Source organism: Streptomyces sp. NPDC096046 (assembly GCF_040303285.1).
GTDB lineage: Bacteria > Actinomycetota > Actinomycetes > Streptomycetales > Streptomycetaceae > Streptomyces.
This window is the reverse complement of the sequence record NZ_JBEOSZ010000001.1, coordinates 25,201-81,264: the sequence shown is the minus strand read 5'-3', so window position 1 is coordinate 81,264 and position 56,064 is coordinate 25,201. Positions and strand designations below refer to the sequence as shown.

Genomic DNA, 56,064 nt, shown 5'->3' with positions numbered 1-56,064 from the left:
GAAACGCGCCCCCGCCGCTGTCCGCGGAGCGGGCCCGTACGGATGCGGGCGCGTCTGGTGGATCGAGCCGAGCTTCTTCGGGTAGCCCTGGTGCAGTCCGCGGGCGATCGCGAAGTCCTTGTCGACCCAGATGTGGACACAGCGTGAGTACGTGCGGCCCCGGTACTGGCAGCGGACGACTGCGAACGCCTCCTTGTACTGGGAGAGCACCGGGTCGAGCAGTTCCTCACCCGAGGCCGAGCAGGACTGCCAGTCGGCCCAGATCAGCGCGACCGCGCCGGGGTCCTCGTCGGCCGGTTCCAGGGGTTCGGGCAGCAGTTCACGCACCCGCGCCGGATCGGTCCGGTACTCGATCGTCAGCAGATCGCCGGAGTAGCGCCACGGTGGCGAGGGGATCAGCGACGAGGTGCCACTCGCCGTCTTGGGGTGGAAGAAACCACGGACACTGGTCATGACGTTCCTTGGGCTCGGGCCGTGAGAGCGGGCTGTTGCAGCAACTGAGCGCGGTAGCGGGCGGCGGCCATGGCGGCGGCCTGGCCGCCGAGCGCGACGACACCGACAAGCCGGTCGTCGCGGTGGTATCCGACGAGGAGGTCACCCTCCGGATCACCCTCCGGGTCGCCGTCCAGGACCCGCACGTCATCGGCACCGAGCACGGGCGCGCCGAAGGACTGCAGCCGGAAGTCGTGCTGGTCGCTCCAGAAGGTGGGCAGTGGCGCGAAGGGGGCGAGGCCGCCGTCCGTGCCGTGCAGGTGGGAGGCCAGGCTCCGGGCCGCGTGCCTGGCGGTGTCGGTGGGGATGGACCAGTGCTCCACGCGTCGGGGTACGCCGTCGTAGCGGGCGTTGGGGAAGCGGGCGACGTCGCCGACCGCGACGACGTGCGGCAGTCCGCCGACGCGCAGCTGTTCGTCCGTCAGCACCCCGTCGGACAGATCGAGGCCGTTGCCCTCCAGCCACTCGGTGTTGGCGACCGATCCCACGCATTCCACGACCACGTCGGCCGGAAGGACCGTCCCGTCGCCGAGGACGACGCCGGTGACCCTCCCCCGGCCACCGTCGGTGCCCTCGAAACCGGCGACCGGCGCACCGAGCGCGAACCGCACCCCGCGCTTCCCGTGCCGCTTGAGCAGCGCGCGGGCCAGCAGCTCACCGAGGGGTTCCAGCATGGGCAGGGGCAGCGGGTCGACGACGGTCACCTCGGTGACGCCGAGCCCGACCGCGCTGGCCGCGACCTCGCACCCGATGAAGCCCGCCCCGACCACGACCACCCGCGCACCCGGCCGGGTCAGCGCGTCCCGCAGGGCCTGGGCGTCGGCGAGGGTACGGACCGTGTGGCGGCCGGCGGTCGGGCCCGGGCAGCGCAGCCGCCTCGGCCGCATGCCGGTGGCGACGACCAGACCGTCGTAGGAGAGCGTCTCGCCGTCGTCCAGTTCGATGATCCGCTCGGACAGGCGGGCGGCGACGGCCTTCGTGCCGAGCCGCCACTCCACATCGGCCGTCGACGCCTTCGGGGTGAAGGCCAGCGACTCGAACGGTGCCTTCCCGGCCAGTACCTCCTTGGACAGGGGCGGGCGGTTGTACGGCATGTGCGGCTCGGCCCCGACGACTGTGACGGCACCCGCCCAGCCGGCGGCACGCAGTTGCTCGGCGGCGCGCAGTCCGCCCATCGAGGCGCCTGTGACGACGACACGTCCGGCGCCCATGTCAGTCCTCGATCCGGATGGCCTGCAGTGGGCAGACGTCAGCGGCTTCCTCGACCTCGTCGCGCAGCGCGTCGTCCGGGTCGGGGACGTACGCCAGGTGTCCGTCGTCGTCCATCCGGAAGACGTCGGGGGCGGCGAAGACGCACTGGCCGTGGTCCTGGCACTTGGTCATGTCGACGACGACCTTCATGGCCGGTCCTCCTGAAGGTGAAGGGGCCCGACCGCTGTCGGACCGGGCCCCGGCCAAAGGGGAGCGGAGTACCGAACCCCTTACTCGTTTGGCTTCAAACAAGATAGGAAGCCGCCACCCCCTGGTCAATACCTATCCAGGTGGATAAATTCTTGCCCCCGCCCTCTTGCGGCAGGGGTCACCCGTCCATACCGTTTGGCATCAAATGAAGCGCCTGGGTGCCCGGTCACCGCCGGGCCCGGCCCGCCTTTCCGCCGCCCACCCGCCTTCGACCCCGGATCCCGGGTTTCGCGCCCCGGACCCCCGGCCCGCCCAAGGCGCCCCACGTCCGCCCGAGGAGACAACGGTGAGCGATCAAGACATCTCGGAAGTCCGCCGGCAGGTCCGCCGGCACATGGACCGGCTCGCCGCCGACGGCATCGACGTCGTCCGGGTGGTCTATCCCGACCTCATCGGCACCGAGCGGGCGCGCGACGTACTGCTCGACGAGCTGCCCCGGGCCAGTGAACACGGGCTCGCCTTCTGCCGTGCCGTCTACCACACCAGCCCCCAGGGCGATGTCGTACCGGTCGGCGGCGGCCTGGACGCGGGGCTGCCCGACATCTCCGTACGACCCGATCTCGACACCCTGGTGACGCTGCCGTGGGAGCCCGGCGTCGCCGCCTGTCTGGGGGACGTCGTCGACCCGGCGACCGGTGCGCCCGCCCCCGAATCGCCGCGCGACCTGCTGCGCGCGGTTCTCGCCCGGTGCTCCGACCACGGACTGCGCCCCGTCGTCGGTCCCGAGCTGGAGTACTACCTCTGCGACCCCGAACCCGGCCCCGTCGGCGGCTGGCGCCGCTACGCGCGGGACTCGGGCGTCGTCTACACAGCCGGCCTGCGCGCCGACCCCGACAACCACCTGCTGCGTGTGCTGCGCCAGGTGCGGGACCTGAACCTCGGCGTGATCAGCGGCAACCACGAGTTCGACGGCGGGCAGTTCGAGATCAACCTCACGCACTCGGAGGCGATGTCGGCCGCCGACCGCGCCTTCCGCTTCAAAGCGGCGATCAAGGAACTGGCCCGCAAGGAGGGCAGGCTCGCCACCTTCATGGCCAAGCCCTTCAACGACGCGGGCGGCTCCGGCTTCCACCTCCACCTGTCCTGCGGGGGCGCAGAGGGAGCAGAGGGCACCGAGGGGCGCAACACCTTCGACGACCCCGCGGGCGCCTACGGCCTGTCCGCCACCGCCCGCCACGCGGTGGCCGGCGTCCTGGCCCACGCGCCGGCCCTCGCCGCACTGCTCAACCCCACCGTCAACTCGTACAAGCGCTTCGGACCCGACACCCTCGCGCCCTGGCTGATCGACTGGGGCCTGGACAACCGCAGCGCCATGGTCCGTATCCCGCCCGAGCGCGGCTCCGGCACCCGCCTGGAACTGCGCCTGGGTGACGCCGGCGCCAACCCCTATCTGGCGATCGCCGCGACCGTCGCCGCCGCGCTGCTGGGCGTCCTGGCCGGCGACGAGCCCCCCGCCCCCCTGGAGGGATACGGCTACGACGCCACGAAGTCCGCCCGCCTTCCCACCACCCTGAGTGCCGCCCTCGACGCGCTGGAGGCGGACACCGCCCTGGCCGAGGTGCTCGGCAAGGACTTCACCACGTCCTTCCTCTCCTACAAGCGGAACGAGGTCGAGCGCTTCCAACGGCACGTCACCGACTGGGAGTTCACCGAGTACGCCTACCACCTGTGACGTGCTGACGCAGAGGAGCCACCGATGACCGAGACCCTTCCCACCGCCACTACCGCCGCCGCCGTGAACGAACCGCTGCCCTTGGCCGACGTCGACCTCACCGACCTGGACCACTTCACCGACGGCATCACCCCCTGGCGGATGTTCCACACCCTGCGCCACGAGGACCCCGTCCACTGGCAGCCGGAGGAGGCGCCCAACTCCGGCTTCTGGGCCGTGACCCGGCACGCGGACATCGCCCGGGTCGACCGCGACGCCGAGACCTTCACCTCCACCAGGTTCGTCAATCTCGAAGAGGTCGACGACGACCAGATCAAGAAACGCGCCTCCATCCTGGAGCTGGACGGGGTACGCCACCGCGCGCTGCGCAGCCTCATCCAGCGACGGTTCGGGGCGAGCGTCATCAACAGCTACACCGACTTCCTGCGCGGACTGACGGCGACGACCCTGGACACCGCGCTCGCCAAGGGCAGCTTCGACTTCGTGGCCGACGTCTCCGCGGACTTCCCCATCAACGTGCTCGCCCGCCTCCTCGACGTGCCGCCGGAGGACAACCAGCAGCTCATCGACTGGGGCAACCGCATCATCGGCAACACCGACCCCGACTACGCGGACGTGCTGCTGCACAGCGAGGAGAGCGAGCAGTACCGCGACCTGCCCTTTCGTTCCCCCGCCTCGCTGGAGGTGTTCGAGTACGGGCGGGAGTTGGCGAGGCAGCGGCGCGGCGGAGACGGCACGGACCTGGTCTCCACACTCGTCAACACCACCCCGCGTGATGGCGTACCGCTGTCCGCGCAGGACTTCGACAACTACTTCCTGCTCCTGGTCGTGGCCGGCAACGAGACCACGCGGCACACCATCACCCACTCCATGCTGGCCCTGCTCCAGCACCCCGAGCAGCTCGCCAGGCTCCAGGAGGACCCCTCCCTGATCCCCACCGCGGTCGAGGAGTTCCTGCGCTGGGCCTCGCCGGTCTACCACTTCCGCCGTACCGCGACCCGCGAGGTCGAACTCGGTGGCAAGCGGATCAGGGAAGGTGACAAGGTCGTCATGTGGTTCGCCTCCGGCAACCGTGACGAGGAGGTCTTCGGCAACCCCTACGACTTCGACGTCACCCGGCAGGACAACGACCACGTCACCTTCGGCAAGGGCAGCCCGCATCTGTGCCTGGGCAACCTGCTCGCCCGCACCGAGATCCGCATCATGTTCGAGGAACTGATCCCCCGCCTCGCGGGCATCCGCCTCACCGGCGACGTCCCCCGAGTCCGCTCCAACTTCGTGAACGGGATCAAGAAGCTCCCCGTGGAGGTCACACTCGCCTGAGCTTGTTCTTCGACCTCTGTCCCTGCTCCGGCGCTCACGTCCACCGCGACCTGGCTGATCATCGCTGCCCACACCCGGATCCGCCTTCTGCACGAGGCCGCTGCCGACGTGCGGCGGCCGTAGGAGAAGCCCGCCCCCGGCCGGCTCACCCCGGCCCGGGTCCGCCGAGGGTTTCGGAACCTCCGCCCGCACCTGCACTGTCCGGCGCGTGCACCGAAACCAACAACTCCTGGTCCTGGAAGGCCACTTGGCGCGAAGAACTGGCGTCCTGCCACCCGCCAGGAAGTGGACAAGACCGTGAAACGGCCCGAGAGGATCATCGAACGAAACCGGCTCAGACCATCAGGAACAAAGTGAGAGGCAAGCGTGCACCCAGACATGTGTCAGGACCGGTGAACGCCGCTCGTCACTAGGCTCGCGCTCGATTTCGGCTGCAGAGAAGTTGCGCCAAGACCCGCAACGAAACCGACCTGCGCCCTTGCTGCGAAGGTGACGATGATGACATCCAAGGTGCTCCGCCAGGCCGCCGCGACAGCCACCGCTGCCGCGGCCCTCCTCATGCTCGGAACCGTCGAGGCCCAAGCCGCCACGACGGCCAGTTCCAACGGCTGCCCGGACGGCGCCTTCTGCATCTATCCGCAGAACGCGGGCTTCAACAACAACGTCCCGTCGCACGTGTACTGGTCCCAGGGTGTGCACCGGCTCTACGACCAGTACGGCACCCACATGATCTACAACAACCAGACCGGTGGGTGGAAGGTCGACATCTGCGCGAACTCCAACGGTACCGACTGCTGGACGATCAATCAGGGTTACGCCAACGAGGTCGACCTGACACCGGTCAACTCAGTGGTGCTCCACCCGTAACGCGTTGCCCGGTGCGGCACGACCCCGCTCTGCCGCGGCCCACTGCTTGTCGTCGATGACGTACGGGAACAAGCGCTCCGGAGGTTCGGGGAGTTCCGGAGTGCCCCCAGAAGGAGAAACCCTCCTTTCCCATGCAGTCCCGCGTGAGAATCTTCTCCGCCTGAGCCAGAACTTCTCGTTCCGCCGGTGCGAGGTGCCGTGGCGACTGCTGCCGTTGGGCTGCGCCGATGCGCAGCAGCGACAGATCTCCGGGCGGGTCATCGTGGGAGCCATCGGCGCTGAGGCGTCAATGGCGCACACCCGAGCAGTGCTCGATTCACTGAGAGATCGCCACCCGCACATGATCCTGCATCTGGTGAACCTCAGTTTCGGCGATCACATGGCGGCGCTGGCACAACAGGACGTCGATGTGGTCTTTCTTCGTCCTCCGGTGACGGAGGACATAGAACTGCACCACCACGGGCCCCTACGCCGCGCGCTCCCACGCCGCGTGCCCCCACGCCACGGGCCCCTGCGCCGCGCGCTCCCACGCCACGGGCCGCCACGCCACGGGCCCCTGCGCCGCGCGCTCCCACGCCGCGCGCTCCCACGCCACGGGCCCCTGCGCCACGGGCCCCTGCGCCGCGCGCTCCCACGCCGCGCGCTCCCACGCCGCGCGCTCCCACGCCGCGTGCCCCCACGCCGCGCGGGGCTCCGGCGGCTCACCGTTCCACGAAGAACGCGAGGTGGTCCGGGCCCGGGCGCAGCAGGCCGTCGCGGACGGCGAGGGCCGTGGCCTCGGCGCGGGAGGCGGCGCCGGTCTTGCGGAGGACGTGCTCGATGTGGCTGTGCACGGTCCGCGGGGAGAGGAACAGCGCCTGCGCGATGGCCTGGTTGGTCTGTCCGGTCGCCGCCCGGGTGAGCACCTCCAGCTCCCGGGGGCTCAGTCCATACGGCAGTTCGGTGGGCGTCTCGTGCGTCAGCACCGCGTCCGGCGTGATCCCCGGGCCCGGCCGGTGCCGGTGGAGGGTGACGCGGTACCAGGCTCCCCCGACCGGCCACAGCAGCCGCAACCGGCGGCCGCCCGTGCCGGCGAAGGCGCGGAGCAGGCCCTGGAACTCCGCGTCGCCCAGCACCCGGGCGCGGTCACGACCGGGCAGGTCGATCACTGAGCCGGCGGTCACGAGGCTCGCCGCGCCCCGCTCCGGCAGGGCATGCAGCTCACCGGCGCGCGCCACGGGGTCGGCGAAGGCCGCGAGGGCCGGGATGACGGAGGCGAGCAGGTGGCGGGCCTCGGTGTCGTAGGCGCCGGCGCTCTCCGTGTTCAGATGGATCAGGCCGACGAGGCGGTCGCGGTGCCGCAGCGCTCCCGTGACGCCGTCGCGGAAGCCCGCCGGGCGGACCCGCTCGGCGTAGAACCAGCCGTTGCGGAAACGGGGCCCGAACTCCTCCGGGTCCTCGGTGTCCGCGGAGATGGACGGCGGCAGCTCCCGCCGTACGACGTTGCGGTACCACGGCGTCGTGACGAACTCGGCGGCCAGGGCCTGGGAGGTCTCGGTGGTGTAGCCGATACCCGCCACCTGGACGTGGGTGCCGGTCAGTGGGTCCAGGGCGAGCAGCGTCGCCGCGTCCAAGGGCAGGGCGCGGGCGAGCTCACGCAGCGCCTCGGCGCAGGCGGAGGCGGTGTCGCGTTCACGGGTGAGCATGCCGATGCGGGTGGCGGCCGCGATCTGGTGGTGGCTGAGCATACGAGCCTCCGGGAGGGCTCGGGACGACGACTGGGTCGTTTGGGGCCCAACGATAAGGGCGGGGGCCGTACCGGGCAAGGCGTTCACCACTTTGTGACGGCGGCATCCGTGCCCTTCGCCGAGTCGGTATTTGTACGGATGGTGCAACGGGATGCCGCGGTCTTTCCTGTTCGGCACAGCCGGACGCCCGCCGTGAGCGGGCCCGTCCCCACGGAGAGCCCGCCATGACCACACGCCGGTCCGCCACCTTCCGCTCCGCCTCGCGCAGACAGTTCCTCGCCTGCTCCGGTGCCGCCGTCGCCGCCACCGCGCTCACCGCCGCCGGCTGCTCGGCGCCGCAGCGCGCGTCGACCTCCGCCAAGCCCTCGGGCCCGGCCTCGACGGGCGCCCGCCTGACGAAGATCGGCCTGGACTACCCGTTCACCCAGCTCCCGCTCTACACCACGCTGGTCAAGCTCTCCACGACCGCCGCGAAGAAGCACGGCATCTCGCTGCTCACCACGAACGACGGAGCCAGCGCCGACACCCAGGCCACCAACCTCAACACCTGGGTCGCCCGCGAGGTGCCCGCGATCGTGTCGTTCCCCATGGTCTTCGAGGCCGCCGAACCGATCGCCCGGCAGGCGCTGGACGCGGGGCTGATCTGGGTGACGTACGGAGGCTCGCTGGAGCACCAGAGCGCCGACATCCAGTTCAGCTTCCGCGAGGGCGGCACCCTGCTGGGCGAGGCGGCGGCCACGTGGGCGAAGGACGCGCTCGGCGGGAAGGGCAAGGTCGCCTTTCTCACCGACCACACCATCGAGCTGGGCCGCGAGCGCACCAAGGGCATGATCGACGCCTTCACCGAGCTCGCGCCCGGCGTGGACGTGGTCGCCCGGGAACAGGCCATCGACCCCGACACCGGGCTCGCGAAGTCCCACGCGATCCTCGCCAAGCACCCCGACCTCAATCTCATCCTCGGCGTCACCGACGCCGCCGCGTACGGCGGTTTCAAGGCGCTCCAGCAGGCGGGCCGGAAGAAGGACGACGCCCGGACCTTCGTCGGCGGGCAGGACGGCGCCGTGCCCTCCCTCCTCGCCATCAAGCAGGGCACCTTCTACCGGGCCTCGGCCGCTCTCGCGCCGCAGGACATCGCGAGCGCCGTCGTCGACGTGCCGCGCGCCGTCGCCGCGGGCAAGGCGAACCCCGGCGTCCAGGTGCCGATCGCCCTGGTCGGCCCGGGCGACACCGCGACGATCGACGACCTGCTCGCCCAGAACGCCTAGGGGCCCGCCATGACACCGGTGAACCTGCGCATACGCGGCCTGAGCAAGTCCTTCGGCGGGGTGCGCGCCCTGGACGGCGTGGACCTGACCGTGCCGATGGGCCAGGTGCACGCCCTGCTCGGCCACAACGGTGCCGGCAAGTCCACCCTCATCAAGTGCCTGGGCGGGGCGTTCCCGCCGGACGCGGGCACGATCGAGATCGGTGGGACGTCGTACACCCGGCTGAGCCCACGCGAGTCGATCGACGCGGGCGTGGCCGTCATCTTCCAGACGCTGAGCGTGGTCGACGCGCTCACGGTGACCGAGAACGTCTTCCTCGGCCAGGAGTGGACCCGGTTCGGCCGCATCGACCGGCGCGCCCAGGAGGAGGTCGCCGCCGGGCTGCTGAAGCGGGTCGCGGCTTCCTGTTCCCCGCGCGACCGGGTGGGTGATCTGTCCATGGGCCAGCGGCAGTTGGTGGAGATCGCCAAGGCGCTCAGCCGCAGCGCGTCCGTCCTGGTGCTGGACGAGCCGACCGCCGCCCTGTCGGCGGCCGAGAGCGACGCCCTCGCCGGGCGGGTCGAGGACCTGCGCACGCAGGGGCTGGCCATCGTGTACGTCACCCATCTGCTGTCGGAGGTCGAGCGGCTCGCGGACGCGGTGACCGTGCTGCGGGACGGGCGGGTCGCTCACCATGCGGCGGTGGCGGGACACACGCGGCGCGAGCTCGTCGAGGCGATCGCCGGCCGGCCCGCTCACCAGGCCCGGAAGCAGAAACGCGCGTCCGTACGCGCACCCGGCCCGCCCCGGTTCACCGTCGACGGTCTGGGTGGCCCCGGCTTCGGCCCGGTGAGCCTCACGGTCGGGGAAGGCGAACGCGTCGCTCTGTTCGGGCTCATGGGCTCCGGCCGTACGCGCATCCTGGAGACCCTGTACGGCGGGCGCCGCGCGGACGGCGGGACGATCCGCCTCGGTGAGCGGACCGTGGCACCGAGGCGTCCCGCCGAGGCGCTCGCCGCCGGGATCGCGCTCGTGCCGGCCGACCGGCGTCGCCAGGGCCTGTTCCCGGTGCTCGGCGCGCAGGACAACGCGCTGCTGCCCTCCATCCGTCCCCTCGCACGGTCCGGGATACGGGCACTGGGCGCCGAGCGCCGCGTCTTCGCCGCGCTGGCCGAGGCGGTGGGGCTGCGGCCTGCCGGGCCGCGGCTGCCCGCCGCCGCGTTCTCCGGAGGCAACCAGCAGAAACTCGTCCTCGGCCGATGGATCAACGAGGCCCGGCACGTCGACGTCCTGCTGCTGGACGAGCCGACGCAGGGCGTCGACGTCGGCGCCCGGGAGGAGATCTACCAGGTGGTGTCCTCGCTCGCCGCCGACCGGGGCACCGCCGTGCTGTTCGCCTCCAGCGACCCCGAGGAGGTCGTCGCCCTCGCGGACCGCTGCCTGATCATCGCCGCCGGTCGCGTGGTCGGCGAACTCTCCGGCACCGAACTCACCGAACAGGCCCTGCTGTCGGCCGTCCATGACGTCGACACCCGTACCGCGGGTCCGGATGCGCGAGCCGACGCCGACGGTGGCGCCACCAGGACCACCGGCACCACCACCGCGCCCGCCGAAGGAGCAGCATGACCACCGCCGACTCCGTCCTCACCCGCCCCCGCGTCCTCGCCACGGGCGGACTGACCGCGATACGGCGCCAGCCGCTGATCCCCGTACTCACCGCCATGGTGCTGGTGTTCCAGCTGTCCACGGGCAGCTTCCTCGACCCGGCGAACCTGCGCGGCATCGCCACCGACGCCGCCACCCTGGCCATCGTCGCCGTACCGCTGGCCCTGCTGGTCATCAGCGGGTACCTCGACCTGTCGGTCGGCTCCACGCTCGCTCTCGGCGGGCTGGTCGGGGGCTGGCTGGCCGGGCAGGGGCAGTCGCCCGTCGTCGCCGTCGTGGGCGCGCTGGCCGCCGGAGCGGCGGTGGGCGCGGTGAACGGCGTCCTGTGCTGTCACCTCGGCCTGTCGGCCTTCATCGTGACGCTCGGCATGCTGACCGCCGTACGGGGGTTGGCGCAGCAGTTCTTCCCGTTGCCACTGAGCGGGTTCGGCACCGGCTTCGCGTGGCTGGGCGGGGCGCGGATCGCGGGCGTCGCCGCACCGGTCGTCATCGCCGTGCTCGTCCTGGTGGCGGGCGCGCTGTTCCTCGCGCTCACCCCGGCCGGACGGCACGTCTTCGCCATCGGCGTCAACCGGGAGGCCGCCCACCTCTCGGGCGTCGACGTCCGCCGTACCCCCTTCCTGCTGTTCGTGGTGACCGGTGCCGCGGCAGCCCTGGCCGGGGCCATCAAGGCTTCGGTGCTGGACAGCGTGGTCGCCGGGACCTCGGGCGCGGGATTCGAACTGGCCGTGCTCACCGCCGTACTGGTGGGCGGCGTCGCGCTCACCGGCGGTTCCGGCTCGATCCTCGGTGTCCTGCTCGGCGTGCTGTTCCTGGGCTGCCTGCAGAACGGCCTGACACTGCTGGACGTGCCCACGTTCTGGCAGCAGATGGCCCAGGGCACCGCACTGGTGGCGGGCGCGGCACTGGCGTACTTCGCGCCCCGCGCGGCGCGCTGACCGCCCCCGATCCTTCCGTTCCCCTCCGTTGAAAGAGGTCCCCGTGAGCGGCACCGCTCCCACCCTCGTCCTGACCGGCGGCCAGGTCCTCACCGTCGACCGCGGCTTCACCGTCACCGAAGGCGTCGCCGTACGCGGCCGGGACATCGTCGCCACGGGCGGCGACGCCGAGATGCGCGCCCTGGCCGGACCCGGCACCCGGGTCGTCGAACTCGGCGGCCGGACCGTCCTGCCCGGGCTCAACGACTCCCATCTGCACGGGGCCGCCTACGGCATGACGAAGCCACCCTTCGCCATCGACGTCGGCCACCCCGCCGTGGGCTCGATCGCCGGCATCGCCGCCGCCGTGCGACGGGCGGTACAGGCGGCCCGCCCCGGTGAGTGGATCGTCGGCCTGGGCTGGGACCCCGGCTATCTTCAGGAGTGCCTGGCCGACCCGCGCCGTTTCCCGCACCGCCGCGACCTGGACGCGGTCGCTCCGCACCACCCGGTGTGCCTGACGGACTTCTCGTCGCACATGGTGTGGGCCAACAGCGAGGCCCTGCGCCGGTGCGGCGTCGACTCGGCCTGCACGCCCCCACCCGGCGGTGTCATCGACCGCGACTGTGACGGGGAGCCGACCGGCATCCTGCGCGAGGCGGCCCAGCGGCTCGTACAGGCCGCCCTGCCCACCCCGACGATCGCCCAGCGCCGCCGGGCCATCCAGTCAGTGGTCCGCGAACTCCACTCCCGCGGCATCACCAGCTACACCGAACCCGGCCTCGGCCCGGGCGGCACCGGAACCCTCTTCGGCGGCCTGAGTACCGACAACTGGACCGCGTACGCCGAACTCGCGGCGGCCGGCGAACTCCACGCCCGGGTCAGCGTCCTGCTGCTCCCGGCACCCATGGGCGGCTCCGCCGACGACGTACGCAGGGGCCTGGCCGAACTCCGCCGCCCCACGTCGGCGGACCCCCGGCTGCTGAACGTCGTCGGCGTCAAGATCTTCGCGGACGGGGTGCCGCCGAACCGCACGGCCTGGATGCGCGAGCCGTACCCGGAGGGCGGCCACGGCTCCTTGTGTGTGCACGGCGACACACCCGCGCTCCAGGTGGAGGAGCTGCGCGAGATGATCGGGCTCGCGCACGAGGCCGGTTTCCAGCTCGGCGTGCACGTCACCGGCGACCGGGCCATCGACACGGTGGTGGACGCCTTCGTCGCCGCGAACGCCGCGGCGCCCCGCCCCGACGCCCGCCACTACGTCATTCACGGCGACTTCATCACCCCCGGCAGCCTGACCGCGCTGGCCGAACAGGGCTACGGCGTCAACATGAACCCCGCCATCAAGTGGACCGTCTCCGACCTGATGGACGAGGTCGTCGGCCCGGAACGCTCGGCCTACCAGTGGCCGGTACGGTCCGCGGTCGAGGCGGGGGTCCGTGTGTGCGCGAGCTCGGACGCGCCGATCACCGAGCCCGACTGGCGGCAGGGCGTCGCCGCGATGATGCTGCGCGAGTCCAAGGCCAGCGGCCGGACGAGCGGCCCCGAGCAGCGCGTGACGCTCGCCGAGGCCCTGCGCGCCTACACCGCCACCCCGGCCTGGCAGGACTTCGCCGACGACTGGAAGGGCACGATCGAGCCGGGCAAGGTCGCGGATCTGTGCGTCCTGAACCGCTCCCTCCTGGATCTCGACCCGCACGAGATCACCGACGTCCAGGTGGACCTCACCGTCTTCGACGGCCGCGTGGTCCACGAGCACTGATGCCACGGCCGAGGGGCGTGAGCACCTGGCGAACCTGGCAGGACGGGGAGGACATCACGGGCACGCCGCTCGTGTACGGACCCTTCGAGGGTCGCGTCGGCACCGCGAAACAGCCGCTCCTCCCGCTGGGCCACACCGGTCGGCAGCCCCCCGGCATGGGCGGCGACAACCCGGCCCCAGCGACGGTCACATCCGATCGCCCCTCCCTGTGCGTCACCGGACGAGGGCCCCGTCACGACATGACTGCTCAACGGCAGGGTGTGAAGGCCGTATGACAACTGGCCACCCATTCCGGCGGGTGCCGGCGTAGAAGGACCTGCGGGTGCCCCTTTTTCTGGGGCAATGACAGCTTCGCGCCAACTCCAGTTCGCTTTTCAGGCTCTCTTGACCTGCAAAGGCTCAGTTAACCCCGCAAGCGACTTTGCCGAGATAACGTGTTTCTTGACGGATCTTTGACCGGCCATTGGTGCACGCGACGGGTATTGGGCTGCCTTGAGGGGGGCGCATGTTCCGAGGTGTGAGGTCCCGGGCTGTGGGTTCGCTCTCGCAGCCGTCCCGCTCGTCCTTCCGTTCTTCGAATCCACGGCGCCCTTGGCACCCGCGTACACAGCCCGTCACGTCAAGGCCAAAGCCGTTGCCCATGAAGGCAAGCACCTCGATCGCCTACGAGCCGACCACGCCCCGCCTCGCGCACCACGGCACGTCGAGGTGGACGTCCGCCCGCTCACCGGCCGCTTCGCAGGTGTTCCGCTGCTGAGCAGAGACAACCCCACACCCCTGCCCGGTAAGTCCGACGCGCACCCCACGGCGCGCCAGGAGGTCCTCACCATGCAACCCCTCATCGACAACGCCCGCTTATCCGGACAGTGCCCTGAGGAGTCCGCTCGCATCAAGGGCCAGCCCCTCCAGGTGCCGTTCATCACCTGTTCCGACTCCCGCGTCCTGCACCCTCTGATCACGGGCGCCCGGCCCGACGAGCTCTTCGAACCGCGGACCGCGGGCAACGCCGTCCCGCCGTTCGCCTCGGTCATCCCCACCCGCCGGCACTGCGAGGTCCCGAGCGGAAACGTGCGGGGACATCGCATCGAGCCCGTCACCTTCGAGTCGACGCAAGGCAGTTGGTGACCATGCTGTCCAAGTTTCCCTATCTGCGGCAGGACTTCCTCGCGTCCGTCGTCGTCTTCCTGGTCGCGGTGCCGCTGTGCGTCGGCGTGGCGGTCGCCTCCGGTGTCCCGGCCGAACTCGGCCTCGTCACCGGCATCGTCGGTGGCCTCGTCACCGGGTTCCTGCCCGGCAGCAGTCTGCAGGTCTCCGGACCCGCCGCCGGCCTGACCGTGATCGTCTTCGAGGCCGTCAGCGAGTTCGGCGTGGGCACGCTCGGCGTGATCGTGCTGTTCGCCGGTCTGTTCCAGCTCGCCATGGGCTTCTTGAAGATCGGCCGCTGGTTCCGGGCGATCTCGGTCTCCGTCGTCGAGGGCATGCTCTGCGGTATCGGCCTGGTGATCATCGCCGGTCAGGTCTACGCGGCGGCGGGCCTGAAGGCCCCCGAGTCCGGCATCGGCAAGATCGCGGGCCTGCCCGGGGCGTCCGCCGACGCACTCGGCGACACAAAGGCACTGACCTCCCTCGCGATCGGCGCGGGCACCATCGCCGTCATCGTGCTGTGGAAGAGGATGCCCAAGGTGGTGCGGACCGTGCCCGGCGCCCTCGCGGCAGTCCTGCTGGCCACGGTCGCCACCCTCACCCTCGACCTCCCGGTCGCCACGGTCCAGGTCGAAGGTCTGCTCGGCGTCGTCCAGCCGCCCGGGACCGAGGCCCTCGGCGAGCTGGCCGCCCCGGCCGTCTGGGGCACCATCATCGCGTTCGCGCTGATCGCCTCCGCGGAGAGCCTGTTCAGCGCGGCGGCCGTCGACCGGCTCCACGACGGTCCGCGCACCGAGTACAACAAGGAGATGATCGCCCAGGGCGCGGGCAACACCGTGTGCGGTCTGCTCGGCGCGCTGCCGATGACCGCGGTGATCGTGCGCAGCTCCGCCAACGTCGCCGCCGGTGCGAAGACCAAGGCGTCCCGCGTGCTGCACGGCGTGTGGCTGCTGCTGTTCGCCGCCGCGATCCCCTGGGCCCTGGCCCTGATCCCGATCCCCGCCCTGGCCGGCATCCTCATGCACGCCGGCTGCAAGCTGATCCCGTTCCGGCAGATCGCGGCGCTGTGGCGGGACCACAAGGGCGAGGCACTGATCCTCGTGATCACGGCCGTGTCGATCGTCGCGGTGAACATGTTCGAGGGCGTGCTCATCGGTCTGGCCCTGGCGATCGTCAAGACGGCCTGGGAGGCGTCGCACGTCAAGCTGGAGGTCATAGACAAGGGCGCCGGACCGATCCAGGTCTACGTGTCGGGCAACGCCACGTTCCTGCAACTGCCGAAGATGCTCGACAGCCTGGAGAACCTGCCGCAGGACCGCCCGGTCGAGCTGGACCTGTCGGGCCTGCACCACCTCGACCACGCCTGCCGTACGGCCCTGGAGTCCTGGGCGGAGCGGCACAGCGCGGTCGGCACGGAACCGGTGAAGTTCACCAGCCGGTGAAGGCCACGTCTGCCGAGAATGCCACGGCCTGCGCGGCGGCGGACACGAGGCACCGTGCAGCCGCCGGGCGGCGCACACCACCCGTGTACCGCCCGGCGGCCGGGGTGCCCTCGCCCACTGGATCCCGGCCCGTAGCAAGGCCGTCGGCGAGTCGGCCGGCCTCGGCCCTACCGGACCGAAGGCCGAACCGTGGCGGGGCACCCCGATGAAGGCCGTGGGACGGCTGTTCGTCGTCAAGTCCACTGGCTCCGACACCTGATGCACGGCCACCGCCGTGAAGAGCGCCGACCGCTCCGTCGTGATGACCGCGGGACACCGCGTCCGTCGCGGCTCCTCGCCCGCCGACACCATCAGCACGATGGTCTTCGTCCCCGGCTGCGGCAAGGGCAGCCGGCCCTACGGCGCCGGCGGAGTCGGCACCCGGCCCGGCCGTGGAGGCGCGGCCGCATCCTACTGACCGGAGTTGCGCACTACTCGGTCACACGGGCGGGTGTGGCGGGTACGGCATCGACGCGGCGATGCCGTTGCCGCCGCGACGGCACCGCTGAGGCGCGGGTGAGCCATGGCATGGCGGAGGACTGCGGTCACAGCCACCGGACCGTCCGCGCGGCCCGTGTCACGACCGCCGCGTAGCCGACGCCGACCGCGAGGGAGGCCAGCAGGGCGGTGAGCGGGAAGTCCTCCTGGAGGTACGGATAGACCTGGTAGTGCGTCAGGTAGATGTACAGGGAACTGCTCGCCAGGACGCCCGCGAGTGCGCTGACCGGGCCGATGCTGGGCAGGGTCGGCACCCAGATCAGCAGGCCCAACCCGGCGATGACGAGGGCCGTGCGCAGGGGCTGGTCCTGGAACAGGCCGGGCACGGTGAGCAGCAGCACGGCCGTGAGCAGGGCCCGTTGCCGCACGGTGCCCGCCCGCGCGGCGGCCCACCCCAGCACGAACAGCCAGAACACCACCGAAGGGCTCAAGTGAGGGTGTTCGGAGGCCAGCCCCAGCAGGTCGTAGCGGCCGACCAGGCCGACGGCCATGAGCGCCAGCGGCACCCCGAACACATACCGCCGCTCCAGCCGGTCCAGCAGCGGTACGGCCATGAGGGCGGCGAGGACGACGAGGTAGTAGACCAGGGCCTCCACGAACCAGTAGGCCCAGTCGAAGCGGTCGTTCCCCTGGGAGAGCAGACTGTTGAGCAGCAGGGCGTTGGCGGGGTCGTAGAAGTCGGTCAGGACCACTGCTCCGGTGATCCACACCATGCTCGGTATCGCGATGCGGGCGATGGTGCGCCACAGGCGCCGTACGCGCTCGCGGCGTGCGGCGTCGGTCAGTTGGAAGCGGGCGAAGTTGTAGCCCGCGACGCCGATGAGGATGTGGGCGAAGCCTTTGATGCTGAAGACCTGGATGTGTGAGCCGACGATGAGGACGATCCCGACCGCGCGCAGGGCGATGCCGGTTTCCAGCGTGCGGCGGGTCCTCCAGGACTGTGGGGTCGTCCAGGAGCGCAGCGCTCCGCGCAGTCCCGGTGCCGGACGGGCCCGCCGCGGCTCCGGTCCGCCCGGCTGGTCCGTTCCGTGCGGCGGCCCGTCCGGCTGGTCCGTTCCGTGCGGCGGCCCGTGCGGCTGGTCCGTTCCGTGCGGCCCTTTCGCCACGGGTGCCGCCCGCGTGCGCAGTTCGCGGATCGTCCTCGTATGCCAGTCGGTCGGCAGACGGCCCAGCGCCTCCTCCAGGCGCAGGGACATCTCGACGTAGCAGAGGGAGTCGCCGCCCAGACCGACGAAGCTGCTGTCCTCGGTGACGTCGGTGCGGCCGAGGATCTCCGTGTAGAGAAGGAGGAGATCTTCACCGGTGCCGGGCGCCTCGTCCTGTTCCGGGCGCGTCAGCCGTCGTACGGCCTCGTAGTCCGGCTTTCCCGAGGCCAGGCGGGGGAGTTCGGCGAGCACCCGGACCCGTATCGCGCGGGCCGGGAGCCCGCACTCCTGCGCGACCAGCCGCCGGGCCCGCGCCTCGTCAACGGCGCCGTCGGGACCCGCGCCTTCGAGTGCGGCCACCGCCAGCGCCTCGCCGTCCCCCGCGCAGTACGCGGTGACCCCCTGAGCGGCCAGCAAGATCTCCACCTGCTGCGGATCGATCCGCAGTCCGCAGATCTTCGCGAAGCGGCTGCGGCGGCCCACGATCTCGTACAGCCCGTCGTGCGCGCACCGGGCGAGGTCGCCGGTGTGCAGTTCCTGCACCGTCCGGCCCAGGGCGAGGTCGGCCGGGCTCTCGGCGTAACCGAGCATCACGTTCGGGCCCGAGTAGACCAGTTCGCCCACGTCCGGGCCATGGCCGTCGACAGGGTTCAGCCGGAAGGAGCCGCCGGGTATCGGCACTCCGACGGCCTCGGGGCGCTCGGCGGCGAGGTGCGGAGGGAGATAGGCCATGCGGGCCGTGGCCTCGGTCTGGCCGTACATCACGAAGAACTGCCAGCCGGAGCGGCGCCCCAACCCGGCGTAGTGCGCCGCCCGTTCCGGTGCCAGCCGGCCCCCGGCCTGGGTGACGCGGCGCAGGTGCGGCAGCTCCAGCCGCTCGAAGCCGATCCGGTCGAGCAGGTCGAACGTGTACGGCACCCCGGCGAGCGAGGTGCCGCGCGCGGCGCGGAACTCCTCCCAGAAGGCAGCGTCGGACACCGACCGCTCGGTGAGGATCAGGCCGGCGCCGCGCAGCAGGTGGCTGTGGATGACGGAGAGGCCGTAGCAGTAGTGCATGGGCAGCGTGGTGGCCGCGCGGTCGGTGTCGTCGATGCCGAGATACAGGGCGATGGACTCGGCGTTCGCCTGAAGGTTGTCGTGGGAGAGCCGCACCAGCTTGGGCGAGCCGGTCGAGCCGGATGTGCTCAGCAGCAGGGCGAGGTCCGGGTGGAGGGTGTGGGCGCTGCCGGGGTGACGCTCGTCGAGGTTCCAGGTTCCGTCGGTGTGCGGGCGGGCCACGACGTCGGGGGCGTACGCCTCGGTCAGTGAGCGGACGGTGCTCTCGCTGTCGCCGGGGACGAGCAGGACGGGGTGACCTGCGGAGAGGGCGGCCAGGTGGGTGACGAGCGCGTCGGCGCGGTTGGCGCCGGCCAGCAGCACCAGCCGCCGTGTCGGCCCGAGGCGCGCGGCGGTGGCGGTCACCCGTTCGGCCAGTTCGCGGTACGACAGATCTCCGTCCGGCGTGATGAGCGCGACGCGCTCCCCGTACGCCGCGAGTCCGCGCGCGAACGACACGGTTTTCGGCCACGGCTTCCGGGGCGAGTCCGGTACCGCGGGTGCCGGGAGGGGTCCAGAGAGGTGGATCACGGGGCCCCTTCCGCGGCAATGTCCGCTGTTGGCCAGAACCCTTGACGGTTAGGTGAGCTTTACCTTATTCATAACATGGTCATAATCAAGCCACAGGAACGTCACAGATCGCATCGCCCCTCGCTCCGCACCGCCATGGCCGGCGGCGTGAAGGCGAGCCCCGTAGGAAGGCACACCCCATGCGACGCCCCTCGGTTCGCCGGATCACTGCGCTGGTCGCGGCCGGCCTGTTGCTCCCCGCCCTCGCGGCGTGCGGCTCCGACGACAAGGACAGCGGGGGCAAGGACGGCGACTCCGCCCTCGTCATCTACTCCGGCCGCAACGAGAAGCTGGTCAAGCCGCTGCTGGACAAGCTGGAGAAGGCCGTGGGCACCAAGGTCGAGGTGCGCTACGGCGACAGTGCGGAACTGGCCGCGCAGATCCTGGAGGAGGGCGACCGCACGAAGGCCGGGCTGTTCTTCTCGCAGGACGCCGGCGCGCTGGGTGCCCTGTCCAAGGAAGGCATGCTGCAGCAGCTGCCTTCGGCCACCCTCGGCAAGGTCGACGAGGCGTACCGCGGGTCCGACGGCGACTGGGTCGGTCTCTCGGGGCGCGTCCGTGTGATCGCCTACAACCCGGACAAGGTCGCCGAGGACGAGGTCCCGGACAGCGTCTTCGACGTCGTCGAGCCGGAGTGGAAGGGCAAGGTCGGCTTCGCGCCCACCAACGCCTCCTTCCAGGCGTTCGTCACCGGCATGCGCGTACTGAAGGGCGACGACGTCACCCGCACGTGGCTTCAGGACCTCAAGGCGAACGGCGCCAAGACCTACGCGCACAACCTCGCCACCCTGGACGCCGTCGAGGCCGGGGAGGTCTCGCTCGGCCTGGTCAACCACTACTACTGGTACGAGCGCGTCGCCGAGAAGGGCGAGGACAAGGTCGACGCCGAGCTGCACTTCCTGCCCGGCGAGGACCCCGGAGCGCTGATCAACGTCGCCGGCGCCGGCATCCTCAAGGACAGCGGGCAGAGCGCGACCGCCCGGAAGGCCGTGGACTACCTGCTGTCGAAGGAGGCACAGACCTACTTCGCGGACACCACGAAGGAGTACCCGCTGGCCGCCGGCGTCACCAGCACCGTCGAGGGCCTGCCGGCGTTCGACTCGCTCGAATCGCCCGCCATCGACCTCGGCGAGCTGGAGTCCCTCCAGGAGACGCTGGCCATGCTCCAGGACGTCGGGCTGGTCTGACCCGTCGTGCCCACATCGCCGTCCACCTCGCGCCCGGCCGGAGCCCCGGCACCGGCCGGGGACGAGCACGTGCGCGAGGCGAGCGAGGGCCGTACGTCTCGCTCCTTCCGTACGCCGGTCAGGGCAATGCGTCTGGTGGTCAAGGCCCGCAGGCCCGACCGCAGACCGCCCCCGACCCTGCTGATTCCCGCCTGCGTCGCCGCCCTGTTCGCCCTGCTGCCCCTCGGCTACCTCGCCGTCCGGGCTCTGGAGCGCGGCCCGGCCTTCGCCTGGGACGTCGTCGCCGACCAGCGGACGCTCGGCCTCCTCGGCCGCAGCCTCGGCCTGACCGCGGTGGTCGTGGCGGCGTGCCTGGTCCTGGGAGTCTCCCTGGCCTGGCTGACCGTGCGTACCGCGCTGCCCGGGGCCCGCGCCTGGTCGGTGCTGGCCACGCTGCCGCTCGCGGTGCCGAGTTACGTGGCCGCGTTCGCCTGGCTGTCGGCCGAGCCGGGGCTGGCCGGCTTCGGAGGCGCCGCTCTCGCCCTGACGCTGGTCAGCTTCCCGTACGTCCATCTGCCGGTCGCCGCCGCCCTGCGGGGCATCGACCCGGCGCAGGAGGAGGCCGCGCGCTCCCTCGGCCACGGCCCGCTGGGCGCGTTCGTCCGCGTCACGCTCCCGCAACTGCGACCGGCGGCCGCGGGCGGGGCACTGCTCGTCGCGCTGTACGTGCTGTCCGACTTCGGCGCGGTCTCGCTGATGCGCTACGACACCTTCACCCGGGCCATCCACACCTCCTACCGCGCCTCCTTCGACCGCACCCCGGCGGCCGCGCTCAGCGTCGTCCTGGTGGTCATGACGGTCGCACTGGTCGCCGCCGAGGCCCGCACACGGGGCCGCGCCGGGCACGCCAGAACCGGAACGGGGACCGCCCGCCCGGCGGTTCCGGTCGGCCTCGGCCGGTGGCGGCCACTCGCCCTGCTGTGGTGCGCCGCGGTCACGGCCGTCGCCGTGGCCTTCCCGCTGGGCACCCTCGGCTACTGGCTGGCCGTCGGCAGCTCGGCCACCTGGGACCTGGGTGGTCTCGCGGAGACTGCTTGGGGCACCTTCGGGGTGGCGGCGGCGGGCGCGGGCCTCACCACGGTCCTCGCCCTGCCGGTCGGGGTGATCGCCGCCCGGCACCGGAGCCGCGGCGCCCGCTTGCTGGAGCAGGCGGCGTACGCGGGGCACGCGCTGCCCGGCATCACGGTCGCCCTCGCGCTGGTGTTCTTCGCCGTGCGCTACGCCTACCCGCTCTACCAGCAACTCCCGCTGCTGGTCTGCGCGTACGCGGTCCTCTTCCTGCCGGTCGCGGTGGCCGCCACCCGTGCGGCCGTGCTCCAGGCGCCGCCCCTCCTGGAGGACGTGGCCCGCTCGCTCGGGCGACGGCCCTGGCAGGTTCTGCGCGAGGTGACCGTCCCGCTGGCCGCACCCGGAGTGGCCGCCGGGGCCGCGCTCACCTTCGTGGTCTGCATGAAGGAACTCCCCGCGACCCTGCTGCTGCGCCCCACCGGCATGGACACCCTCGCCACCCGGCTGTGGACCGAGACCGGCGCGGGATCCTTCGCGGCGGCCGCTCCCTACGCCGCCGCGCTGATCCTGCTGGCCGCCGTCCCCTCGTACCTCCTAGGCAGGCACCGGACATGAACGAACTCCACGTGGAAGGGCTCACCAAGTCCTACGGAGCCGGAGAGCCGGTCCTGCGGCAACTGCGACTCACCGTCCCGGCGGGCGCGTTGGCCGCCGTACTCGGCCCTTCCGGCTGCGGCAAGACCACCATGCTGCGGATCGTCGCCGGGTTCCTGCGCGCCGACGCGGGCACGGTCCGCCTCGGCGACCGGACGCTTGCCGGCTTCGGCGCCCACCTGCCGCCGGAGCGCCGCCGCATCGGCATCGTCCCCCAGGAGGGCGCCCTCTTCCCGCACCTGAGCGTGGCCCGCAACGTCGCCTTCGGATTGAGGGACCTCGACCGGTCCGAACGACGGCGCAGGACAGAGGAGTTGCTGGAACTGGTAGGCCTCGCCGGGTACGGCGACCGCATGCCGCACGAACTGTCCGGCGGTCAGCAACAGCGCGTCGCACTGGCCCGCGCGCTCGCCCCGCGCCCTCAACTCGTGCTTCTGGACGAGCCGTTCAACGCCCTCGACAGCGCGCTGCGGGCAGAAGTGCGGTCCGACGTACGGGCCGCCCTGCGGACGACCGGCGCCACGGCTGTCCTCGTCACCCACGACCAGCAGGAGGCCCTGTCCACCGCTGACCTCGTCGCCGTCGTACGGGACGGCCGGGTCGCCCAGTGCGCCACCCCGCAGGACCTCTACCGCCACCCCGCCGACCCCTGGATCGCCGACTTCGTCGGCGACGCCGTCCTGCTCCCCGGCACCATCGACGACGACGGCAACGGCACAGCCCGGACCGCCCTGGGCCCTGTGCCCCTCGCCGCCCCGCCGGGCGGCGTGCGCGCCGGCACGGTCCTGCTCCGTCCGGAACAGCTCCGGCTGACCGACGTGGACCACGAGGGCGCGGTCAGGGGCACGGTGACCGACGTCTGTTACTACGGCCACGACGCCATGGTCACCGTGGCAGTCGAGGGCCACGGCATCCCGGTCGCCATCCGCGTCGCGGGCCCGCTCGCGGTCCGTCCCGGGGAGGAGACGGGCATCCGAGTGGTGGGAGAGGCGGGCCTCCACTCATAGCGGCGTTCTCCGCCGCCACAGCTCGCGCGACTGAGCGATGGCGACATCGCGCTCCGCCTCCTGCGGAGCCCGCTCCGCCTGACGGCGCGCCCGGTCCAGTCGCGCGGCCGACGGGGCCACCGCACGAGATCGCGTCGTACGCCGCGTATGGGTACGCCGTCGATTGCCGCCGAGGGAACCGCGTAGAAGGGACCGCGTCCGGTCGACATCCTGGCACCGCCACCGCCACCGCCACCGCCGCTGCCGCGACCGCCACCGGCGCTGCCGCGACCGTCACCGCCGCTGCCGCCACCGCCGCTGCCGCGACCGTCACCGCCGCTGCCGCGACCGCCACCGTCACCGCCGCTGCCGCGACCGCCACCGCCACCGCCACCGCCACCCGACACCGCTGAGCCTCGCCGCACCTGGCCCGATCGAGGTGCGCACGCCACGAGGAGAAGCCCACAGGTGCCTGGCCAAGCCCTTATGGTGCGGTTGTGGCACCCGCCACCCGTCTGGACAACACAACGGCCCAGGTCTCTGACCTGGGCCTTCTTCGTGGAGCGGGTGACGAGAATCGAACTCGTGGGCACGGATGCCACCAGCAGCCGGACCATGTGTGCGCGCGACGCCTGCGCCGATCGGACGGCATCGCCTCTGGGGCTGATCTGGCATGTGCGTCGCGACTACGATGCCGATTGCCGTGCCGTTGCCCGGCATGCCTCCGACCTGCTCGAGCACAGCGTCCACGACATCGTCTGAGGTGCTTTCCCCAGAAGGGCATCGGTGACCGTAGGTCCAAGGCGTGAGGCGATCCACCTCACTCTGCGTGCTATCGGCGGGATGCCGGGTCGGACGGCGAACGGAGTGAGCGACGGGCCGGACCCGACGGGAACCGTGCCGCCCGCCGGGGCGTTCCACTCATGGTGAACATCCACTCACGGAGGGTGTCTCGGCATGGATCCGATATCGATAGGGCTGCTCGCGGCCTTGGCGGGCGGCGCAGGTGGCGAGTTGGGCCGGCAGGCGTGGGCTGGGCTGAGCACCCTGGTGCGGCAGCCATTCCGGCGCGGGCCGGACGCGGCAGAAGCCCCTCAGGTCAGTACCGGGGAGCCTGAGTTGGCAGCCCTGGGGCAAGCGCCGGACGACCAGGCGCGCGCACGGGTCCTCAGCGCCACCCTCGCCGCTCGCACCTTGCTGGACCCCGACTTCGACGCCGGCCTGCGGCAGTGGCACGAGGAGGCGAGGCTGATCCCCACGGAAGGCGGCGACGTGCGCAACAGCATCAGCGGAGGCAACCAGTACGGGCCTGTGCTTCAGGGCCGGGACTTCTCCGGGCTCTCCTTCAGCACGCAGCCTCCGCCGCCTGCAGCCCCTGGGGGCGGAACTCCTGCGCTGGGGGAATGAGCGGCGTCGAGGCGACCCCGCGCGGGGCGGGTGCGCGTCGGCCCGGCGCGCCGGGAGCGGTCACCGCCCGGGGGCCGCGAAGGTGTGCCGGGTGCAGCGTTCAGGGGGAGCCGTCGGGTCCCGGTGCGGAGTGCTGCTGTTCCCGGGCGGCTTGGAGTCGCTCACGCGACCGGCGGGTGTCCGGCTCCTCCGGCCCGAGCTCCCGCTCCCGCCGGGCGAGCGTGCGCTGGTGCAGAGCAACGGCTTCGGACACCCGGCCCGCGGCGAGATACGAGTCGGCCAGATTGGACTGGGACCGGAGCGTGTCGCGATGCTCCGGCCCCAGGACACGTATGCGGTCCGCGACGCTCTGCTCCTGCGCGGCGATGGCTTCCTCGTAACGCCGCGCATCGTGGTGGGTGTTGGCGATGTTGTGCAGGCACCGCAAGGTGTCCGGGTGGTCCGGCCCCAGCACGGCCGTGCGGCGCGCGAGGACCTGCTCGTGCAGATCCAGCGCCTCATCGAGCCGGCCTGCCTGCTTGTAGGCGAGTGCGAGATTGTGCATCGACCACAGTACGTCGGTGTGATCGTCACCGAGGGCCGCGGCACGATCACGCAGGATGGCCTCGTGCTGGACGATGGCCTCGTCGGTTCGTCCCATGGCCTTGCAGGTGATGGCCAGCGCCTCCCGCGTCTGCAGGGTGAGCCGGTGCTCCGCGCCGTGCAGCCTCAACCGGGCGTCCAGCGTCGCGGAGTGGACGTCGAGCGCCTCCTCGAGGTTCCCGAGAGCGCGGAGCGCCTCTCCGAGACGGTGGCGGGAGGCGAGAGTGTCGGCGTGCCCCTCTCCCAGTGCCGTCGTCCGCCGCTCGGCGGCCCGCGCCAGAAACGTACGTGCCTGGCCGGTCCACCCCTGGGCCAGCATGAACGTCCCCACTCCGTGCAGTGCTCCCGCGAGGTCGGAGACCGCTTGCCCCGGCACGCCACCGATCGAGTCGACGAAGGCGTCCAGGGCCTCGGTGTGTGAGATCAGGCCGAGCCAGTGCGGCCAGTCGGCGACCGTCGAGAACGGATCCTCGGGGAGGGCGGACCTGAGCAGCTCGCAGGCCATGGCCGCTTCCCCGCCGACCGCCGTCATGCCCGACCGGAGCAGCCGTCGCAGGAGTTGGTGGACGCTCACGCTTCCGTGGTCCAACGTGATCAGCGAATAGGCACGCAGGAGTTGGATGTCGGAGCGGTGGCTTACCGACGTCTGAGGTTCCGGCGTCAGCAAGCCGAGCGGGATGGTCTCGGGCGCGTAGCAGCAGGCCGTCTTGAGGAGGCGGGCGGCGTTCGGCCGTAGCGCAGCGACAGCGTTGACACTCAGGCGAAGGCTTCGCGCCGTGTTGCGGCGATGCACGTCCGTCCATGCCGGTGAGTCGAGGAGTTCGCCAGGCTGGGCGTCGAGCAGCCCCTGATAGCTCTCGCAGGACAGGCCCTGTTCGCGCATGTAGGCCGAGGCCTGCTGGAGGGCGAGCGGGAGCCCTCCCAGGTCCGCTGCCAGCCGGTGGGCGCCGTCGTCGGCGTTCAGGCCCGTGTACCCGGAGAGCCAGGCCGCGCCGACGGCGGCGGGCAGGGGCCCGACGGTCCTCGCGGTCAGCCTGTACTCCGTCCAGTCCACGTCCCACCGCGTGGTCACGACCACCGGCCCGCGATCGATCCGGGCCAGCACAGCGGCCACGTCACTCCGCATCTCGAGACTGTCGAGGACGAGCAGCCAGCCGTCGTGGTGGCGCAGCCAGTCCATGGCCCAGGCGGCCGCATCCGCCGGTGTGCGCCAGTGCCGGTGTCCGGGCAGCAGATGGTGGGCCAGGGCTGCGAGGCCCCGAGTCACGGCCGCGCCGTCCTGCGCGCTGACCCACCAGGTGATCGGATACCGCTCTCGCAGCGCGCGGGCGGCGTGCAGGGCGAGTTCGGTCTTGCCCACACCGGGCATGCCGACGAGTGCCACGCCGAAGCCGTCGTCCGAGGGCGCCTGGAGCAGCCGGACGACTTCCTTCAGATCGCCGTCGCGGCCCCACAGCCGACCGGACGGAGGCCGTGGCGGGTTCGCCACCGGCGTGTACGCGTGGACGTCCGATGCCCGGGGCAGTCCCGACTCGTGGACGTGCATGTGCACGCCGCCCTTGACCGTGCCTGCTTGGACAACCAGTCCGGAGACGGTCCCCGACAGGTCGTTCCTGGTGACTTCCCGCTCCGTGCCGTCGGCTGCGTCCTCCGCCATGTCCTCCCCCGTTCGTCCCGGATTACAGCGTGGCACAGGCCGGCCCTCGATAGCGCTTGGTCAGGTCGGTATCGGTTCTGGCATCCGCGGTGGCAGGTGGGGCAAGCGCCGGGCACTCGTCGAGCCGCTGGTGCGCGGCATCCCGCCGGTCCACTCCCGCCGCGGCCCGCGCAGACGACGGCCCGCCAAGCTGCACGCGGGGTTCGTTCCGGCCGAAGTCAAAGGATTCGGTGCTTAAAAGGGACCGCCCGCCATCGAATGAGACAGTCCGGCCAACAATGCGATCTCGGCAAGAGGAAAACGGGCCTTCCGGCTGCGCCTCCAGTCCCTTTGGGCCCGCTGGCGCGGGCCTGGCTGTCTACGAGGAGGGTGGGCGCTCGTTCATGTCATTGCTCTGTGATGCCGGTGAGCGCGCAGGCCTGACCGAGGGCCCGTAGCTTCCATGCGGGTAGGCCGTCGACGGTGTGCCGATACAACTCGGCGACGACCATGGCTCGGATATCCGGGTCTGCGGACGGCTGGAAAGCCCATGCCGCCCCGGTCACACTGCCGATATGCAAGGCGGCGTGGGTGAGAGAGCCGCAGTTCAGACCCGTGTCGACGTCCATGTTGATGGCGATGGCGACGCCCCGGCGCACTCGCTCGGAGGTCCTGTTGCCGCACAACGACGGACAGCACCGAGCCGTCCACGCCTACGGCACAGCCGGCGGCCGGGGTGTCCGAGAAGGCGGTGTTCACCGCTTCGCAGACGGTGTCCTCGTCGTTGGCGAGCAGGGCTTGCCACCAGTGTTCGGCCTCGCCCGCCAACTGATGGCGGATCGCTCCCCGTCGCGCTGTCTCGGTGGCCAGGTAGGCGGGCGCGTCCTGTTCCGCCCGTTGCCTGGCCGCGGCCCTCTCCGCGCGGGCCAGCCGCCCCACGCCCTGAAGGTGGAACGTCCGGGCTTCGGCGAGCGCCCATGACAGGCTCGGTTGCGGGGCGTCCGGGATGACGGGCGGATGCGCCGCGGGAAAGGACTCCAGGTGAACGCTGGTCGTCTGCCGCCTCAGCTCGCGCGACTGAGCGATGGCGGCATCGCGCTCCGCCTCCTGCTGAGCCCGCTCCGCCTGACGGCGCGCCCGGTCCAGTCGCGCGGCCGACGGGGCCACCGCACGAGATCGCGTCGTACGCCGCGTATGGGTACGCCGTCGATTGCCGCCGAGGGAACTCGACGCGTAGAAGGGGCCGAGTCCGGTCGACATCCTGGGCGCCGCCGCTGCCCACGCTGAGCCTCGCCGCACGTGGCCCGACCGAGGTGCGTACTCCACGAGTCGAGACCCGCACACTCATCCCAGGTTCACCGACACGGAAACCGACCCCCATGACGCACCCCTCTCCCCAGGAAGGGTCTGGCACCGAATGGGGCGTGTGAGGTCGGCTCGGCTGGTCCTCAGTCCTCGGTAACACGACCTGGGGAGGTGGCGGATACATCAATCCGGTACATGGACTACTCTTGGTACATGTCCATGAAGCGCACGAACGTCTACGCGGACCCCGAGGATTTGGCGATCATCAAGGAAGCCGCCAAGCGTCGAGGTGTAAGCGAGGCCGAGATCATCCGCCAGGGCATCCACCTCGCGGCCATGGCGAACCGGGTCTGGGATGAGCCACTGTTCTCACGCACCTTCGAGGGGCCGGGGCGCACGCTGCCCAAGTCGGAGGTCCGAGACACGGTCGCTGATGCCGTCCGGCGGGAGACCGGATCGGGCTCCGGATCCGCCGCGTGATCGTTGTCATCGCCGACACGTCCGGCCTTCTGGCAGCGCTGGACTCGGCTCATCCGGAACATGGGGCGGCGAACGAGGCGATCATGGCGGCGGGCCTGCTGGTCATGTCTCCGCTCCTGCTGGCCGAACTGGATCACGTGGCGACGCGTGAGCTCGGCAGGGAGGCCGCCCTCAGCGCGGTCGACGACCTGCGGCGCTGGATGAGCCGGGGTCGTGTCGTCCTGCCGGAGATCACGGAGGACCACCTGGGCGCAGCCCAGTCCGTCCGTGTCCGTTACCGCGCGCTGGACCTCGACCTCGCCGACGCGGTGAACGTGGCGCTTGCCGCCGACTACGACACGGACGCGATTCTCACCCTGGACCGACGAGACTTCCGGGCTGTACGCCCGCTGGGCCGCTACAAGGCGTTCCGTGTCCTCCCCGACGACCTCCCGCTCTGACGCAGGACCCGAAGCGGTCAAGTGCCCGCTTCCACAAAGGGCTTGGGCACCGCCCAGGGCGAAGACATGCGGGACGGATGTCCGCCATCGCCCAGGAACGGCGGGCTGAGGGCTCGCCTCCGGCTCATCTACGTGAAAGTGCAGGTCAGCGCACGCGGCGACGTGATGGGGGCGCCCTCTCAAGGCGAGCGTGCCCTCTGCGTGCCCCATCTTTGGGTGCAGGAGTACTCGCGAAACGCGGCAAAGGCTCCCCAATGAAACAGCCCCAGGCCGCTGACCTGGGGCTTCAAGAAGAGCGGGTGACGAGAATCGAACTCGCGCTCTCAGCTTGGGAAGCTGCGGAACTGCGGGGCTTTTTGAGGCGCTGACCTGGGCGTACGGCTGGGTTGTGGCCTCTGCGGGCTGGGCAGTTTTCACCCTGACTCCCCGTTGTTCCCCGCTGGATCTGGTGCGGTTATGGTGCGGGCGCCCGACCTGGCTTTCTGGCAACCACCCGTCCCAACGACGATGACGGCCGGCGCGAGGCTCAACAAGTGATGCCGAGTTCCTCGCGGAGTCCCATATGCTCGCCAGGCAGTTGGTGGGAGCAGTCCAATGGGGGGGCACGGAGCCGCATGGCCGACGAGATCAAGTACGAGTACAAGACCGTGCAGACAGTTCGCGGCACCGACGGCTTGGTGATCTCGAGGATGCAGAAGGATGGCTGGGAGCTCGTGGAGCAGACCCAGAGCACGCTTCGCTCCACCCTCAACTTCCGTCGACCGAAGAAGTCACAACCATGGCTCTTGATCGGCTCGGTGGCCGCCGCCCTCATGACCCTGGCCATCGTCATCGGCGCTGCCTCTGCACTCAGCGGCGGAGGTGAGAAGAAGGACGAGTCAGACAAGTCCACAACCGCTGTGAGCGAGAAGCCTTCCGCTACGCAGACTTCGACCGCGGCAGAGTCGGCTGCCACTGCGGTGATTACGCCTCAGAACAACCCGGAGTTTGCGGCGTTGCTGAGGGCGGACTACTGCGACGACGCGAACCTGGACTTCGCGAACAGGCACGAGGGCCAGACGGTTGCGTTCAACGGCTCGATTGTGAACATGGCGCCCCACGGTGACTACGACACTCGCTATGACCTCCTCCTGGGCCCAGGAGATAAGGGGCCGAAGACGACGGTCGGCCCGGCCTTCAAGTACGAGGACGTCAACATCCTTGACCTGAGACTGACAGGCAAGAAAATCCCCGCTGCCGTCGGCGCAGGCGACAAGTTCCGCTTCGTCGCCAAGGTGGGCGAGTTCAACGCGGACCAGTGCCTCTTCTTTCTCGACCCGGTCTCGACAGAAGTCCGGTAGTCGAGATGGGCAGCCGCGTCATCACCGGACCAGTGTGCCCGGCCGATCAGTTCCGTCATCAGCATCGTCCTGCCGGCCTGCATCGGATGCCTGGTGTGACTACTCCGCTCCGCGCTCGTCAGCTCGCCCTGCCCCCCTTGGCCCCGGTCGATCATGTCCTGCTTGACCCAGTTCTGCAGCCCCTCGGCGCTGACCCCGATCGCCCGGGCCACCTCGGTGACGGTCCTGCCCGAGGACCGGACCAGCGCGGCCCGCGTCGTCCTTGAACTCCTCCGTATACCGCCTGTTGCGGTTGCTCTTGCTTCCCACCTGGCACTACTTCCTCTGAAACCTCACGTCCCAGTCTTCAGGTGTCCAACATCAAGGGGAAGCTTCACCCGCGTGTGCTGGACGGAGCATGGGTGCGGTTGAGGTGCCCTCATGGGCAGTGCTTTAAGACCCAATCTGCCTGCCGCGTGCCTCACCCCTACCGCACACATGTTTACGAATGGAACCTTTTTGCGATTCCAAGCAGAGGGGAACCCAGTCGGGTATATTGCCGCACATCAGCGCAGCGTGGCGCGCATAGAGGGGGGCAAATGCCTGTTGTGTCCGTGATCAACTATAAAGGTGGGGTAGGAAAAACCACCCTTACCGCGAATCTCGGTGCAGAGTTGGCGTTCCGGGGAAAGAACGTTTTGCTAATCGACCTGGATCCGCAGGCGAGCCTTACATTTTCTCTTGTTAAGCCAGATTACTGGAAGAACGACCTGGCCCCTAATAAAACGATCAAACGCTGGTACGATTCGCTTGCTTCAGGGGCGAGCCTGAAGCTGTCCAGTCTCATTTTCGAGCCGCCGACCATGAAGCGGCTCATGCCGCGAAACCGTGGGTCACTTCACCTTATCCCGTCGCATCTCGGGCTGATCAATGTAGATCTAGAGCTTGCAACCGAGCTCGGCGGAGGAACGCTAAAGCAGAACAAGCTTAAGTACTTGCGCGTGCATCGACGGCTCTCGGAGGGGCTTCTGGAGCAGGATTTTGAGCAGTATGACGTAATCCTCATTGACTGCCCTCCGAATTTCAACGTAGTAACCAAGACTGCCATTGTCGCAAGCCAGTATGTATTGATTCCCGCTAAGGCGGATTACCTGTCTACGATGGGGATTGACTTTCTCATTCATAGCCTTAACGAGCTAGTGGGGAGTTACAATGATTATGCCGACCTGGAAGATGGTGGGGTAGAAATTGAAAAGATCAAGCCCGAGATTCTCGGCGTTGTCTTCACTATGATTCAGATGTATGCGGATCGCCCCATTGCCGCACTGAGGCAATACATGGCGCAAACTTCCTCTCTGGGGGTTCCTGTGTTCACGAATCATGTGCGCGAAAATAAAACGCTATTCGCTGAGGCTCCACGCGAAGGCGTTCCAGTTGTGATGAAGCCTACCGCTGGTACTGGAAAAGTCATCGTGGGCGAACTCGAGGCTCTTGTCGCAGAGTTTGCGGCAAAATTGGGGATCTGATCTGAGATGAGTTCCCCAATGGAAATTCCGATTGAGGTCTTGAAGCAAGTCGCGACCCTACTCAGGCGTCTCACGCCTGAAGAAATTGAGAGCTTGATTAGCGGACAGGCCAAACTGGTCTGCGAGCCATCGGTCAAGCGTGGGCAGACAAAGAAGGCTCCAGCACTGGAAGTTCCAGATGTTGAGGAGATTAGGGCAACTCTCTCCGGTATGGATTCGAGGGAGATTGGATACTCGTACCTTGAGGAGTTGAGACTCAATCGAGAAAAGTTGCGTCATCTAGCTTCGGCCCTTGATCTGCCAATGCCCCGATCTGATACCGTAGAGAAAGTCAAAGATAGGATTATCGAAGCGACCATTGGGTATCGGCTTCGTTCTGAGGCTATCCGCGGCAATGGGCCCGAAGCTGGCGAGGGCGACATCATTCGGCAGTCTGAATGATGATCCGTTGTGGTGGGCTAGGCGCAGCAGATCGGGGATGAACGGGTCGGGCTCAGGAGCCTCCGAACTGGTGCCCCGGCCTGCATGCCGCTTTCTCTTCGTTGACTGTGGTTGTCGCCTCTACATGGCCAGAACCAGACGCGATGGCCGGCCATGAGGGATTATCCAGACTTGCTGCTGCGATCACCTGTGGCCAGCGCGCTCGGTAAGCGTGAAGAAATCGCAGCAAGAACAGCGATACGGTCCACCCTCGACTCTTCCTTTGACTCCCATGGAGTGGCGTATGCAGCCGTGCTCCTCAATCTGTCACAGCCGGTCGGCAGTCCTCTTACGCTTGGAAGTCATCCAGCGATAGTTACCGTCGCCGATAATTCCAGTCACTTCGGGCAGAATTAGTTGGTTCCCGAAAATGGCATACTCGACACCGGTGCGCTGTATCTGGGCAGTATGGAGGATACTAAATTCGACGCACCGGAACCCTTTGTAGAGCTCTCCTGTGATGCGTTTATCTGCATCGTAAGTCAATAGCCATCGCAATGGGGTTTTACGTAGAACGGCTGCTAGTTCCTTATGGTCGCTCTCGGTGAGGGAGTCCATGTAGAGTCGATCCCCTTGCACTAGGTAAGGGGGGTCAACGTACAGAAGAACGTCGTCGCTCTGTGGTTCTAGGTTCTTGATGAACGACCGGGCATCCATCTCGGACAGAGTTACCCGGGATGAATAATTGCCGAGATTCCGAATCCTCTGGACTAGGCTTTCTCGATTGAATCGGGCGTCGATCTTCCAATTGCCATTCTGATCAAGCCCGCCAATCGGGCGAGCTCGGAGAATGCCGGATCGATTGCATCGGTTTAGGAAGAAGGTGGCAAATCCCAGCTCGATGTCACTCTTTCCTGACGGGTCTTGATAGGTCTGTGAATGGCGATGCCAAGCAGCGACGCTAATCTCTTCAGTCTCGACTGCAGCGATGAATTGCTCTGTGTGGTTGAAAATGCAACGCCATAGGGCAGCAACGCCAGGGTCAAGGTCGTTAATGTAAATATGGTCAACTTCATTGTCGACAAGAAGACGCAGCGCGGCGCCCGCGCCCCCGGCAAATGCTTCCGCATACGCTTTGGGGCGCGGGCGTTGTCGCGCAATTAGATGGGCGATGTAAGGAGCCAGCCTTGCCTTTCCTCCGGGGTATCGGAGAGGGCTGATGTACCTCATCGCTTCTTCTTCTCTAGCAATTCGTCAGCCTTGCTCAAAAGGGGACCATATGCCATGCTCAATTTCCGCACCTCAGAAGTTAGTGGGTTGTTCTGCCAGGAATGCACGAAGGAGTGTAGGGTCTTCAAGACCAATGCGCCGTCCTCCTCCTGCGAAAACCTCCATGCGTTCGCAAGGAGAGGTTCGCCCTTGTTCGGATCCACCTGATGCAGAACGGCGCCGATTCTACCCTTGAGCTTGTCTTGGTTGCGCCGCCACCCCAGTTGCTCAGCGACCTCCGTGACCACGATGTCCACTACAGCCCGGACCATGATGGCCGCGACGTTAGGCATCTCGTCGATCTTGATCCGCTGGGCCTCCTCCAACACTTCGGTAGTCCGCAGGCTCGCGTGCCGAAGCTTTACGCCCTGGAAGAGCCTCTTCTCGAAGTCAGCCCGCTTTCTCCGCGTCGGCTTGCTGTCTGTGTCGCTGTTATCAGTGGGGCTGCCTGTGTCGTCGGCCCCCTCGTTGCTGGCAGACTTGGAGTATCTTTCGGGCTCCTCAAGCCGGTCGGCCAGCTTCGGCAGTTCATCCTCTACCTTTTGTAGGTAGTCTTCCCTCTGTCTCTTGGTCTTGATCTGGTCTACCGAGACCGGACCAGCCAGGTCGCGGAAGAGGCGACCAAGGATGGGCCGAAGTTTCGAGGTCGCAAAGCTGCTGAGTACGACGTCCCCGTCGAATGAAATTCCGAGCCGGTTCCGGACAGATGGGTCGGCGATCATCCTGCCGAGGTTGGTGATCCGCCCGTCGCGAACGGTCTGAGCGTTGGTGCGCAGGTCGAGATCGTCGGGAAACCATGCATTAGTTGCATCGATGAACAGCCGGGCCTTTTCCGTCGGTGTTGACCGGCCGCTGAACCGGCTGGCTTCACCGGGGCTCCACTTGACGACCCCAACCCCGCCGTTCTCTCCGGTGTGCTTAAGCTTGATCCAGTGTTCGGCCTGCATCCGACTCTCTGCTACGACGCACGTCAGCCGACGCGGCACCTCCCCGCTCCTTGCAATGGCAGCAAACTGCTTCCGGAGCTTTTCCGTAGGAGCAAGTTTCGGATCGTGGAGCAGCTTCAGGGCCGCCACTCTCCTGTTTCCTTCGAGTACCACATTATGGTCGCCGTCGACCAACACGATCGTCAGCTCCGTGGGGTTGACCCCATGTTGCGAGATGTCCCGTGCCAGCTTCAGAAGCTTCTCGGGGCCCTTTTCCAGGAGAGCGGCAATGGACTCCTCGAGGCTCGAGGTCCGATGCGCGTGCCGAGGGTTGGTTTCATCAAGCGTCAAAGACGCTACGTGCATGCTTGCTTGCTTCATGCCACTCATGGTCCTCGCCCGCCCCCTTGCAGCGCATCACATTTATGAAATCTGGATCATACCCACTTGTGAGGCCTTCCGACCAGAAAAGAGGTTTCTCGCCAATGGCTTGAATGTGACGCTCTCGGAGCGTCGTAGGGCGGCGGAACGGGTTTGGCCGGTGGCCTGCCCGGCCTGGGGTCGAGCATGGCCAGGGGGCCGTACGCTGGTTGGCAACTCGGGCAGGCTTTGGACCTGCCCGCAATGTGCACGAGTGGCCCCCTGGTCTTGCTCGACGCGGGACCCGGACCGGGGAGGTGGCTAAAGCCGTGGAGCCGACCGCCTCAGCCACGACGTACCCCTTCTCTGGCATTAGGCGGCTGATTGCTGTGTGCGCGGCACGGGCGTCGGCCGGGTTGGAGCGGGGCGGAGACTGGAGCGCAGGCCCGGCCGAGGGCCGGGCCGCGCGCGGGGAGCGGAGCGAGCCGCACTTGAACCCGTGAAGAAGGTTGTTACTCAGTAGTGGCTGTGATGCGCCACAAGGGAGCGTCGTACTGCTTCGGACGGCTGTTGATGAGCAGTTGGCGCAGGTCCTCGCGCAAGGAGCCGTTGAAGTTCAAGGCCTCGGTGATGCGGCGGAACGTCGTGTGGGTGACTCCGCGGCTGTAGGCCTCGGCTTCAAACTGGTCGAGCTGAGACAGTACGGCCTCAGGGTCGAGCTGGACCGGTGGCTGGTCCTTGAGCCACGCGGCCTTGTTGCGCTCGTAGTTGATTTCCGAGTAGCCGCAGATTTCGCGGCTGTGTGCTTCGACCTCGTCCAGGGTGGCGGTTGTCAGGATGGCGCGGGCCAACTGGTTGCGGGTGAGTGCCTCGTCCAGGTCGACTTCATGGACCGCCGGGCCATCGTCGGTGAGGGGGACCGGAAGGCCGGCGTCTCGCATTTCGCAGGTGCCGCGTACGCCTCGGGCTGTCGCCGCGAGCATCCCGGTTGCCTCGGAGGGGTGCCATTCCAGGACGGAGCTGATCGGCTCGACGTCCTTCGCCGTGAGGGTGTGGATGAGCGGGCCGAGCATGGTGCTCAGTTCGTCGAGAGAGAGTTCGCCGTCGAGACCGGGGCCCGTCACCAAGAGGCGGACGGGTGCATTCACCTGGCAGCACGAGGCGAGCGTGACGGCGTCGGCAAGGGGGCTCTTCAGCGTCGGCTCATCGCCACGGGCGAGGATGTCGCCGCCCACGTCCAGGAGGTCGATCGACTCTGGTGACAAGTGGTCCACCAGCTCCTCGAGTTGGCGGGTGACGCCCTCGACCCCGTGGCGCGCATCGATCAGCGCGAACGTGTGCCGGAGTTCTGCTGCGAGTCGGGGGAGTGTCGAACCCGCCGGAGCGATCGGGCGGGCCTCGGCCGGCACCGCCCAGACTGCTGGAGTGAGGGGGTGGAGGCCGGTGAAGTTGTCTGGTCCTCGGGGGCCCGGAACCGGGTCGATCAGGAGGCGGTCCCATGCGTACGTGAGGATCACCGTCTGGTCCTCGTCGCCGTAGAGGGCGGCGTGAATCATTGCGGCGGCGACAGCGTCGCCCCCTCCTCCTGCTGCGACGATCAACCGCGTCATGGGCTTCAGCCTACGGGGTTGGGGGTTGACCACTCACCCTATAGTGGCTAGAGGCCATAGCCACTTGTATCGAGAAGCAGGCCTCAGCTCGGTAGCGGGGTGCCCGCCTACTCGCCTGGGGCTCGCCTTGGGTGAGGAGGAGCGATGCCGCAGATCGAGGAGGCTCAGCCGAAGTATCTCCAGATCGCGCACTACATCCGTGATCAGATTCTTCGGGGTGACCTGCGACCGGGGGACGAGGTGCCGTCCGAACGGCAGTTGGCGGCGGACTGGAAGGTGTCCCGGCCCACGGCTGCACGGTCGTTGGAGGCTCTGAGTCATCAAGGGCTCGTCGAGAAGCGTCAAGGCTCGGGCACGTACGTGCGGAGTCTGGAGGTCAACCGGCGGGCGCGTGAGTTGTACGGCCGCGCTCGGCAGACCGGGAAGATCTACACGCCGGGTGAGTACGCCGTGATCACCTCTGCCGGTTGGCTGGAGGCGCCGGATCACGTGGCTGAGGCGCTGGGCCTGGTCAAGGACCGCCGGGCGGTACACCGGCGACGGGTGACCAACAACCAGGACGGGCCGATCACGCTGTCCACCTCGTGGTTCGCTCCGGATGTCGGCCAGCGTGCGCCGAAGCTTCTGGAGCCGGAGCGGATCCAAGAGGGAACGCTGCTGTACGTCGAGACCATGACCGGACGGCAGGGCAGTTACGCGGAAGATCGCATGTGCGCGCGTGAGGCGACGGAGGAAGAGTCCGAGGACCTGCAACTTGCGGTCGGGGCCGCTGTCCTGATCGTCCACCACGTCGTCTTCGACCTCCAAGACCGGCCGTTGGAGTTCGCTGAGGCCACCTACCCGCCGCATCGCTGGGCGTTCGAGCAGGGCTACCCCCTCACGTGAGGGGGCCAGTTGCGGCGAATCGCTTGCCTCCCGCAAGTGGCTAATGCCACTATCCGGGAAGTGGCTAAGGCCACTTCAATGGGAGGAGGTGCGGTGTGACGAGTCAGCGGCCGGATCAGGGCACGCAGTTACCTTGCCCGGGTTGCCGGGGGCGCGGCTGGAAGCGTGTCGGCTCGCGTACGACCCTGGCGCTTGCCACTGCCGCCGATCGCACCCGCGCCACATCGAAGCGGCGCTGCCTCGACTGCGACGGTAGCGGCAGGAAGTGAGCACCCATGGCCTACACGATCGACCGCTACCCCTCTGAGGAATCACCGCGTCTCGGTGCGATGACCTTGCACCCTGTCGCTGAGTCCGTACCGCGGGCTCGGCGCTGGTTTCGCAAGTTCATCGCCCCGTACAACCCGGCTTGCTCCGTCGACGACTGTGTGCTGATGATCTCGGAGCTGGTGACCAACGCCATCGCTTACGGCCGGTCAGACGACCCCTGGCTTGTCCGGGTCGAATGGTTCCGTGAGGGAGATTCGCTTCGGGTCGACGTACACAACCCTGGCTTTCCGGCGAACGTACAACTCAGGCACCCCGACGCCGACGACTCCCACGGGCGTGGACTGCTCTTGGTCGATTCGCTGGCCGAGTCGTGGCACGCCGCACCGAGTCCCTTCGGCGGAACCGTCGTCTCCTTCGTGATGGCCGATGCCTGGCCCGGAAAGTAAGAGTTCGCTCCGCTTCTACTCCGACAATCGAAGATTCGCTAGTCTGGTTGACCAGTTGACTTGGCTAATCCCGACAGGCGGCGTTCATGGCGTATGAAGTGGAGCCACCGAAGTACGTGCGCCTCGCACAGACGATCCAACGTCGCATCGAGGACGGCACGTACGCGCCTGGCACTCGGGTGCCCAGCGAGAACCAGTTGGTGCAGGCCTTCGGGATGTCCCGCCCCACCGTCGTGCGGGCGCTGGAACTGCTGAAGCGAGATGGCTGGCTGGAGTCCCGGCAGGGGTACGGCACGATCGTCCGGGACCGGCCCGAGGTGGTCGAGCAGAAGGACAGGCGGGGGCGAGAGGCCCTGGAGCGCGACGAGTCGCAGACCTCGGGACGCCTCGTGGAAGTCGCTGAAGTCGTTGTCCCTGCGCGGGTCGCCTCAGCGCTCGGCTTGCCGAAGAAGGCCAAGGTGCTCATGCGCCGCTTCCTCGTTGAGGAGGAAGGCGAAGCAGTTGAGTTGGTCTCGTCGTACTTCCCCGCCAGCCTGGTGGAGGATACCGAGCTGGCGAGCGCTGATGTCCTGGCCCGCAGTGTGCGTGAGCACCTGGAAGCGAGGAAGAAGGTCCGCTTCGACCATGTCACGGAACGGGTCTCAGCTCGACTCCCGGAGGCAGGCGAAGCCGGGCTCTTGGGCCTGCCGGACGGCGTGCCTGTGCTGAGCGTCTTGGTCATCGCGTGCGACGCGTCAGGACAGGCGTTGCAAGTCTCTGACGTGCTCCTTCCTGCTGACCGACAGGAACTCGAAGATACCTATCGGCTCAGCTGACGGGTTGAACCGGTAACTGAGACTCAGGTCCGAGGTTGTCGGCTGGCAAGTCGGTAGATCACGTACGTAAGCGCCAGGATGAAGTCGGCGGCTACCCAGAACGCGACGATCAGGCCCACCCCGATCGTGGTTCCGACGTCGCTCGCGTCCTCGCAGAGCTTCAGGTCCTCTCCCGTCAGACCGCGGCAACCTTCGGGCGTACCGCTGGCCGTCGAGGCGCCCAAAATGACCCAGATCAAGAACAAGATCTGCACGGCGAGAAAGACCCACAGGAAGACCCGGCGCCGCTTCCTCGGCGGCGGTGCCGTGCTGTCCTGGCGCGGGGGCTGACTTGGGGGTGATCCCTGAGGCGGCCCCGGCCATGTGCCTGGCGGCGGTGCCGCCCACTGTGGAGTGCGAGGGCCCCACGACTGCGGTTCCGGAGCGCGGTGCTTCTTGCTCATGTCGCGCCCTCCCTTACTGCTGACTCCATAGTGCGCTCGGGGCTCCAGGGCCGCTCGCCGGCCACCGCGAAGTCGCTTGACAAGTCAACCTGGCATCCGTAGCTTCGAACTTGCTAAGTCAACCTGTCAGGTTGGCGGGTTGATCGACTCAGGAGGAGAAATCTGTGCGTGTGATTCGTATTGACGCCTCGGCCGCCACGGTCCTGCTCACCGAAGCGCCGGCGCCGAAGGTGCGTGACCGGCAGACCGGTGAGATCGCCAAGGACGCCGTGAGCGGTGAGGCGCTGATGACGGTCGGCGTCGTCTACATCGACGAGGGTGAGTCGTCGCTGATCCAGGTCACCGTCCCCGAGAGCGGTGTGACGGACGGCCTGACCGTCGGCGCCCCGGTCTCGCTGCCGGGGCTCATCGCCCGGCCGTGGGAAAGCGTCTTCAACGGGCAGCAGCGGCACGGCATCGCCTACCGCGCGACCGCCGTTGCTCCTGGCGCCTTCCCGATGGAGCAGGCGGGCTGATCGTCGTGACCGACCTGGTGACGTGGGCCGAGCTGGGCGGGTCGCTCGCTGCGATAGGCGGCGCGGCCTACGCCCGGCATGCCCATCCGGCGGCGTACTGGTCCGTGGTCGGGCTGCCCGTCTCGATGGCCCGGCTGCTGGCCTCGTACACCTCCACCATGGACGCGTGCGGCCTGACGGTCGAACCGCCCCGGTGGCGGGCCCTCGCCGTGAAGGCCACGACTCGCCGTGAGGTCCGGCCGGTGCCTCCTCGCCGGGGCATGATCCGGCCCACCTCGACCGGTCTGCGGCTTCGGCTGCGGCTGGCTCCTGGCCAGGAACCGGCGGACGTGGCGGCCTCGGCCGAACGGCTCCGGCATGCCTGGGGTGTTCACGCCGTGTACGTGCGGGACGTCAGGCCCGGTGTCGTGGAACTGCGGCTCGTCGGCTTCGACGTCCTGCGGAAGGTGCGGATGCCGCGTCGGACCGACGCTGGTCCGCTTCGGGTGCCGGTGGCTCTGCGGGAGGACGCGACCGCCTTCGTGCGGGACTACCGGGCCGTGCCTCACGAACTCGTGCTCGGGGCCACGCTGTCCGGCAAGTCTATGTTCCTGCGGAACCTGCTGGCCGGGCTGGCCGCTCAGCCGGTGGTCTTGGTCGGGATCGACTGCAAGCGCGGGGTGGAGCTGACGCCGTTCGCTCCCCGGCTCTCCGCGCTGGCGACCGATCCGGAGCAGGCTGCCGAGTTGCTGCCCGTGCTCGTCAAGGAAATGGAGGACCGATACGACCTGATCAAAGCGCGGCAGGGCCTCGCGCCCGGCACTCCGGATGAGCTGATCACCTCGGACGTCTGGGGCCTGCCGGAGGACGAGCGCCCGGCTCCCATCGTGTTGTTCGTCGACGAAGTGGCGGAACTCTTCCTTGTCGCCACGAGGAAGGAGGAGGAGCGGCGGGACGAGATGGTCACTCAGCTCATCCGGCTCGCCCAGCTTGGCCGCGCGGCCGGCATCTATCTGGAGGTGTGCGGGCAGCGCTTCGGGGCCGAATTGGGCAAGGGAGCGACCATGCTCCGGGCGCAGCTCACTGGGCGGGTCTGCCATCGGGTGAACGACGAAGCGTCCGCGAAGATGGCGCTCGGTGACATCGCCCCTGAGGCTGTTCTGGCCTCTTGCGCCATCGCGGCCGAGTTGCCCGGCCTCGCCGTCGTCGGCGACACGTCCGGCGGCTGGTCCCGCATCCGCACCCCTCACCTGTCCCTCGCCGACGCTGCGGCCACCTGCCGCGAGACGGCACACCTGGCCCCGGACGTTCCGGCGCTCGCGCCGTTCCGGCCCTGCGCCCCTCCGGTGCCGGTGAAGGAGTCCGGCTTCCTGGCCACTCCTCGGCCGATCACCGAGTAACCGACTCGCTCTCACGGTTGGCGCGGCTGTCCCGCGCCAAGTCCCTACCCCACCCATGCCCGGAACTGGAAGGAGTGGCCGTGCGTGCCCTGCCCGTCCGTGTGGACGCCGTGCTCGTTCAAGCGGTCATCGCCGCCGCGCTGTCCTTCGCTCACCTGCATGACCTGGCGCTCGCCGCCGGACAGGACGGCTGGAAGGCCTGGGCCTATCCGGTCTCCGTCGACCTGCTGTTGGTCGCGGCCTGGCGGCGCCTGCGCTCCGGTGAGTCGAAGACGGCCGGGTGGTGCTGGTTCCTCGTCGCGCTGACAGCGTCCCTCGGCGCCAACGTCGCCACCGCCGGTCTGCTCGACCTGGAGGACGTACCGGCCTGGCTCCGCATCCTCGTCGCCGGCTGGCCCGCGGTCGCCTTCCTCGGCGGCACGCTGCTCGCCCACGGAGCAGCGCATCCCAACGCGGACCCGGCGGCGGCACCGGAACCAACTTCGACGGCACAGGCGCTGGAACCGACCGCCGCAGACATCGAGCCGCCCACGGCTACGCCCGAACTGCCAGCCACCACAGCGGAGTCGGCTTCGCCGCCTCCGTCCCCGGTACCGCCCGCGCTCGTCACTCTCGCCCGCAAGGTCGCCGACGAACACCGCGCACGGACCGGGACCGACATCGATACCTCGACCCTTCGCGCCCGGCTCGGTGTGCCCATGCCGCTCGCCGAAGCCATCGCCACCCAACTCACCTGACCCGGAGGACTGTCCCCCTTGCGCCCGTCCACGCTCCGCGCGCTCAAGCGTGCCGCCGAGCTGACCCGACAGAACCGCCTCACCGAAGCCGTGCTGATCGCCGAACCGGTGATCCTCGCCGCCGACAGCTACGAGGGCGACGAGATCTTGCGCTGGCTGGCCGACCACGTCACCGACTTCACCGGCGAGACCGACAAGGAGATGCCCTGATGTCCGCCAACCGCCGGTTCCGCCGCGTCGTCCGCATCGGCCCCGTCCAGATCGGCACCTACAACGACGGCCGGGGCCGCGAAAAGCACACCGCCGCCTGCACGGCTCCGCGCTGCGGCTTCTCCACCGACTACGACAGCCGCGCCGCCGCCGAGCTGGCCGCGCGCACCCACCGCTGCCGCGTCCGCTGAGGAGCTCCCGTGACCGTCTCGCTGCCGCTCGTCTTCGTCCTGGGCGTCATCGCCTGGGCCGCGATCAAGTTCCTCGGCATCCGCCTCTGGGTCGCCGTCGTGATCGCGCTGTTCGGCTTCTGGCTCTCGCACACCGTCCTCGCCCCGGCCATCGAGTCCGGCACCCGCACCGGGGTCGATGTCGTCAACGGCACCCACGAATGACACCCCGACCGACAAGGAGTCCCGCGATGTTCCGCCCCAAGCTGCCCGACACCCCGCACGTCCCGAGCATCACCACCCACATCCCGCAGGATCACGCCCCGGCTCCCTCCGCCGGCCGCTCGGTCGCCCCGTTCGTCGGGGTCGGCGCCGGTGCGGTCGCCGCCGTGGTCGTCATCGGCGTCGTCCTCACCGCGCTCCTAGCGGCGGTCGCCCTCTCGGCCGTGTCCGTGGCCATCGCCGCCGTGGTCCTGCGCTCCCTCATCACCGGCGCCAACAGGCGCTGACCGGCCGCCGGGGCGGCAAACGCCGCCAAGCATCCCGCCGCCCCGGGGCCGTCCCTCCCAACCGCCGAAACAGCCGAAAGGAAGACCCATCATCACCCGGCAGACTCCGCCCCCGCTGGCGGAACTCTCCATGCTGGCCTCCCTCGGCACCATGCCCGAGCTGGCCCGTCAACTCTCCGGCCTGGGCGGCTGCACGAACCCCGTGCGCCTCGACGGCCACCGCACCGAGTACGCGGTCGACTCGACGACCGGAGAGATCGGGCGCGTCCTCCACCACCTCGACTCGTCCTCCCTGCCCGCCGGAAGTCTCCTCGTCCGCTGCAACAACCGCCGTGCCACCCGCTGCGCGGCCTGCGCGGAGGTCTACCGCCGAGACACCTTCCACCTGATCACCGCCGGACTCCGCGGCGGCAAGGGCACCGCCGAACAGGTCGGCACGCACCCGCGCGTCTTCGCCACCCTCACCGCACCGAGCTTCGGCCCGGTCCACAACCGCCCCTCCAACGGGCGGCCCTGCCGCTGCGGTGCCCAGCACGACGACACAGACCCGGACCTCGGTACTCCCCTCGACCCGGACGCATACGACTACGAAGCGGCCGTGCTCTGGAACGCCCACGCCGGAGCCCTCTGGCGGCGCTTCTCGATCTACCTGCGCCGCGAGATCGCCAAGCGCGCCGGACTCACCCAACGCGCGTTTAGGCATCACGCACGCGTGTCCTTCGCCAAGGTCGCCGAGTACCAGAAGCGGGGCGCCGTCCACTTCCACGCGGTCATCCGCCTCGACGGCCCGGAGGGCGGCGACACGGCCCCTCCCGCCTGGGCCTCCGCCGAGCTGCTGACCGACGCCATCCATGCCGCCGCCACCGCCACCCGCGTCAACGGACCGCACATCGACGGCCGCGCCCACACCTTCACCTTCGGCCGCCAACTCGACGTACGCACCATCCGCTCCGCCGACTTCGACGGCGGCCAAGAGCTGACCGAACGGGCCGTCGCCGCGTACATCGCCAAGTACGCCACCAAAGGCGCCGAGACAGCGACCGGCACCCTGGACCGCCCGCTCCGCTTCCTCGCCGAACTGGCACAGGCCCGGATCACCGACCACGCCCGCCGCATGATCCGGACGGCCTGGACCCTCGGCGCACGCAAAGACCTCGAACACCTGCGCCTGCGCGCCTGGGCCCACATGCTCGGCTTCCGCGGCCACTTCTCCACCAAGTCCCGCCGCTACTCCACCACTCTCGGCGCCCTCCGCAACGCCCGCGCCGAATGGCGCCGCGCACAAGCCGCCGCGGCCGCTCACCAGAACGGCGAAACCACGCTCGTCCTCGCCCACTGGGTCTTCGCAGGAACCGGCCTCAGCACCGGTGAAGCCTGGCTTGCCGCATCCCTCGAACCCGCCCCCGGAACGGAAGGAGAGCCCACCACATGAACGACCGCTACCTGTCCGTCGACCAGGTCGCCAAGCTGCTCGGCACGACTCCCCGCTTCCCTCGGCGACTCATCGAGGAACGGCGCATCCGGTACGTGAAGGTCGGCAGGCATGTGCGTATCCCGGAGAGCGCCATCGAGGAGTTCGTTCGGTCCAGGACCGTCGAGCCGATCAAGCCTCGCCGCGCCGTACTTCGGAGGGCTGCCTGATGGCGAACAAGAGGGGGAGGCGTCGCCGCTTCGGTGCGGTGCGGCAGTACAGGTCCGGACGCTGGACCGCGTCGTACCTCGGGCCCAACGGGGAGCGCATTCGTGCGGATGAAACCTTCGACACCAAGAAGGACGCCGAGATCTGGCTGTCTCAGGTAGAGGCAGACCTCAGCCGCGGAGACTGGCGCGCTCCTGACGCCGGAGCCGTCAACTTCCGTGTGTACGCCGAGAAGTGGGTCGAAGAGCGGGAGCTGTCCGTCCGTACCGACGACCTGTACAAGCATCTCCTGCGCCTGTATCTCCTCCCGACCTTCGGCACGCTCGACCTGGACGAGATCACGGCTCCCCGCGTCCGCGAGTGGCGAGCCGAACGACTCCGCACCACCGGAGCCAAGACAGCCGTCGCCAAGGCGTACCGCCTCCTCAAAGCCATCCTGGAGACGGCCGTTGACGACGACCTGATCAGCCGCAATCCGTGCCGGATCAAGGGCGCGGGCAAGGAGTCAGCTGCCGAACGTCGTATCGCCACCGTCGCCCAGGTCGACGCTCTCGCCGATGCGATCGGCATCCGCTGGCGCCTCATGGTCTACCTGGGCGCGTACGGTCCGATGCGGCCGGAGGAACTGGCCGGCCTTCGTCGCCGAGACGTCGACCTGGACAACCTCGTCATCCGCGTCCGCGTGGCTGAGCCCGAGCGGACGAACGGCAGACGCGCCCCCGGCGAGACCAAGTCCGACGCGGGCGTACGTACGGTCGTCCTCCCGGCCTTCCTCCACAAGGAGGTGAAGCGACACCTTGCTTGGTACGCCGAGAAGGGGCCGGATGGTCTGGTCTTCGTAGGGGAGAAGGGCGCGCCGTTCCGGCGTACCTCCTTTGGTCGGAAGTGGCGCCGGGCTCGCGCGGTCATCGGTCTTCCGGACGGCTTCCGTTTCTACGACCTCCGCCACACCGGACACACCCTGTCGACCCGCTCCGGCGCCACCCTCAAGGACACGATGGTCCGTGCCGGGCAGTCCTCCGAGAAGGCCGCGCTGATCTACCAGCACTCCGACGAGGAGCGGCAGCGGGAGGTGGCCGCCGGGCTCGACGACCTGGTGCGCGCCGAGCGTGCGAAGTGCCACACGGACGACCCCGCGCACCACAGCGAGGAGGCTGCCGAGAGCTAATGGTGCGGTTATGGTGCGCGACCGGCTCACCGGTCTAGACAACAAAGAACCCCCGGGTCTCTGACCTGGGGGTTTCGCATGGAGCGGGTGACGAGAATCGAACTCGCGCTCTCAGCTTGGGAAGCTGATGTTCTACCATTAAACTACACCCGCGTAAGACGCCGACGGAGTCGGTGTCCGGACGTTCGCCACTTTACCTCATGCCAGGCCCCCGGTGTTCGCGCCGCGGGCCTGAGGGTTTTTCAGGGGTGGGATGCCGCTGCGGGGGAACGGAGTTGGGGCGTACGGTGGAGGGCCTGAGAGGGTCCGGGCGGGGCCGGAGTGCCGCCTGGAGGGGCGTTCCTTTGATCCCGTACTGTGGCTTTTGTCGTCAGGCAAGCAGCAGCCGGACGCGGCTCTTGGGGAAGGGACTCTTGGACTTGATGGAGCGCACCGTCGTCCGTTGTGCCGATGGGCACGTGTTCAGCACCGCTTCGTTCCCGATGCAGCAGGCCGAGCGGCTCGGCCCCGGGCGGCTGCTTCGGTGTCCGCGATGTGCGCGGCTCCGGAGCGTGGTGCCCGTCAGCTATCAGAAGCGGTAGCGGCAACGGACAAAGCGAGAGGCAACAGGCATAAGGCGCGCGGAGACATCCGGTTGTGGTCGCTCCGCGCGCCTTGCGTATCCTCGGGGCGTGCTTCTCTCAGACAAGGACATCCGGGCCGAGATCGACGCCGGACGCGTACGCATCGATCCGTATGACGAATCGATGGTGCAGCCGTCGAGCATCGACGTGCGCCTCGACCGCTACTTCCGGGTGTTCGAGAATCACCGGTACCCCCACATCGACCCGGCCGTCGAGCAGTCCGACCTGACCCGGCTGGTGGAGCCGGAGGGGGACGAGCCGTTCATCCTGCACCCCGGCGAGTTCGTCCTGGCGAGCACCTACGAGGTCATCACGCTGCCCGACGATCTCGCCTCCCGGCTGGAGGGGAAGAGTTCGCTGGGGCGGCTGGGGCTGGTCACGCACTCGACCGCCGGTTTCATCGATCCCGGGTTCAGCGGACACGTGACCCTGGAACTGTCCAACCTCGCCACGCTGCCGATCAAGCTGTGGCCGGGGATGAAGATCGGGCAGCTGTGCATGTTCAAGCTGAGCTCGCCCGCCGACTTCCCGTACGGGAGCGAGCGGTACGGGTCCCGGTACCAGGGGCAGCGCGGGCCGACCGCCTCGCGGTCCTTCCTCAACTTCCATCGGACCCGGGTGTGAGCGGCACGAACATGAGTGACATACGGGAGAACCTGACCTACGAGAGGTTCGGCGTCGCCGTGCGCGAGCTCGCGCAGGCCGTCGCCGACGACGGGTACGAGCCCGACGTGGTCCTCAGCATCGCCCGCGGCGGCGTCTTCGTGGCCGGCGGGCTCGCCTACGCCCTCGACTGCAAGAACATCCACCTGGTGAACGTCGAGTTCTACACCGGGGTGGGGACGACGCTCGAGATGCCGGTCATGCTCGCGCCCGTGCCGAACGTGATCGACTTCTCGCAGAAGAAGGTGCTGATCACCGACGACGTCGCCGACACCGGCAAGACGCTCAAGCTGGTGCGCGACTTCTGCCTCGACACCGTCGCCGAGGTGCGCAGCGCCGTCGTCTACGAGAAGTCGCAGTCGCTGGTGCAGTGCGAGTACGTGTGGAAGCGGACCGACGACTGGATCAACTTCCCGTGGAGTGTGGACGGGCCCGTGGTGCGGCGGGCCGGCCAGGTGCTCGACGCCTGACCGGCGTGAGCAGAAGAGGGGCTCCCCGGTGGGGAGCCCCTCTCTCGTGCGTGCGGGACCTCAGACCGTGCCCAGCTTCACGATCGACAGCAGGGCGATCAGCTGGATCGCCGACGCGCCGAGCGCCTTCGGCCAGGGCAGGTCGTGGGAGCGGCCGACCATGAGGGTCAGCAGCACACCCCCGGCGACCCAGGTGGCCCAGCCCAGCAGCTGGACGAACATCGCGTCGCCGCCCGCGAACATGGCGAAGACCAGGCGGGGCGCGTCCGAGAGGGACATGATCAGCATCGACAGGCCCACCGTGGGCTGCCAGGCGCCGTCGCCACCGAGCTGGCGGGCCAGGGTGTGGGTGACCACGCCCAGGACGAAGGCGCTCAGCACCATCGCGACGGCCGTCGTCAGGACGATCGGCACCGCGTTCGACAGTGTGGCGTTTATGGCGTCGGCGCGGGCGCCGTCGAAGCCGAAGACGGCGAGCAGGCCGTAGAGGAACGTGACGATCAGGGCCGGGCCCCACATCGAGTAGTCCCGCATCTGGAGGAACGTCTGGTTGGGGGCGAGGACGATCCCCCGGAGCAGGGCCTTCCAGTGCAGGCGCGGGCCGATGGGGCCGGGCGGCGGGGCGGCCGAGCCGGCCCGGTAGGTGTCGCCCTGGGTGTAGGGGTCCTCGCCGACCGAGAAGGCCTGGGTGTGGCCCGGGTTGTTCGCAGCGTACGGGTCGGGCGGGCCCTGCGGGCCGGGCGGGTACGCGCCGTCGCCGAAGTACTCCGGCTCGCCCTGGCCGCCGTAGCCCCCGCCGTGCCCGGCGTTCGGCTGCGGCCAGGCGGGGCCGCCGCCGTTGCCGTAGGGCTGCGGCGCCTGCGGGTACGGCTGCGGCGCCTGCGGGTAGCCGTACGACGGCCCCTGCGGCGTCTGCTGCCCGTTCGGAGGGTTGTGCGGTCGCGTCTGAGGAGCGCCGTTGTTCCGGCCGCGTCCGATCCTGAATCCAGCCACGTCTTCGAACGTACCTGGTCCCCGGCGGTGGCGTGCCGGGCCCGGGCTTCCGGGCCCGGCTTTGCGGCCGAGCTGTGACATCCCTTAAGGGGGAGGGCCCTTGAGCGTCCGTGGGCCCTCAGGGTTCGGCCGTACGGGTATCGCCCCGACCGTCGCGGCGGGGTCAGCTCAGCATGTCCTGGCCCAGCCTCAGGTAGCCGGTGGTCGACATGCCGAGGGAGCCCGGGCCGAAGCTGATGGCGTTCGTGGTGGTCACGCCGGAGGCCGAGCCGCGCAGGCTGTGGACCGAGCCGGAGGGGTGGTTCTCGCCGTCCGCGCCGACGGACAGGTCCGCCTTGCCGTCGCCGGTGAGGTCGGACAGGCGTACGGACGCGCCGAAGCGGTCGGCGGACTCGGCGGTGCCGGGGACGCCGGCCGTGTTCTGGGTGAGCGACTGGGCGCCGGTGGCGGTCAGGCCGGCGGCCGAGCCGCGCAGGACCGTGACCATGCCGGCGATCTTCGTGGTGCCGATGTTCTCGTGGAGGGCGCCGACGGCCAGGTCGCCGTAGCCGTCGCCGTTGACGTCGGCGATGGAGAGGGCGTTGCCGAACCAGTCGCCTTCCTCGTCGGCGCCGGGGACTCCGGGGGTGTCCTGGTCGATCGTGGTCTGGGGCTGGGTGCGGACGCCGTTCGCGCTGCCGAGGTAGGCGCTGACGGAGCCGCCGAGGCTCTTGCCGTCGCCGCCGTACGCCGCCGAGACGACGTCGTCGTAGCCGTCGCCGTTCAGGTCGCCGACGGTCGCCAGCTCCCAGCCGCCGCTCCTGAGGAACGTCTGGTACGTGAAGCCGGAGGCGGAGCCGAGGTAGATCATGTTGCCGTCGTCGTACGTCGACGCCTCGCTACCCGTGACGACCAGGTCGTCGGTGCCGTCGCCGTCGAGGTCGCCGGCGGAGAGGTCCTGGGCGCCGTAGACGCTGTTGCCGGCCTGGAGGCCGGTGGCGAGATCGTGGCGGGCCGCGGGGCCGGAGGTCTTGGTGAAGCTCTCGTGGATCCAGATGTCGCTGCCGGTGCCGCCGACGGCGAGGTCGGGGCGGCGGTCCCCGTCGAAGTCGCCGACGGTGACGGACATGCCGTACTCGTCGTGGGCCGACACGGCCGGGTCGGGGACGCCCTTGCCCCCGGACAGGCCACTCTTGCCGCCCCAGACGACCGTGACGGAGCCGCCGTCGACGTCGGATCCGACGTCCTCGCCGACGCTGCCGATCACGAGGTCGGCGTACCCGTCGGCGTTGAGGTCGCCGGAGGTGAGGGACGTGCCGAAGCGGTCGCCCTGCTCGGCGGTGCCGGGGATGCCGGCGGTGTCCTGGGTGAGGATCGTGCGGCGGGTGGCGCTGATGCCGTTCGCGGAGCCGTAGGTGACGACGACGGCGCCCGCGTCGGTCTTGCCGCCGACGGGGGTGTAGGGCGCGGCGGTGGCGAGGTCGCGGTAGCCGTCGCCGTTGAAGTCGTCGGCGTACTTGGCGGGGGCGGCGGAGGCCGGGGCCGCCAGGACGAGCGGGGTGAGACCTGCGGTCAGCAGGGCGGCGGTGAGGGCGGCCGCTGTCTTCCTGCGCATGAGGTGTTCCTCCTGGTGGGTGGTGGGGCCGGGGTCCGCGGGATCAGCCCGCCAGGACGTCTCCGAAGGCGGCGTCGGCCGCCGGGCCGCCGACCGTCGCGGCGCCGAAGGACTTGGCCCCGGTGGCCGTGACGCCGGACGAGGTGGACTTCAGCAGCCAGACCGCACCGTCGCCGGTGTTCTCGCCGGAGGCGCTCGCCACCAGCTCCGCGCGGCCGTCACCGCTCGCGTCGGTGAGCCGCACGGCGTAGCCGAAGGAGTCGTACGCCTCGGCGGTGCCCGGGACGCCCGCGGTGTTCTGCGAGAAGGACTTGGCGCCGCTGCCGGTCAGACCGGACGCCGAGCCGCGCAGGACCGTGACCGTGCCGGCCTGCTTCAGCGAGCCGAGTGCCTCGTACGGGGTTCCGACCGCGATGTCGGTGTAGCCGTCGCCGTTGGTGTCGCCGGCCGACAGGCTCCAGCCGAAGCGGTCGTTCCGCTCGGCGGCACCGGGCACGCCGGCGGTGTCCTGGGTGATGCGCACGGGGGTGCGGGTGCTCAGGCCGCCGGCCGCGCCGTAGGTCACCGTGACCGCGCCCCCGGGGCCGCCGTTCGGCTCTTCCGCGGACTTCTCCATGAAGTTGCCGGTCACGATGTCGCCGTAGCCGTCCTTGTTCACGTCCGCGATGACGGCGTCGTACCCCCCGGCGGCCTTGCCGCCCGGCGTCAGGCCGGTGGCGGAGCCCTTGTACAGCACGCTGCGGGTGCGGTAGCCGTCGCCGGCCGCCTCCTGGCCCATGACCAGCAGGTCCGACCGGCCGTCGCCGGTGACGTCGCCCGCGACGACCCGGTCGGTGTTGATGCCGGTCTGGGCGGAGGTGTCGACGCCGGTGAGCTCGGCGGCCTTGCCGGTGCGGGTGATCGGGCCCTCGAAGACGTTGAGTTCGGGGTAGGCGATGTTGGCGGCGGCCAGGTCGGTGTCGCCGTCGCCGTCGAAGTCGCCGGTGGCGACGGACCAGCCCAGCTCGTTGCGGTTCTCGGGGAGGGGGGCGGACAGGTCCGTCGCGGTCTTCAGGCCGCTCGCGCCGCCCCAGACGACGGTGAGGACGCCCGAGTCGTCGGTGGAGCCGATCCGCTCGGCGTGCACGCCCACGATCAGGTCGGTGTAGCCGTCGTCGTCCAGGTCGCCGGTGGTCAGGCGGTCGCCGAAGTAGTCCTGCGACTCCGGGACGCCCGGGATGCCGTCGGTGGCCTGGCTGATGATCTGGCGCTTGGAGCTGTCGAGGCCGTTCGCGGTGCCGTAGACGACGGCGACGTAGCCCGCTGCGGTCCTGCCGGCGATCTTGCCGAGCGGCGCGGCGATCGCGAGGTCGCGGTGGCCGTCGCCGTTGAAGTCGCCGGGCAGGCCGGAGGGCGCGGCGGCGGCCTGCGTGGCGGGCAGGGCGGTCAGCAGGCCGGTGGTGAGGGCCGTGGCCAGGAGGAGGGTGCGTGTGCGCATCTTCGATTCCCCGTTGTCGGTGATCAGGAGTTGAGTGCGGTGCCGTAGCCGGGCGCGCCGGCTGTCGAAACGTTCGTCGTGCCCGGCCCGAAGCTCGTCGAGCCGGTGGCCGTCGGGCCGGTCGCCGTGGAGCGCAGGGACCAGACCGCGCCGTCGCCGGCGTTCTCGCCGGGCGCGGAGACGGACAAGTCGGCGCGGCGGTCGCCGGTGTGGTCGGTGAGGGTGACGCGCTCGCCGAACCGGTCGCCCTTCTCGGAGGTGCCGGGCACACCGGCGGTGTTCTGGGTGTACGACGTCGCGCCCCTGGTCTTCAGGCCGGACGCCGAGCCGTACAGCACGGTGACCGCCCCGGCGGAGCCGTTCTCGCCCGCGGTGCCGATCGCCAGGTCGGCGTACCCGTCGCCGTTGGCGTCGCCGAGCGAGACGCCGCTGCCGAAGCGGTCGCCCTTCTCGGAGGCGCCGGGCACACCGGCGGTGTCCTGGGTGAGGACGAGCGGGGCCCGGTCCGGGTCCGGGCCCTCGGGGCCGCCGTAGACGACGGTGACCTTGCCGCCGAGCGCGCCCGCCGGGTCGGCGGAGGCCTCCCGGTCGTTTCCTACGACGATGTCGTCGTGGCCGTCACCGTCGATGTCGCCCACGGCGGAGACGAACCCGGCGGGCAGCTTCTGCAGCCAGTCGACGTAGTTGGCGATCCGCACGTCGGCGAGGGAGGTGGTCGCGGCGCGGTTGTGCGCGGCGCGGCCGTGCAGGACCACACGGGGGCGGCCGTCGCCGGTGACATCGCCGGAGGAGAGATGGGTGACGCCGTTCGAGGACGACCACCAGTCGTTGCCAGAGCCCGAACCGCCGTTGGACCCACTGGTCCTGGTGATCGGGCCGTTCACGAGGGAGAGGGTGATCGGGCCGGTGGAGCCGACCGCGACGTCGACGTCCCCGTCACCGTCGAAGTCGCCGGCGGCCAGCGCCCGGCCGTACCGGTCGTAGTCGGTGCTGAAGAAGCTGAACAGCGAACGGGCCCCGGACAGACCGGACGCCGAGCCCCAGACGAGGGTGACCGTGCCGTCGTTGGTGTCGCTGCCGTCCTCGCCGGGCGTGCCGATCAGCAGGTCGGCGTAGCCGTCGGTGTTCAGGTCGGCGGAGGCGAGCGCGGAGCCGAAGGCGTCGTCGGCCTCGGCGGCGCCCGGCACGCCGGCGGTGTTCTGCGTCAGGAGCGTGCGCGTGGAGCTCTTCGGACCGCTCGTGCCGCCGTAGACGACGGTCACGGCACCCGCCCTCGCCTGCCCCGACACCGTGGCGCCCGGCGCGCCGACGGCGAGGTCGGTGCGACCGTCGCCGTTGAAGTCGTAGGGGGCGGCGGCCGTCGCGGCGTGCGCGGCGGGGACGGACAGGGTGAGGGTGAGCGGGGACAGGGCCGCGGCGAGGACGGCGGTGGTGAGGCGGATGCGCCGGGGCGTACCCGCCTCACGGGGGAGGCGTCGGATCGTCACTGGGCCACCGCCGCACCGAGGTTGACGCCGCCCTTGAGGGAGACGGCGTTCGCGGTGATGCCTTGTGCGCCGCTCGTGGTCAGGCCGGAGGCGGAGCCGCGCAGGGTCCACAGGCCGCCGGTGGAGTTCTCGCCGTAGACGCCGACGACCAGGTCCGCCTTACCGTCCTTGGTCACGTCGCTCAGGCCGACCGAGGAACCGAAACGGTCCGAGGTCTCGGCGGAACCGGGCACCCCGGCGGTGTTCTGGGTGTACGACTTCACGCCCGTGGTCTTCAGGCCGGAGGCGGAGCCGAACAGCACGGTCACCGAGCCCGCGTCCCTCGCCGAGCCGATGTCCTCGCCCGGGGCGGAGACCACGACGTCGGCGTACCCGTCGCCGTTGATGTCGCCGGTGCTCACCGCGCCGCCGAAACCGTCCTCGGCCTCGCCCGCGCCGGGCACGCCCGCGGTGTCCTGGTGGACGACGGTCGGCCGCTGCGCCGGGTCGGGGCCGTTCGGGCCGCCGTACCAGACGGTGATCTGACCACCCTTGTGACCGCCGGGCTTGAGGGCGTACGGGTCCGTGTAGTCGCCGAGGACGAGGTCGCCGTAGCCGTCGCGGTTGATGTCGCCGATGGAACCGGGGTAGCCGTCCGCGGCCGGCAGATCGGCCATCTTGTACGTCGTGCCGGTCCACCGGAAGTAGTTGATCTGGCCGCCGGTGTCGCCGTCCACGTTGAACGGGTACACGCGCTCGGCCGCGCCGTCGCCGGTGAGGTCGCCCGCGAACACCTCGAACGTGGTGCCGACCTCGCCGACGCGGAGGTTGTTCAGCGGACCGCCGGTGCGGGTGAAGGGGCCGTGGTAGACGCGGGTGTGGCTCTGCCCGGTGAGCGTGACGTCGGTGTCGCCGTCCCCGTCGAAGTCGCCCGTCGCGATACCCCGGGAGAAGTTGCCGTACTCGGAGAGCGTCGATGGCTGCGGCAGGCCCTTGCCGCCGGTCAGACCCGACTTGCCGCCCCACAGGACGGTGCCGAAGCCGACGCCGTCCCGGTCGCCGATGCTCTCGTTGCTGGCGCCCACGACGAGGTCGGAGTAGCCGTCCCGGTCCAGATCGCCGCCGGCCAGGGCGGAGCCGAACAGGTCGCCGGACTCGGCGGTGCCGGGCACGCCCGCGGAGTTCTGGGTGATGACGGCCCTGCGGGCGGCCGACACACCGGACGCCGAGCCGTACAGCACGACGACGGCACCGGCGCAGGAGGCGGAACCGACGTCGGCGCACGCGGCGCCGGCCGCGACGTCCCGGTATCCGTCACCGTTGAAGTCACCGGCGAGGCCGGAGGGGGCGGCGGTGGCGGGGGTGGTGGTGAGCAGGCCGGTGGTGAGCGTGGCGGCCAGCAGGAGGGTGCGCTTGCGCAAGGTGGGGCTCCGAGTGGGAAGGGGCCGGACCTGGGAGGCCCGGCCCCGCAGCGGGTTGCGGGGTGGTGGGGGCGGTGCGGGTGGCTCCGCCGGGCGCGGGCGGCTGGGGCGGGCCTTGGGGGCTGGGTGGTGCGGGTGGCTTGGGGTCGGGCGCGGTGGTCCGGTGGGTGCGGGTGGCTCCACCGGGCGTCGGTCGCTCAGCCGGAGCTCGGTGCCTCGGCCGGAGTCCGGTGGCGCGGTGGGTGGCGGGTGCCTCGGTCGGAGTCTGGTGGCGCGGTGGGTGGCGGGTGCCTCGGTCGGAGTCTGGTGGCGCGGTGGGTGGCGGGTGCCTCGGTCGGAGTCCGGTGGCGCGGTGGGTGCCGGGTGCCTCGGTCGGAGTCCGGCGGCGCGGTGGGTGCCGGGTGCCTCGGTCGGAGTCCGGCGGTTCCGACGGTGCCAAGGGCTCAGTCGGTGCCGGGGGCTCGGCCGGCGAAGTCGGCGCCGAGGTGCGGGTAACCCGTCGTCGAGATGCCCGTGACGCCCGGGATCCCCCTGACGTCCGAGACGCCGGGGGAGACGGTGCGCGAGACGGTGATGCCCTGGGCCGAAGCCCACAGGACCGGGACGGCACCGCCGTCCTTGTCGCTGCCGACGTCCTCGAGCGGGGAGGAGACGGCGAGGTCGTCGCAGCCGTCGCCGTCGAAGTCGGCGTAGGCGCCGTCGGTGCCGGACACGTCACCGGTCTCGGCCGTGCCCGGGTTGCCGGTGGTGTTCCGGCCGATCGCGGACCGCTTCGCGGAGGACACTGCGGTCTTCGCGCCGGACAGGGTGAGGAGCTGCTGACCGGCGTCCTTCTCGCCGCTCACGTACGCGCCGGAGGCGGAGAGCGTCGCGTCGTCGATGCCGTCGCCGTTGATGTCGGCCAGCGGGGAGTGCGTGCCGTCCGCGGCCGTCGCAGGGCCGGCCGTGGACGAGAGCAGCGTGCCGGTCAGCGCGGTCGTCGCGGCGGTCGCCGGGGCGAGCCGCAGGCGGGGGCGCCGGGACGGGCGGGCGGACAAGTGCCGGCGCCCTGAGGGACGCTCGTGCTGCTGCATGCGGGGTCTCCTGCTGCACGCGGGGGGATGTCTGGCGGACATCCACAGTCGATGAAGGGCCGAACTGCCCGTGTTCGCCGGGAGTTGTCCGGGCGTTCACGGGTGTTCGGCGATCAAGAGACCCTTGGAGGAACGAAAGGGTTGTACATGAGTTCGGTGAGTTCCGGGGTGTGCGGGGGCGCGGTGCTCTGCGTCCTCGGCGAGCCGTCGGCCGTTCCCGCGGCACGCCGGAGTCGGCTGACCGCGCAGGCAGTCCCGCGCGAGGCCTCCGCGGCTGCGGAGTCGCGCGGAGTCGGCATCAGTTCACGGTCACGTAGATCTTGCGCACCGTTTCGATGGTCTTCCAGACACCGACGTAGCCGGGCTTCATGACGAAGCTGTCGCCTGCCTTGTAGATCACCGGCTCGCCACCTTCCGGCGTGAGTTCGACGATGCCGGAGAGGATGTGGCAGAACTCGAAGGTGTCGCCCTTGACGGAGCGGGTCTCGCCGGGCGTCGCTTCCCAGATGCCCGTTTTGATCGTCTCACCGCAGGCGACGTCCTGGGGCCAGGTCTTGTAGGACGGGTTGCCCGCGATCAAGCGTTCCGGGAGTGGCCCGGACTCGGTCGGAGCGAAAGAGGGGTCGGTGTCGATGGTCTTCAGAAGCGACATGGTCTTGCCTTTCCTGGGTGCTTGAGCAGCCGAGTGCGCCCGGCATGTCAGGCCAGGGCCCGGTCTCGGTCCGGTCCGGTCCGGTCCACCACGGTCCCGGGCCGCTCCGGTCCCGCTCCGGTCCCGGGCCGTTCCGGTCCCGCTCCGGTCCCGGGCCGTTCCGGTCCCGCTCCGGTCCCGGGCCGTTCCGGTCCCGCTCCGGTCCCGGGCCGTTCCGGTCCCGCTCCGGT

Annotated in this window: 52 protein-coding genes, 1 tRNA gene and 3 pseudogenes (1 of these 56 only partly in view); 36 read left to right on the top strand and 20 right to left on the bottom strand. The window is 69.7% G+C overall.

The window, feature by feature from the left end:
* The 3 genes in view from ABTX62_RS00390 to ABTX62_RS00380 are tightly spaced (at most 1 nt apart) and all read right to left on the bottom strand, a layout consistent with a single transcriptional unit that may run on beyond the window.
* On the bottom strand, positions 1-453 hold the 5' portion of the coding sequence (locus tag ABTX62_RS00390; RefSeq protein ID WP_352114103.1) for an acetoacetate decarboxylase family protein. The gene continues 360 nt to the left of window position 1, outside the view; only the first 453 of its 813 coding nucleotides appear in the window; the start codon lies at positions 451-453; its stop codon lies beyond the left edge, outside the window.
* On the bottom strand, positions 450-1,703 hold the full coding sequence (locus ABTX62_RS00385) for an NAD(P)/FAD-dependent oxidoreductase (RefSeq protein WP_352114102.1): 1,254 nt from the start codon (positions 1,701-1,703) through the stop codon (positions 450-452). Before ABTX62_RS00385 ends, ABTX62_RS00390 begins: the two co-directional genes overlap by 4 nt.
* 1 nt (position 1,704) lies before the next feature.
* Entirely contained in the window at positions 1,705-1,893 is a 189-nt protein-coding gene (locus ABTX62_RS00380; RefSeq protein WP_283968246.1) for a ferredoxin, read from the bottom strand.
* Between the two features lie 394 nt (positions 1,894-2,287).
* Here ABTX62_RS00380 and ABTX62_RS00375 point away from each other — a divergent pair, with 394 nt between their 5' ends.
* The 4 genes and pseudogenes from ABTX62_RS00375 (at position 2,288) to ABTX62_RS00360 (ending at position 5,815) form a co-directional block, all read left to right on the top strand.
* A complete protein-coding gene (locus ABTX62_RS00375; protein WP_352114404.1) occupies positions 2,288-3,625 on the top strand; it encodes a glutamine synthetase family protein in 1,338 nt (445 codons plus the stop codon).
* 24 nt (positions 3,626-3,649) lie between these two features.
* A complete protein-coding gene (locus ABTX62_RS00370) occupies positions 3,650-4,948 on the top strand; it encodes a cytochrome P450 (protein WP_352114101.1) in 1,299 nt (432 codons plus the stop codon).
* A gap of 48 nt (positions 4,949-4,996) precedes the next feature.
* Positions 4,997-5,305: pseudogene (locus ABTX62_RS00365) on the top strand (NF041680 family putative transposase); the annotation flags it as partial.
* A 141-nt stretch (positions 5,306-5,446) separates the two neighbouring features.
* Entirely contained in the window at positions 5,447-5,815 is a 369-nt protein-coding gene (locus tag ABTX62_RS00360; protein ID WP_283968244.1) for a hypothetical protein, read from the top strand.
* A gap of 701 nt (positions 5,816-6,516) precedes the next feature.
* Here the strand turns inward: ABTX62_RS00360 and ABTX62_RS00355 are convergent.
* The gene (locus ABTX62_RS00355) at positions 6,517-7,542 is read right to left on the bottom strand and encodes a helix-turn-helix transcriptional regulator (RefSeq protein ID WP_352114100.1); all 1,026 of its coding nucleotides are present in this window, start codon (positions 7,540-7,542) and stop codon (positions 6,517-6,519) included.
* 224 nt (positions 7,543-7,766) lie between these two features.
* Between ABTX62_RS00355 and ABTX62_RS00350 the strand changes: the two genes are divergently transcribed.
* From ABTX62_RS00350 to ABTX62_RS00320, 7 genes and pseudogenes are all read left to right on the top strand, one after another.
* The gene (locus tag ABTX62_RS00350; RefSeq protein WP_352114099.1) at positions 7,767-8,807 is read left to right on the top strand and encodes a sugar ABC transporter substrate-binding protein; all 1,041 of its coding nucleotides are present in this window, start codon (positions 7,767-7,769) and stop codon (positions 8,805-8,807) included.
* A 9-nt stretch (positions 8,808-8,816) separates the two neighbouring features.
* A complete protein-coding gene (locus ABTX62_RS00345) occupies positions 8,817-10,412 on the top strand; it encodes a sugar ABC transporter ATP-binding protein (RefSeq protein WP_352114098.1) in 1,596 nt (531 codons plus the stop codon).
* Positions 10,409-11,389 carry an ABC transporter permease gene (locus ABTX62_RS00340; RefSeq protein WP_352114097.1) on the top strand — a complete coding sequence of 327 codons (981 nt, stop codon included), beginning with the start codon at positions 10,409-10,411 and terminating at the stop codon, positions 11,387-11,389. Before ABTX62_RS00345 ends, ABTX62_RS00340 begins: the two co-directional genes overlap by 4 nt.
* Positions 11,390-11,432: 43 nt before the next feature.
* Positions 11,433-13,130: an amidohydrolase gene (locus ABTX62_RS00335; RefSeq protein WP_352114096.1), complete on the top strand. Its 1,698-nt coding sequence runs from the start codon at positions 11,433-11,435 to the stop codon at positions 13,128-13,130.
* An 828-nt stretch (positions 13,131-13,958) separates the two neighbouring features.
* Positions 13,959-14,168 (top strand): annotated as a pseudogene (locus tag ABTX62_RS00330) (carbonic anhydrase); the annotation flags it as partial.
* Between the two features lie 89 nt (positions 14,169-14,257).
* Entirely contained in the window at positions 14,258-15,715 is a 1,458-nt protein-coding gene (locus tag ABTX62_RS00325) for a SulP family inorganic anion transporter (RefSeq protein WP_352114095.1), read from the top strand.
* 274 nt (positions 15,716-15,989) lie between these two features.
* Entirely contained in the window at positions 15,990-16,172 is a 183-nt protein-coding gene (locus ABTX62_RS00320; protein WP_352114094.1) for a hypothetical protein, read from the top strand.
* Between the two features lie 127 nt (positions 16,173-16,299).
* On the opposite strand, the gene ABTX62_RS00315 is transcribed toward ABTX62_RS00320, so the two are convergent.
* Positions 16,300-18,951, bottom strand: a complete 2,652-nt coding sequence (locus ABTX62_RS00315; protein ID WP_352114093.1) for an AMP-binding protein — start codon at positions 18,949-18,951, stop codon at positions 16,300-16,302.
* Positions 18,952-19,202: 251 nt separating this feature from the next.
* Between ABTX62_RS00315 and ABTX62_RS00310 the strand changes: the two genes are divergently transcribed.
* The 5 genes from ABTX62_RS00310 (at position 19,203) to ABTX62_RS00290 (ending at position 24,343) form a co-directional block, all read left to right on the top strand.
* Positions 19,203-20,249, top strand: a complete 1,047-nt coding sequence (locus ABTX62_RS00310; RefSeq protein WP_352114092.1) for an iron ABC transporter substrate-binding protein — start codon at positions 19,203-19,205, stop codon at positions 20,247-20,249.
* 126 nt (positions 20,250-20,375) lie between these two features.
* Positions 20,376-21,911, top strand: a complete 1,536-nt coding sequence (locus tag ABTX62_RS00305) for an ABC transporter permease (protein WP_352114403.1) — start codon at positions 20,376-20,378, stop codon at positions 21,909-21,911.
* Positions 21,908-22,957: an ABC transporter ATP-binding protein gene (locus ABTX62_RS00300; protein WP_352114091.1), complete on the top strand. Its 1,050-nt coding sequence runs from the start codon at positions 21,908-21,910 to the stop codon at positions 22,955-22,957. The genes ABTX62_RS00305 and ABTX62_RS00300 overlap by 4 nt, the downstream gene beginning before the upstream one ends.
* Before the next feature lie 564 nt (positions 22,958-23,521).
* Positions 23,522-23,698, top strand: coding sequence for a hypothetical protein (locus ABTX62_RS00295; protein WP_352114090.1), 177 nt, complete (start codon positions 23,522-23,524; stop codon positions 23,696-23,698).
* 357 nt (positions 23,699-24,055) lie between these two features.
* Positions 24,056-24,343 (top strand): hypothetical protein, encoded by a 288-nt coding sequence (locus tag ABTX62_RS00290; protein ID WP_352114089.1) that lies wholly within the window; start codon positions 24,056-24,058, stop codon positions 24,341-24,343.
* Between the two features lie 100 nt (positions 24,344-24,443).
* Here the strand turns inward: ABTX62_RS00290 and fxsT are convergent, their stop codons facing one another.
* On the bottom strand, positions 24,444-26,582 hold the full coding sequence (gene fxsT / locus ABTX62_RS00285; protein ID WP_352114088.1) for an FxSxx-COOH system tetratricopeptide repeat protein: 2,139 nt from the start codon (positions 26,580-26,582) through the stop codon (positions 24,444-24,446).
* 386 nt (positions 26,583-26,968) lie between these two features.
* Positions 26,969-27,190, bottom strand: coding sequence for a hypothetical protein (locus ABTX62_RS00280; RefSeq protein WP_352114087.1), 222 nt, complete (start codon positions 27,188-27,190; stop codon positions 26,969-26,971).
* A gap of 889 nt (positions 27,191-28,079) precedes the next feature.
* Here ABTX62_RS00280 and ABTX62_RS00275 point away from each other — a divergent pair.
* From ABTX62_RS00275 to ABTX62_RS00265, 3 genes are all read left to right on the top strand, one after another.
* Positions 28,080-28,346: a ribbon-helix-helix domain-containing protein gene (locus ABTX62_RS00275; protein ID WP_352114086.1), complete on the top strand. Its 267-nt coding sequence runs from the start codon at positions 28,080-28,082 to the stop codon at positions 28,344-28,346.
* Entirely contained in the window at positions 28,343-28,786 is a 444-nt protein-coding gene (locus ABTX62_RS00270) for a PIN domain-containing protein (RefSeq protein ID WP_352114085.1), read from the top strand. The genes ABTX62_RS00275 and ABTX62_RS00270 overlap by 4 nt, the downstream gene beginning before the upstream one ends.
* Before the next feature lie 614 nt (positions 28,787-29,400).
* The gene (locus tag ABTX62_RS00265; RefSeq protein WP_352114084.1) at positions 29,401-30,126 is read left to right on the top strand and encodes a DUF4839 domain-containing protein; all 726 of its coding nucleotides are present in this window, start codon (positions 29,401-29,403) and stop codon (positions 30,124-30,126) included.
* 164 nt (positions 30,127-30,290) lie between these two features.
* Here ABTX62_RS00265 and ABTX62_RS00260 read toward each other — a convergent pair.
* Positions 30,291-30,404: pseudogene (locus ABTX62_RS00260) on the bottom strand (transposase); the annotation flags it as partial.
* A gap of 300 nt (positions 30,405-30,704) precedes the next feature.
* Between ABTX62_RS00260 and ABTX62_RS00255 the strand changes: the two are divergent.
* Positions 30,705-31,631, top strand: a complete 927-nt coding sequence (locus ABTX62_RS00255; RefSeq protein ID WP_352114083.1) for a ParA family protein — start codon at positions 30,705-30,707, stop codon at positions 31,629-31,631.
* An 18-nt stretch (positions 31,632-31,649) separates the two neighbouring features.
* On the top strand, positions 31,650-32,072 hold the full coding sequence (locus ABTX62_RS00250; RefSeq protein WP_352114082.1) for a hypothetical protein: 423 nt from the start codon (positions 31,650-31,652) through the stop codon (positions 32,070-32,072).
* A gap of 306 nt (positions 32,073-32,378) precedes the next feature.
* Here the strand turns inward: ABTX62_RS00250 and ABTX62_RS00245 are convergent, their stop codons facing one another.
* The 3 genes from ABTX62_RS00245 to ABTX62_RS00235 form a co-directional block, all read right to left on the bottom strand.
* Positions 32,379-33,281 carry a DNA adenine methylase gene (locus ABTX62_RS00245; protein WP_352114081.1) on the bottom strand — a complete coding sequence of 301 codons (903 nt, stop codon included), beginning with the start codon at positions 33,279-33,281 and terminating at the stop codon, positions 32,379-32,381.
* Positions 33,278-34,627: a ParB N-terminal domain-containing protein gene (locus tag ABTX62_RS00240; RefSeq protein WP_352114080.1), complete on the bottom strand. Its 1,350-nt coding sequence runs from the start codon at positions 34,625-34,627 to the stop codon at positions 33,278-33,280. Before ABTX62_RS00240 ends, ABTX62_RS00245 begins: the two co-directional genes overlap by 4 nt.
* 491 nt (positions 34,628-35,118) lie before the next feature.
* The gene (locus ABTX62_RS00235; protein WP_352114079.1) at positions 35,119-36,216 is read right to left on the bottom strand and encodes a DUF1152 domain-containing protein; all 1,098 of its coding nucleotides are present in this window, start codon (positions 36,214-36,216) and stop codon (positions 35,119-35,121) included.
* Positions 36,217-36,360: 144 nt separating this feature from the next.
* On the opposite strand from ABTX62_RS00235, the gene ABTX62_RS00230 reads away from it, so the two are divergent.
* From ABTX62_RS00230 to ABTX62_RS00220, 3 genes are all read left to right on the top strand, one after another.
* The gene (locus tag ABTX62_RS00230; protein ID WP_352114078.1) at positions 36,361-37,101 is read left to right on the top strand and encodes a GntR family transcriptional regulator; all 741 of its coding nucleotides are present in this window, start codon (positions 36,361-36,363) and stop codon (positions 37,099-37,101) included.
* Positions 37,102-37,376: 275 nt separating this feature from the next.
* On the top strand, positions 37,377-37,817 hold the full coding sequence (locus tag ABTX62_RS00225; protein ID WP_352114077.1) for an ATP-binding protein: 441 nt from the start codon (positions 37,377-37,379) through the stop codon (positions 37,815-37,817).
* An 86-nt stretch (positions 37,818-37,903) separates the two neighbouring features.
* Positions 37,904-38,632, top strand: coding sequence for a GntR family transcriptional regulator (locus ABTX62_RS00220; protein WP_352114076.1), 729 nt, complete (start codon positions 37,904-37,906; stop codon positions 38,630-38,632).
* 23 nt (positions 38,633-38,655) lie between these two features.
* Here the strand turns inward: ABTX62_RS00220 and ABTX62_RS00215 are convergent, their stop codons facing one another.
* Complete coding sequence (locus tag ABTX62_RS00215) at positions 38,656-38,871, bottom strand: hypothetical protein (protein ID WP_352114075.1); 216 nt, start codon at positions 38,869-38,871, stop codon at positions 38,656-38,658.
* Positions 38,872-39,239: 368 nt separating this feature from the next.
* Here ABTX62_RS00215 and ABTX62_RS00210 point away from each other — a divergent pair, with 368 nt between their 5' ends.
* From ABTX62_RS00210 to ABTX62_RS00165, 10 genes are all read left to right on the top strand, one after another.
* On the top strand, positions 39,240-39,590 hold the full coding sequence (locus ABTX62_RS00210; RefSeq protein WP_352114074.1) for an SCO3933 family regulatory protein: 351 nt from the start codon (positions 39,240-39,242) through the stop codon (positions 39,588-39,590).
* A 5-nt stretch (positions 39,591-39,595) separates the two neighbouring features.
* Entirely contained in the window at positions 39,596-40,969 is a 1,374-nt protein-coding gene (locus ABTX62_RS00205) for an FtsK/SpoIIIE domain-containing protein (protein ID WP_352114073.1), read from the top strand.
* 80 nt (positions 40,970-41,049) lie between these two features.
* Complete coding sequence (locus ABTX62_RS00200) at positions 41,050-41,706, top strand: DUF2637 domain-containing protein (protein WP_352114072.1); 657 nt, start codon at positions 41,050-41,052, stop codon at positions 41,704-41,706.
* Between the two features lie 18 nt (positions 41,707-41,724).
* Positions 41,725-41,916, top strand: coding sequence for an RING finger protein (locus tag ABTX62_RS00195; RefSeq protein WP_104783024.1), 192 nt, complete (start codon positions 41,725-41,727; stop codon positions 41,914-41,916).
* A complete protein-coding gene (locus ABTX62_RS00190) occupies positions 41,916-42,107 on the top strand; it encodes a mobile element transfer protein (RefSeq protein ID WP_352114071.1) in 192 nt (63 codons plus the stop codon). Before ABTX62_RS00195 ends, ABTX62_RS00190 begins: the two co-directional genes overlap by 1 nt.
* A gap of 9 nt (positions 42,108-42,116) precedes the next feature.
* Positions 42,117-42,311, top strand: a complete 195-nt coding sequence (locus ABTX62_RS00185; protein ID WP_352114070.1) for a hypothetical protein — start codon at positions 42,117-42,119, stop codon at positions 42,309-42,311.
* Between the two features lie 26 nt (positions 42,312-42,337).
* Entirely contained in the window at positions 42,338-42,595 is a 258-nt protein-coding gene (locus tag ABTX62_RS00180) for a SpdD protein (protein WP_352114069.1), read from the top strand.
* Positions 42,596-42,725: 130 nt separating this feature from the next.
* Positions 42,726-44,027, top strand: a complete 1,302-nt coding sequence (locus tag ABTX62_RS00175) for a replication initiator (RefSeq protein ID WP_352114068.1) — start codon at positions 42,726-42,728, stop codon at positions 44,025-44,027.
* Positions 44,024-44,236, top strand: a complete 213-nt coding sequence (locus tag ABTX62_RS00170; protein WP_352114067.1) for an excisionase family DNA-binding protein — start codon at positions 44,024-44,026, stop codon at positions 44,234-44,236. The genes ABTX62_RS00175 and ABTX62_RS00170 overlap by 4 nt, the downstream gene beginning before the upstream one ends.
* On the top strand, positions 44,236-45,402 hold the full coding sequence (locus ABTX62_RS00165) for a tyrosine-type recombinase/integrase (RefSeq protein ID WP_352114066.1): 1,167 nt from the start codon (positions 44,236-44,238) through the stop codon (positions 45,400-45,402). The genes ABTX62_RS00170 and ABTX62_RS00165 overlap by 1 nt, the downstream gene beginning before the upstream one ends.
* A 79-nt stretch (positions 45,403-45,481) precedes the next feature.
* On the opposite strand, the gene ABTX62_RS00160 is transcribed toward ABTX62_RS00165, so the two are convergent.
* Positions 45,482-45,555, bottom strand: a tRNA-Gly gene (locus ABTX62_RS00160).
* Positions 45,556-46,073: 518 nt separating this feature from the next.
* Here ABTX62_RS00160 and dcd point away from each other — a divergent pair.
* On the top strand, positions 46,074-46,649 hold the full coding sequence (dcd, locus tag ABTX62_RS00155) for a dCTP deaminase (protein WP_352114065.1): 576 nt from the start codon (positions 46,074-46,076) through the stop codon (positions 46,647-46,649).
* A gap of 11 nt (positions 46,650-46,660) precedes the next feature.
* Positions 46,661-47,158 (top strand): phosphoribosyltransferase, encoded by a 498-nt coding sequence (locus ABTX62_RS00150; protein ID WP_352114064.1) that lies wholly within the window; start codon positions 46,661-46,663, stop codon positions 47,156-47,158.
* A 60-nt stretch (positions 47,159-47,218) separates the two neighbouring features.
* Here ABTX62_RS00150 and ABTX62_RS00145 read toward each other — a convergent pair whose 3' ends face one another.
* From ABTX62_RS00145 to ABTX62_RS00115, 7 genes are all read right to left on the bottom strand, one after another.
* A complete protein-coding gene (locus ABTX62_RS00145) occupies positions 47,219-48,232 on the bottom strand; it encodes a Yip1 family protein (protein WP_352114063.1) in 1,014 nt (337 codons plus the stop codon).
* 82 nt (positions 48,233-48,314) lie between these two features.
* A complete protein-coding gene (locus ABTX62_RS00140; protein WP_352114062.1) occupies positions 48,315-49,745 on the bottom strand; it encodes a VCBS repeat-containing protein in 1,431 nt (476 codons plus the stop codon).
* A 43-nt stretch (positions 49,746-49,788) separates the two neighbouring features.
* The gene (locus ABTX62_RS00135) at positions 49,789-51,222 is read right to left on the bottom strand and encodes an FG-GAP-like repeat-containing protein (protein ID WP_352114061.1); all 1,434 of its coding nucleotides are present in this window, start codon (positions 51,220-51,222) and stop codon (positions 49,789-49,791) included.
* A 23-nt stretch (positions 51,223-51,245) separates the two neighbouring features.
* Positions 51,246-52,709 (bottom strand): hypothetical protein, encoded by a 1,464-nt coding sequence (locus tag ABTX62_RS00130; RefSeq protein ID WP_352114060.1) that lies wholly within the window; start codon positions 52,707-52,709, stop codon positions 51,246-51,248.
* Positions 52,706-54,109, bottom strand: a complete 1,404-nt coding sequence (locus tag ABTX62_RS00125) for an FG-GAP repeat protein (protein WP_352114059.1) — start codon at positions 54,107-54,109, stop codon at positions 52,706-52,708. Before ABTX62_RS00125 ends, ABTX62_RS00130 begins: the two co-directional genes overlap by 4 nt.
* A gap of 443 nt (positions 54,110-54,552) precedes the next feature.
* The gene (locus ABTX62_RS00120; protein ID WP_352114058.1) at positions 54,553-55,182 is read right to left on the bottom strand and encodes an FG-GAP repeat protein; all 630 of its coding nucleotides are present in this window, start codon (positions 55,180-55,182) and stop codon (positions 54,553-54,555) included.
* Positions 55,183-55,480: 298 nt separating this feature from the next.
* Positions 55,481-55,834 carry a cupin domain-containing protein gene (locus ABTX62_RS00115; RefSeq protein ID WP_352114057.1) on the bottom strand — a complete coding sequence of 118 codons (354 nt, stop codon included), beginning with the start codon at positions 55,832-55,834 and terminating at the stop codon, positions 55,481-55,483.
* Between the last annotated feature and the right edge of the window lie 230 nt (positions 55,835-56,064).

Excerpts from the sequence above, each read along its gene's own strand:
- ABTX62_RS00385 (WP_352114102.1), bottom strand. The coding sequence starts at position 1,703 with ATGGGCGCCGGACGTGTCGTCGTCACAGGCGCCTCGATGGGCGGACTG.
- ABTX62_RS00380 (WP_283968246.1), bottom strand. The coding sequence starts at position 1,893 with ATGAAGGTCGTCGTCGACATGACCAAGTGCCAGGACCACGGCCAGTGC.
- ABTX62_RS00375 (WP_352114404.1), top strand. The coding sequence starts at position 2,288 with ATGGACCGGCTCGCCGCCGACGGCATCGACGTCGTCCGGGTGGTCTAT.
- ABTX62_RS00370 (WP_352114101.1), top strand. The coding sequence starts at position 3,650 with ATGACCGAGACCCTTCCCACCGCCACTACCGCCGCCGCCGTGAACGAA.
- ABTX62_RS00360 (WP_283968244.1), top strand. The coding sequence starts at position 5,447 with ATGACATCCAAGGTGCTCCGCCAGGCCGCCGCGACAGCCACCGCTGCC.
- ABTX62_RS00355 (WP_352114100.1), bottom strand. The coding sequence starts at position 7,542 with ATGCTCAGCCACCACCAGATCGCGGCCGCCACCCGCATCGGCATGCTC.
- ABTX62_RS00350 (WP_352114099.1), top strand. The coding sequence starts at position 7,767 with ATGACCACACGCCGGTCCGCCACCTTCCGCTCCGCCTCGCGCAGACAG.
- ABTX62_RS00345 (WP_352114098.1), top strand. The coding sequence starts at position 8,817 with ATGACACCGGTGAACCTGCGCATACGCGGCCTGAGCAAGTCCTTCGGC.
- ABTX62_RS00340 (WP_352114097.1), top strand. The coding sequence starts at position 10,409 with ATGACCACCGCCGACTCCGTCCTCACCCGCCCCCGCGTCCTCGCCACG.
- ABTX62_RS00325 (WP_352114095.1), top strand. The coding sequence starts at position 14,258 with ATGCTGTCCAAGTTTCCCTATCTGCGGCAGGACTTCCTCGCGTCCGTC.
- ABTX62_RS00310 (WP_352114092.1), top strand. The coding sequence starts at position 19,203 with ATGCGACGCCCCTCGGTTCGCCGGATCACTGCGCTGGTCGCGGCCGGC.
- ABTX62_RS00305 (WP_352114403.1), top strand. The coding sequence starts at position 20,376 with ATGCGTCTGGTGGTCAAGGCCCGCAGGCCCGACCGCAGACCGCCCCCG.
- ABTX62_RS00300 (WP_352114091.1), top strand. The coding sequence starts at position 21,908 with ATGAACGAACTCCACGTGGAAGGGCTCACCAAGTCCTACGGAGCCGGA.
- fxsT (WP_352114088.1), bottom strand. The coding sequence starts at position 26,582 with ATGGCGGAGGACGCAGCCGACGGCACGGAGCGGGAAGTCACCAGGAAC.
- ABTX62_RS00280 (WP_352114087.1), bottom strand. The coding sequence starts at position 27,190 with ATGGACGTCGACACGGGTCTGAACTGCGGCTCTCTCACCCACGCCGCC.
- ABTX62_RS00275 (WP_352114086.1), top strand. The coding sequence starts at position 28,080 with ATGTCCATGAAGCGCACGAACGTCTACGCGGACCCCGAGGATTTGGCG.
- ABTX62_RS00265 (WP_352114084.1), top strand. The coding sequence starts at position 29,401 with ATGGCCGACGAGATCAAGTACGAGTACAAGACCGTGCAGACAGTTCGC.
- ABTX62_RS00255 (WP_352114083.1), top strand. The coding sequence starts at position 30,705 with ATGCCTGTTGTGTCCGTGATCAACTATAAAGGTGGGGTAGGAAAAACC.
- ABTX62_RS00250 (WP_352114082.1), top strand. The coding sequence starts at position 31,650 with ATGGAAATTCCGATTGAGGTCTTGAAGCAAGTCGCGACCCTACTCAGG.
- ABTX62_RS00245 (WP_352114081.1), bottom strand. The coding sequence starts at position 33,281 with ATGAGGTACATCAGCCCTCTCCGATACCCCGGAGGAAAGGCAAGGCTG.
- ABTX62_RS00240 (WP_352114080.1), bottom strand. The coding sequence starts at position 34,627 with ATGAAGCAAGCAAGCATGCACGTAGCGTCTTTGACGCTTGATGAAACC.
- ABTX62_RS00235 (WP_352114079.1), bottom strand. The coding sequence starts at position 36,216 with ATGACGCGGTTGATCGTCGCAGCAGGAGGAGGGGGCGACGCTGTCGCC.
- ABTX62_RS00230 (WP_352114078.1), top strand. The coding sequence starts at position 36,361 with ATGCCGCAGATCGAGGAGGCTCAGCCGAAGTATCTCCAGATCGCGCAC.
- ABTX62_RS00225 (WP_352114077.1), top strand. The coding sequence starts at position 37,377 with ATGGCCTACACGATCGACCGCTACCCCTCTGAGGAATCACCGCGTCTC.
- ABTX62_RS00220 (WP_352114076.1), top strand. The coding sequence starts at position 37,904 with ATGGCGTATGAAGTGGAGCCACCGAAGTACGTGCGCCTCGCACAGACG.
- ABTX62_RS00190 (WP_352114071.1), top strand. The coding sequence starts at position 41,916 with ATGTCCGCCAACCGCCGGTTCCGCCGCGTCGTCCGCATCGGCCCCGTC.
- ABTX62_RS00180 (WP_352114069.1), top strand. The coding sequence starts at position 42,338 with ATGTTCCGCCCCAAGCTGCCCGACACCCCGCACGTCCCGAGCATCACC.
- ABTX62_RS00175 (WP_352114068.1), top strand. The coding sequence starts at position 42,726 with ATGCTGGCCTCCCTCGGCACCATGCCCGAGCTGGCCCGTCAACTCTCC.
- ABTX62_RS00170 (WP_352114067.1), top strand. The coding sequence starts at position 44,024 with ATGAACGACCGCTACCTGTCCGTCGACCAGGTCGCCAAGCTGCTCGGC.
- ABTX62_RS00165 (WP_352114066.1), top strand. The coding sequence starts at position 44,236 with ATGGCGAACAAGAGGGGGAGGCGTCGCCGCTTCGGTGCGGTGCGGCAG.
- ABTX62_RS00150 (WP_352114064.1), top strand. The coding sequence starts at position 46,661 with ATGAGTGACATACGGGAGAACCTGACCTACGAGAGGTTCGGCGTCGCC.
- ABTX62_RS00145 (WP_352114063.1), bottom strand. The coding sequence starts at position 48,232 with ATGTCACAGCTCGGCCGCAAAGCCGGGCCCGGAAGCCCGGGCCCGGCA.
- ABTX62_RS00140 (WP_352114062.1), bottom strand. The coding sequence starts at position 49,745 with ATGCGCAGGAAGACAGCGGCCGCCCTCACCGCCGCCCTGCTGACCGCA.
- ABTX62_RS00135 (WP_352114061.1), bottom strand. The coding sequence starts at position 51,222 with ATGCGCACACGCACCCTCCTCCTGGCCACGGCCCTCACCACCGGCCTG.
- ABTX62_RS00120 (WP_352114058.1), bottom strand. The coding sequence starts at position 55,182 with ATGCAGCAGCACGAGCGTCCCTCAGGGCGCCGGCACTTGTCCGCCCGC.
- ABTX62_RS00115 (WP_352114057.1), bottom strand. The coding sequence starts at position 55,834 with ATGTCGCTTCTGAAGACCATCGACACCGACCCCTCTTTCGCTCCGACC.